We start from the raw sequence: 56,372 nt of genomic DNA, 5'->3' as shown, positions 1-56,372 counted from the left end.
CACCCAGGCGAGAGCGATCTGGGCTGGTGTCGGCGATCAGGTACTTGATCTCGGGAATGGTGAGCGGGATGCGGCCAGGGTCGGGGGCGGGGCCTGGTCCGGGTGTGGTGGTTCGGGGGGCATAGTCGTCGGGGGTACCAGCAGAACCTCCCTTAGCCTGCGGACAGGACCTACGGTGAAGGGGTGACCACGATCGATCTGCGCACTGAGATCAAGGAATTCCTGAGTTCGCGTCGCGCGCGGATCACGCCCGAGCGCGCCGGACTGCCCGCCTACGGCGGCAACCGCCGGGTCAAAGGTCTGCGTCGCGAAGAGGTAGCTCTACTTGCGGGGGTATCGGTCGACTACTACGTGCGTATGGAGCGCGGCAGCCTCACCGGCGCCTCCGACGGAGTGCTCGACGCGTTGGCCGCTGCCTTGCACCTTGACGAGGCCGAGCGCGATCACCTATTCCACCTTGCGCGGCAGTCCAAGACGCCCAGCGGTGCACGCCGCCGGCGACCTGCCGTGACGGTGCGTCCGGCGCTTCAGCAGGTGCTCGACGCCATCACCGATGCGCCGGCGTGGATTTGCAACGGCCGTTATGACGTGCTGGCCATGAATCAACTTGCCCGCGCGCTGTATTCACCGGTGCTGGCCGACACGCGACGGCCGGCGAACACCGCGCGGTTCGTGTATCTGGATCCCGAAGCGGCAAAAACGTTCTTCGTCGACTATGACCGAATCGCCTGCGATGTGGCCGCGAAGCTACGCATGGAAGCGGGACGCAATCCGCACGACGAGGAGCTGATCGCCCTAGTCGGTGAATTATCAACACGCAGTGAACTATTCCGGCAGCGGTGGGCATCTCGGGACGTGCGGCTCCATCGGTCCGGACGCAAGCGTGTGCACCATCCGGTAGTGGGCCAGCTCGACATGGACGTCGAGGCGATGGAGCTGCCCGCCGAACCCGGCCTGCTCCTGACCGTCTACACCGCGCCCGCTGGCACGGCGACCGCAGATGGTCTAGCCCTATTGGCGTCGTGGGCGGCTAGCCAGGAAAGGCTAGCGACCGAAATCCAAGCACTCAGCTGATATCCCGACCTCTTCAGTCCGAGTCAGCGCTGAACGATCGGTGAGAGCGTCGGGCCCAACTCGCAGGACCGCTGTTCGATGGTGGCCCGCGCCGAGCCGATGATCCGCTCGATCGGGCCGGGTGGCTCCAAGCGCTCGGCGCGGCAGCACGCGAGTACATCCGCGACAGGACGCTGGAAGGTCACGAGTCGGCGCGGGCAAAACCATCGGTGGTGCCGCTGCTGCCGTCCTGCGGATGCCGCGAGAGCATGACGAGCCAGACGCGGTGGCTGAACGTCGCTGTGCGGCACCCGTCGCCGCGGCTGCGGATCAGGCGGGCATTTCTGCGGAATTCGCTGTACGACAGGGAGGTTACGCGTGGTCTGCGGCGGCGTCGATCTCGGCCATATGCTCTTCCGCCCATGCCCGCAGTGCGGCCAGAGGATTTTCCAGGGAGAGCCCGAGATCGGTGAGGCGATAGTGCACGCGTGGCGGAACGGTGGGTTCGACGCGGCGGGCGACCAGCCCGTCGCGGGACAGGTTTTGCAGAGTGACCGACAGCATCTTCTGCGAGACGCCGGGCATCCGACGCCGCAGTTCGGCGAAGCGCACCTCCTCGGGCGCGGCCTCGGCGAGGAGTTTCACCACCATGGACACCCATTTGGTGCCGAGCCGATCGAGTAGCCGACGGGTCGGGCAGCCAGGAGCGAACAGATCCCCGCGCGGTCCTGTGCTGGTTCGGGTAGTCACCTGGAGCTCACCACCTGTCTCGAAAGTGCCGTCTTGGCAGGCTATCCCAGGTTACCTACGGTCAGCTAGTAACCGATGGTAACCGAATGGCGGAGGATCGAATGTCGCACGAACTGCCCGATCTCACAGTGCGGATGGTGGCAACCAACGGCATCGAAGCGAACGTGGCGATCGCCGGCACCGGACCGGCAGTCCTGCTGCTGCACGGCTTTCCACACACCTGGCAGCTGTGGCGCGAGGTGATGGGCCCACTCGCGCAACGACACCGGGTGATCGCGCCGGACCTGCGCGGCCTCGGCGCCAGCACGCGAGCACAGATCGGCTACGACGCGGACACGCTTGCCAGCGACGCCGAGGGGCTGCTCGACGCCCTCGGGGAAACCAGCGCCTCCGTCGTCGCGATCGATGCCGGTGCTCCGCCGGCGTTCCTCTTGGCGATGCGGCGGCCCGAACGAGTCAACCGGCTGGTACTGATGGAATCGTTGCTCGGCACGCTGCCCGGTGCCGAAACCTTTCTGGCCGGTGGGCCGCCCTGGTGGTTCGGTTTTCACGCGGTGCCGGGTCTTGCCGAAAAAGTCCTTGCCGGAAACGAATCCGACTACCTCGACTGGTTTCTGGCGACCGGCACCCACGGCCGCGGCATACCCGCGGAAACCCGCGATGCCTTCGTCGCCGCCTACACGGGCAGTGATTCCTTGCGGTGTGCGTTCTCCTACTACCGGGCGATGCCAACCAGCGCCGGGCAGATCCGGCAGGCTGTCGACACCGCCCGGCTCACCATGCCGACCATGGCCATCGGATCCCACCCGGTCGGAACCGCACTCGAAAACCAACTCCGTCCGATCGCCGACACCCTGACCGGGCACGTGATCGAGGACTGTGGCCACATCATCCCCCTCGACCGCCCGGCGAAACTGGTGCCGTTGCTCATCGACTTTCTCGATTTCTGAGGGCCAGAGCCGCAAACGGCAGCCCCCACAAATGGCGCTCCCGGAGTGCGGTCCGATCGATAGGCTGTGCACGCAATTCGCCGTGACTCGGAAGGACTCCGCATGCTCCGTTCACGGAGGTCCGCCGCGGCTGCGATGTCGACGGTGACCGCGATGGTGGCCGCGCTGGTGCTGACCGCGCCTGCCACGATCACCGATTTCGCGGTGAAGTCGCCGGATGATTCGCCGGCCTTCGTCGCGGACTGTGCCTACCTCGCGCGGGCGACGGCTGAGCCAGGTGCCTACGTGAGTTTCGACGATAGTCAGGACGGCGAGTTCGATCCGCCGAGCGCGATCAAGACCAGCGTCGACGGTAACGTCCTCGCCAAGTGGACGCCGCACACCGCTGGTTTGCACACGCTGCGCGCCGTGCAGGTCGGCGGTGGTGAACAGGTCATCAGGATCGAGGTCGGCTCCGGCAGTACCGAGGAGTGTGCCTCGTTCGTCATGATGCGGGCGGATCATGAATAGCATTGCCCCCGAACCCGTTTCGAAGCTCCGCTGCAGATCTGGCCGCGCAGCATTCGCAGCAGGCGGTCGAGGACGCGTCCGCTACTGGCGCGAAGCCCGTCGTGCTCGTACTCGTTGGTCGCCCACAGCCGTAGGCCCCTGATGGTCGCCGCGGTCTGCAGCGAGTAAGTGGCATCGACGTACATGTCGTCGAGGTAGACGGCGGCGGCCACGGGGACGTCGTTCGCGGCCAAGCGCTGAGGATCGTAGAGGTCGGGCCAGTCCTCGCGGGCGAACAACACCTCGGCGGGATCGCGCAGGGGCGCGAGACAGGGTTGGTCGAAGTGGCACCGGTAGGTCATCTCGCCGGTGAACAGCACCGGGTCGTCCCCGGCCAACGCCATGCGCGCGTCGAACTGGGGGAACTCGCCGCGCACCCGCTCAGCCGCCCAGTTCGTCGCGCCGGTGCCGCGCTGGGCGTAGGTGAGTTCATGCATGAGCGGGTTCAGCGGCAGTTGGGCGTAGCTGAGGGAAGCCGCGGCGCGGGCGAGGAAGCTGTCGGACAGCTCCGCTCCGGCCCAGGGGCCTTCGAGAAGGTAGTGCAGCACGTCCGCGCCGTCGCTCGTGCCGAGCATCAGCCCGAGCGACTGGAAGGCCTCGACGGTGAGTAAGGATCCGTCCGGCAGTGGTGCCGGACGCTCGATCAGGTGCGCGGCGAGGCGGCGGACCGAGGCGGCGTCCTGCGGGTACCAGCGATAGTAGGCGGTGTTCTTGCGGTGCACGCGTGGATAGGTGGCGCGATAGACCTCGTCGGCGTTGACGCGCAGACCGGGAAGACCGCCGGTGATGATTGCCTCGCGCAGGCCCTCGGGCGCGAACGAGAGGTAGGTGACGGTGCACATGCCGCCGAAGCTCTGGCCGAGCACCGACCACGGTTCGTCGGTCAGTTCGCGCCTGATCAGTTCGGCGTCGCGGACGATGGCGTCGGCGCGGAAATGGGTGAGGTAGTCGGCCTGCGCGGCGGGCTCGCCACGGGCCGGGAGCGTTTGCCGGGTGATCGGCGTGGAGCGGCCCGTGCCGCGCTGGTCGAGCAGTAGGACGCGGTAGTCGTCGAGTGCGCGGTCCAGCCAGGAGTCCCGGCCGACCGGACGCGGCGGCACCATGCCGGGGCCGCCTTGCAAATACAGCAGCCAGGGAAGCCGCTCGCGCTCGCGTCCGGTGGCCACCACCTCGCGAGCGTAGATCTCGATGTGCTCGCCCTCCGGCCGATCATGGTCGAGGGGGACGGAGAAGAGATGATCGGTCAGCGTGACACCGGGCATAGAAGGCTCCTTTGCGGCAATGGAGTGATCTTGATATAGGCGCTGTTTCGGCGCACGTTGAACACCGCCGCAGCGTCAAGCGTGCCTCGGCTTTGCGAGGATGCTGATGGCGTTGGCCGCGATGATCGCCGCGATGCTCAACCAGGCGGCCACGTCGAGCTGCTGTCCCAGAACGAGCACACCGACGGCTGCGGCGAGCACCGGGTTGACGCTCATGAACAATCCGAACGCCGCTGCGGGAACGCGGCGCGGCGTGAACAGGTCCGCGAGGAACGGCAGAGCGGAGGATAGGATTCCGGCCGCGAGCAGCAGCACCAGCCCCCACTGGCGCCGGGTGAAGGACCGAAGGCGGGGCCGACCGAGGATGAGCAGCACCGCCGCCGCGACGTACTGGCGGACCGCGATGACGCCGACCGGGCCGAGCATCGGGAAGGCCAGCGACCCGATCGCGGCGCCGAGCTGGGTCGAAAGGCCGCTCGCGAGCATCGTGCAGACCCCGGCTATGGACACGGCGCCCCGCTTCGCTGGCAGGACGGCGCGGCCTGCTCGGCGAGTGGGGGCTGCTTGCACGCATCGATCCTGTGCCGCGCCGGACCGTGCGCAAAATGCATGCGGCACACCAACTATACGATTTGGTTATGGATGTCGAGCTGCGTCAGTTGCGCTGCCTCATCGCGATCGTGGACGAGGGCACGTTCACCGACGCCGCGATCGCTCTCGGTGTGTCACAGGCCGCGGTCTCCCGCACACTGTCGGCACTCGAGAAGCGCCTCGGCGTACGACTGCTGCGACGTACGTCCCGCGAAACCTCGCCGACCGCGATCGGACTACGCGTCGTGGCGCACGCCCGGCGCGTGCTGACCGAGGTCGACAACCTGGTACAGGAAGCGACATCGGGCCACGTCGACCTGCGTATCGGCCACGCATGGTCGGCACTCGGCCGACTCACACCCGCCTTTCAACACCGGTGGCGGGAATCGCACCCGGAAACGCAACTGCACCTGCTTCGCATCAACTCCCCGAGCGCCGGCCTGGCCGACGGCACCGCCGATCTTGCGGTCATGCGTAGGCCGCTGGCGGACCGCCGCTTCGAGGGCACCATCGTGGGTCTGGAAACACGGTGGTGCGCGCTGGCCGCCGCCGACCCCCTGGCGCGGCGCCGCTCGGTGCGTCTGGCCGATCTCAGCAGCCGCGTCCTGCTCGTTGACCGGCGCACCGGAACGACCACTGCGGATTTGTGGCCGGCGAACGCGCGCCCCTCGGAACAGGAGAGCCGCGACATCGATGACTGGCTCACGGTCATCGCCACCGGTCGCTGCGTGGGGGTTACCGCGCAGTCCGTCGTTGACCAATATCCACGACCCGGCATCGTCTACCTGCCGGTACGCGACGCCGAACCGGTCGCCGTACGACTGGTCTGGTGGCGCGACGACCCCCACCCGGCCACCCGCACCGTACTCGAGCTGCTTACCGAGCTTTACCGCACATGACCGGCCAGGTCCGCAGCTTCTCCCGCATCGATCCGCACGTCACCAGAACGTCCGGCAACGGCGATGAACCACACGCTGTCGTCGGCCGAGTGTTTCACTTGCGGGCGCCGAATGCTCGAGTCGGCGCGGGCAGAACCGGCGCTTAATTCCGTTGAGAGCCAAAGGATCCAGGACTTACCGTGTGGATGGGGGCGAGATGTCCGTGGCGTTGATCGCTCCCCTGCGTCCAATGGGAAAGTGAGCACCCCGAGTGACTATCGAACCTGAAGTCCGTACTGCTGCCGGAGTGGTGCGTGGCAGGTGGGAGAACATCGTCGCGGTCTTCCGTGGCATTCCCTACGCCCAATCACCAATCGGCGCACGACGATTCGCGGCTCCCATTCCGGCACAGCCGTGGGACGGCGTCCGCGATGCGCTGGCGTTCGGTCCGTCAGTTCCCCAAGCAGGCAGCGCGATATCCGATACGGGTGACTGCTTGACCCTCAACGTTTGGTCACCCGATCTCGGTACGGCAGGACTGCCGGTGATGGTGTGGATCCACGGAGGCAGGTACGTGGAGGGCACTTCCAGCAACCCGCATCAAGACGGTGCGACGCTTGCCGCGGCCGGTGTGGTGATGGTCAGCATGAACTATCGGGTCGGTGTCGAAGGATTCGCGCAGATCACCGGGGCGCCGAACAACCGCGGCCTTCTCGACCAGGTCGCGGCGTTGCGGTGGGTGCGGGACAACGCCGCCGCGTTCGGTGGTGATCCGGGCAATGTCACGGTGTTCGGCCAGTCCGCTGGCACGGGTTCGGTTGCGGCCCTGCTTACTATGCCGATCGCCGCCGGGTTGTTTCGTCGGGCGATCGCCCAGAGCGTCCCGGGCACCTTCTTCTCCCCGAGGCTCGCCGCCGCGATCTCGGCAACGATCGCCGCGCAACTCGGTGTGCGAGCCACCGTTGACGACCTGACGCGCATCTCCCCCCACGCACTGATCACCGCGACGGACACGGTCCTGCGGAGGATGCCGGAACTCGTCGAATCATGGGGTCCCATGGCGCTGACCCCGACACCGTTCTCCCCCATCGTCGACGGTGACGTCCTCCCCTACGCCCCATGGCGCGCCCTCGCCACCGGCGCCGCACGCGACATCGATCTGCTCGTCGGGCACACCCGCGACGAATACCGGCTAGCCAACCCCAAATTCGGCACCGAGGTCACCGATGACGAGTTGACCGCCACCCTCGAACGTCTCGCCCCGAACAGCGATTACCGCGCCCTCCACCCTGACGCCACCCCCGGCGAGTTGTATGAACTCGTCAACAGCGACTGGTTGCTCCGGATGCCGGGCCTGCATCTCGCCGACGCCAAACATGCTGGTGGTGGCCAGGTCTGGAACTACGAACTCTGCTGGGCCTTCAACCGGGACCAGGGCGCCTCACACAGCCTCGACATGCTGCTCGTCTTCGGCACCCTCGGCCGCGACGACATACGCAACCATCCCTCCGCTTTCCCGAACGCCGCCGACGAGGCCATCCATGTCGCCAACCACATGCGCACCGACTGGCTGAACTTCGCGAACGGCAACCCCGGCTGGGCGCCCTACGACCCGAACACCCGAACCACCCGCGTCTACACCGCCACCCCAACCACCCAGCCCTACCCCGAGGAACGCTCCCGCCGCATCTGGTCCACCTACCAATTCGACACCCTGGACCTACCCGGGTGACCTGCGCGCAGGCACCGGTTGCGGTGCGCGCGGACCGACGTATCGGGCGGACGGGCGGATGACCTTCGCGCTGTCGGCTTGTTCGAGAATGTTGGCGCTCCAGCCGACGACGCGGCTCGTGGCGAAGGTCGGGGTGAACATCGAGCGCGGAATTCCGCAGAGTTCCATCACGACTCCGGCATAGAACTCCACGTTGGCATACAGGTTGCGGCCCGGTTTGAGTTCGGCGAGCAGCTCGGTGACTCGTCGTTCCACGGTGGTCGCGAACTCCACGAGATCGCCACCGAGTTCGATACCGATGGCGCGCAACAGAATTGAGCGCGGATCCGCGGTGCGGTACACGGCGTGCCCGAAGCCCATCACCCGGTCGCCCTTGGCGATTTTGTCCGATACCCAATCGTCGATATGGTCCGTGCTGCCGATCTCGTCCAACCCGTCCAGCGCACGGTCCGGCGCGCCGCCGTGCAGTGGTCCGGAGAACGCGCCGATCGCCGCGACGATTGCCGAGGCGACGTCGGCTCCGGTGGAGGCCACGACCCGCGCGGTGAAGGTGGAGGCATTGAACCCGTGGTCGATCGTGGCGATCAGGTACTGCTCGATCGCCCGGGTGGCCCGCGGTCGCGGTGGTTCTCCGGTCAGCATGTACAGCCAATTCGCTGCCGTCGAGAGATCCGCGCGCGGGACTACCGGTGGCAGACCATGATTGAGCCGGTGCAGGGCGGCCAGGATGGTCGGTGTCACCGCGCAGATCAGTAGTGCGTCGGCCTTGCGCGACGCGGGATCACAGTCCCACATCGGTCGCAGATCGCGGATTCCGGCCAGCATCGACAGCGCTGTCCGCAAACCGACCATGGGGTTCGCACTCGCCGCGATCGCCGGTAGGACGGGCAGCAGTTCCGTTGGCAGCAGCCGCGATCGGGCCACCGTGTCGGTGAACTCGGACAGCTCCGCCGGATCGGGCAAGTGTCCCTCGACCAGCAGGAACCACGCCTCTTCGAAGGTGCACACGGACGCCAGCTCGATCGCCGAATACTGGCGATAGTGATAGAAGCCTTCCTGCCCGCGCACATCACCCAGCTGCGTATCGGCCGCCACCACATTGCGCAGCCCGGCGGGCACGTCGATCAGCTCATCGAGTTCAACACCATTGATCGTCATCAGTTCAGACCTCCTCTTGACTGAACTGTGCGATCACGTTCAACTAGAGTCAATATTGATCAAGTCAATATGAGTGCGGAGAGGCAGGTCATGGACAACGAAGGTGACGCACGCCACCTCACCACCGCCGAGGTGGCGAGTCGTCTCGATATCAAGCCCGAGACCGTCTACGCCTACGTCAGTCGCGGACTGCTGACCAAGATTCCGGCGTCGGGTCGCCGGGGCAGCCTGTTCCTGGAGGATGAGGTGACCCGGCTGGCGCGGGGCCGTCGGCACGGCGGCGACCGTCGCACAACGATGGACGACATCGCCAGCACGATCTCGTCCATCGAGGACGACCAGCTCTATTACCGAGGTCGGAACGTGGCGGATCTGGTGACGACGCATCCGGTCGAATCGGTGGCCAGTCTGTTATGGACCGGTGAATTGGCCTCGCCACCACAGCAATTCACCGCCCCGGCCGAGATTCTCCGCACCACGCGCGCCGCAGTCGGCGCGCTCGGCGGCAGTGTTCGGCTGACCGACCGGATGCGCGTCGCGGTGACCGTCGCCAGCGCAAGCGATCAGCTCCGTTTCGATCTGTCCGCGCAGGGCGTCCTGCGCACAGCCCGCATCCTGCTCGCGGTCGAGGTGGACTGCCTGAGCGCGACGCCGCAGGATTCCGGAACGCTCGCCCAACGACTAGGGCCAAGTCTGGCCGACCACGCCGTCCCCGCCGTCCTGCTCGACTCGACCTTGACGCTGCTGGCCGACCACGGGCTAGCGATCTCCACTGTGGCCGCCCGTGTCGCGGCCAGCGCGCGAGTCCATCCGTATGGGATCGTCTCCGCCGGGCTCGGCGCCCTGGACAGCCAATACCATGGCGCGGCAAGCACTGTCGCGTACCGCTTCCTCGACGACGCCATCGCCGACCCGCTCGACGCGGCCTCCGAGCGGCTACGACTCGGCGGCGGGCTCCCGGGTTTCGGGCACCTGATCTACCGCACCACCGACCCACGTGCCGAGCTGCTGTTGACCATGCTCCGGTCGGTCCCCGCTGCCACGCCAGCCCTGACCGCCATCGACACCATCACCGATCAACTCGGCGCACCCCACACCGCCGTGCCGAACATCGATCTCGCTCTCGCCGTGCTCATGCACGCCTACCGTATGCGACCCGACGCCGGGGAGACGATCTTCGCCATCGCGCGCACCATCGGGTGGATCGCCCACACCCTCGAGGAGTACGGCGAACCACCGATGCGCTTCCGTCCCAACAGGATCCACGCGCCCTGATCACCTTTAGCGGGTGAGTTCGGTTCGCAACAGCCCGGGTGATGTCGCGAAGCCGCGGCGGGTGTACGCGTTGATCGCCTTGGGGCTGGAGTGAACGGTCAGCGGTTTCAAGCCCAGTTCGTCGGCGAGGCCGATGACGGCGGCGATGAGTTGGCTGCCGAGACCGCCGTCGCGGCGCTCGGGCACCACGTACATGCACTGAACGTCACCGGAAAGGCGTCGCGGTGTGCGCGGGGTCGGTACGCGTTCAAAGATCGCCAGCCAGGCCATCCCGATGATGACGTCGTCGTCGAGCAAGACCAGACAGCGGTGCGAGGACTTGTTGGCCTGTGCCCAGAACACGAACGACCGAGTGAACTCCTCCTGCGTCGTTGTCGGTGTCGCTTGGTTTTCATGGAACCATTGCCAACGCAGGTGGGCGACGGCAACCAGTTCGTCGTCCTGCGGCGGCCGGATCATGGGTGTACTCATTCGCGAATTCTGGCACAGCACAGTGGATTCGAACGCGGTCCTGGCGTGCCGAGGTGCTGTCCTATCGACAGTCATGAGCCGCGACGCGCGGGCTGACGCTCGATGCCGCGAATCGGACTGTGCCAGCAGGACAATGACATCGGTCTAGAAATAGGGAGCTGATCGATGGAAGAGCGCGCCGCTGTCGTCGCGATGCCGGAGTCGGTGCGGACCGAGCTGCGTCGCGGGGTGCGCAGCGTGCTCGTGGACGCGGCCGCGCTGCGGTTGGTGCGCGAGCGGTTCGATGACAATCAGGCGGGTTCGCTGCGCCGGTATCTCGAGGCCTCGCAGTCGGCGAATACGTTGCGCGCCTATCGGACCGACTGGATCGCGTGGTCGGCGTGGTGTCTGGCCGAGACTCGGCAGGCGATGCCCGCCGATCCGCTCGATGTGGCGGTCTACCTGGCCGCCGCGGCCGATGCGCGCCGCGACACCGGCGAGTGGGCTTTCAGCGCGGCGACCCTGGAACGCAAATCGGCCGCGATCGCCGCGGTACACGCGGCCAACGGGTTGCCTTCGCCGACTCGCTCCGACGTTGTCCGGCTCACCCTGCGCGGTATTCGGCGCACCCGGCGCACACAGCCGAAACGTAAACGCCCCGTACTGTTGCACACCCTGGACCAGTTGCTGGCGGGGTTGCCCGAGCCCGGCTGGCCCACCGAGCCCGCCCGGCGGCGCGATGCGCTCGTGTTGTTGATCGGGTTCGCCGGGGCGTTGCGGCGCAGCGAGCTCGCCGGGCTGCGCATCGCCGATGTGGACGTGCAGCTCGATCACGCCACCGGTGAACCGGTGCTGCTGGTGCGGCTGCCGTCGACGAAAACCGATCCCACCGGCGTCGCCGAACAGCGCGTCGCACTGCCGCGCGGCCAACGCCCACGCACCTGCCCGGTCTGCGCCTTCGCCGACTGGGTTCGGCTGCTCGAAATACACAGCGCCGCAGGCACATCGGGCCTACGCGCGCACCTCACCGAGGACGCTACCGACCCGGACATCCATCGCTGCCACGGCTTCACCGGAACCGCCCTCGCCGAGCAACCCGACCTACCCTTGTGCCCCACCATAAATCGTCACGGTACGGTCGGCGCCACTCCCATGTCCGGCCGTGCCGTCGCCGAACTCGTCAAACGCTATGCCGCCCGCGCCGGACTCGACCCCGACCTCTTCTCGGGTCACTCCCTGCGCGCGGGTTTCGCCACCCAGGCAGCCCTGGGTGGCGCCAGCGACCGCGAGATCATGCGCCAAGGTCGCTGGTCGAATCCCCGCACCGTGCACGGCTACATTCGCACCGCAAATCCGTTGGAAGACAACGCCGTTACCAAACTCGGGCTCTGAATATCGCATGATGTCGCGCCCCTTTCGGCCTGGTGCGGCTCTGGAAATTAGCTGCCGTAGCGTGGAGCCTTTCGGTGGGATCGGTGAGCACGCTTGCGGCGGGGCGGCCGGGTGCTTGCGTCGCGTTCGCGAGTAGCTTCTCGAGTATGGACAATGAGGGACCCAGCCGGACAGCGCTCGTGACTGCTTACGCCCGTGCCTATCACCAAATCGTTGACCAGCCAAGGATTCTTACCGATCCACTGGCGGCACGTCTGCTCGGTGTGACGGTGGATGAGCTGACCGAATCGGGCCGGCCCGCAGCGGACAGTTCCGATAGCGGTGTCGGAATCCTGCGGCTGGGTGTCGGTGATCGGCCGCGCCGCCTGTTCTTTGCCGCTCGTGCCCGTTTCGCCGAGGATCGTGTGGCCGAGGCCGCCGCTGCCGGCGTGCGGCAGGTCGTGATACTCGGCGCGGGCCTGGACACCTTCGCTTACCGCAACCCGCATCCTGGCCTGCGGGTATTCGAGGTCGACCATCCCGCTACCCAGGCATGGAAACACCAACGCCTCGCCGCATCCGGTATCAACCTGCCTGAGCAGTTGACTTTCGTACCGGTCGACTTCGAAACCGACACGCTGGCAACACGATTGGCGGCCGCCGGATTCAGCCGGACCGATCCGGCGGTATTCGTGTGGCTCGGTGTCGTCTTCTATCTGACCCCGGACGCCGCCCGCACCACCCTCGAATACATCGCTCGTCAATCCGAGCCGGTCGAGGTGATCTTCGACTACCTGCAGCCGGGTGACACCGACGAGGAACGTGCGCAAATGCAGGCGCGCGCAAAACTGGGGACAGCCGTCGGCGAACCCTGGTTCAGTTACTTCACTCCGGACGACATCGCCGCACAGTTGCGCGCACTCGGCTTCACCGACGTCGAAGACCATTCCGCAGCGGACCTCATCGCCGGGTACCTCGATGAGGCCGCGGAATTCGAGGGCGAACCACCCCAGGCGTTGCGCCCGGTACGCATCCTACGGGCGAGCCGCGGAGAGATTGCCCGTTAGCCGCGGCGATCAGGTGCAGGAGCCGTCCGCGGCGCGGTCCTCGCTGCGCCCTCCCTCGCCGTCGCGTTGGTGGCCTCGGCGGGCGTCGCGGTCGAAGATGCCCAGGATTTCACACGGGCCGCTCTCGGTGCCGATGGCGTGCGGCAGCATGGTGGGGAACTCGGCGGCCTGGTTGGTCTCTACGCGGAAGCGCCGGTGTCCCAGCATGAGGATCGCGGTGCCGGACAGGACGACCAGCCACTCCCTGCCCGGGTGCGCGCGCATCCGCGCGGGATTGTCCGGCGGCGGTTCGGTCATGCGCTGGCGCACCACGCTCAATCCCGGCTGGCCCTTGATCGACCAGCGCATCAGTCCGTGGGCCGCGTCGATCATCGGGCTGATGACGACATCGTCTGCGGCGGTTTCCACCAGCTGATCCAGCGTCGTATCCAGGGCGCGCGCGAGGGTGACCAGCTGATCAAGAGCGAGCCGTCGCTGGCCGTTCTCGATGCGGGAAAGGCTGGACTGGCTCAGGTGGGCGCGGCCGGCCAGCTCTTCCAGGGACCAGCCCTGCGCCACGCGTAAGGCGCGGATGCGTTTGCGCACGAGGCTGTCCAACTCACCATCTTCTTGCGTCATAAGCAACATCGTATGCCTTTGGTGCAAGGTGCGGTTACGGTCGCTGGTGGATGTCCAGAACAGCTGGACCATGCAGGAAAGGTAGGGATATGGCGGCGACCGCATTCACCTACGCCTCTGACTCGCTACCCGACGAGACCGTCGACGTCGTCGTGATCGGCGGGGGCGCCGCGGGTCTCAACGGCGCACTGATGCTGGCCCGTTCGCGTCGTTCGGTCGTTGTGATCGACAGCGCGGACCCGCGCAACGCACCCGCCGAGGCCATGCACGGCTTCATCGTGCTCGACGGCACCCCGCCCGCGGAGCTGCTCGACCGAGGCAGGCAACAGGTGCGTCACTACGGCGGCGCGGTCGTCTTCGCGACCGTGGCCGCCACCGCTGCTTTCACCCCGTCCGCCGATGGTGACCTGCGGTTCACCGTCGCCTTGACGGACGGCCGCACGGTGATCGCGCGCCGTGTGCTGGTGGCAACGGGACTGCGCGATGTGCTGCCCGGCATACCCGGCTTGGCGCGGCATTGGGGCCACGGCGTTGTGCACTGCCCGTACTGCCACGGCTGGGAGGTCCGCGACGAGCCCATCGGCGTCATCGCCACCGGCCCCGTTTCGATCCATCAGGCGCTGCTGTTTCGTCAATTGACCGACGACCTGGTCTATTTCACCGGCGACACCGACCTCGACGACGACGCCAGGGCGCGCTTTGCCGCCCGCGACATCATCGTCGTCGACACCCCGGTGGCCGAGGTCCTCGCCTCCGCCGACGGCACGCTCACCGGTGTCCGGTTGACCGACGGCCGGGTCGTCACCAGGAGCGTTCTCGCGGTCGCGACCCACATGCTGGCCCGCACCGCCGGCGTGGCAGGACTCGGGCTGCCGATGGAGGATCTGCCCGACAACATGGGCCGCCGCTTCGCCTCCGGTATGGCCGGAATCACCGACGTGCCCGGGGTGTGGGTAGCGGGCAACGCCACCGATCTGGCTGCCCAGGTCGGCGCGTCCGCCGCGGCAGGTGCGCTGGCCGGTGCCCACATCAACGCCGTGCTGGCCACCGCGGACACCGACGCGGCCCTGGACGCGACGCGGGCCACCACTCCCTGACAAATGGGGCCCGCTACTTTCGCGTGCCCACCCTCGATCCCCGGCGACCGGCTCCGGTCGCCGACTTCGGCATGCCCTTTTCGAGAGGAACCCATGAGTACGAACCAACCCGCACACGCGGTCCCCACCACGGGTAGTGGCGGGCGCGCACCGGACGCACGTCAGTTGCGCGCCATCCTGATCGCGGTCTCGATCGCGTTGATGGCCGTCATCGCCTCGGTGTCCGGGCTCAACGTCGCCCAGACCCAGCTGGCTGTCGAGTTCGGCGCCTCGCAGAACACCATCTTGTGGATCATCAACATCTACACGCTCACCCTGGCCGCACTTCTGCTACCGCTCGGTGCCATCGGCGACCGGCTTGGCCGCAAACCCATGCTCATCGCGGGCCTTGCCGTTTTCGGCGTCGCCAACGTCGTGGCGGGCTTGGCCCCGAACGCCGAAGTGATGCTCGGCGCACGTGTGGTCGGCGGGATCGGCGCGGCCATGATCATGCCCATCACCCTCGCGGTGATCACCGCCACCTTCCCCGAGGAACAGCGCGGTAAGGCGATCGGCGTGTGGACCGGCGTCGCCGGTGGCGGCGGCATCCTTGGCATGTTCCTGTCCGCACTGCTGGTCGACGTCGCCGACTGGCGCTGGCTGTTCGTCCTTCCCGTGGTTCTGGTCATCGCAGCCCTGTTCATGGCACTGAAGGCGGTGCCCAACTCCCGCGAGCATGCCGCCAACGCCTTCGACTCCGTCGGTGCGCTGATTTCCGTTGTCGCGGTGGTCGGTCTCATCGTCGTCCTGCAAGAAGGCCCTGAACGAGGCTGGACCGCACCCGTGACACTGATCAGCCTCACCGTGGGCCTGCTCGCCACCGTCGGATTCGTGGCATGGGAGCTAGGCCGCCGCGACGCCGCACTGCTCGATGTCCGCCATTTCGGTGAGCGTGGCCTGGCCGGTGGCTCGATCACGCTGCTGGTGGTCTTCGGTGTCCAAGCCGGTATCGCCGTGGTCCTGTTCCCGTTCTTCCAGGCCGTGCTCGGCTGGTCGGGTCTGCTGGCCACGGTGGCGCAGATGCCCCTGGCCGTGGCGATGATGATCACCTCCGGCCTCGCACCCACGCTGGCCGAACGCATCGGCGCCCGCTTCACCATGGCGCTGGGCATCGCCTCGGGCGGCGTCGGCCTGGCGCTGATGGCGCTGTTCGCCTCCGTCGACGGCGGTTACCTATCCATCCTGCCCGGCATGTTCGCCATGGGCATCGGCATGGGTCTGGCGATGACTCCCTCCACTCAGGCCATCACCAGCTCCCTGCCGCGGGAGAAGCAGGGCGTGGCCTCCGCTCTCAACGACGTCACCCGCGAGTTGGGCACCGCTCTCGGTGTCGCCATGCTCGGCGCGCTCGTGGCCACGGGCTACCGCAACGCCATCGACGGCAAGCTCGACGGCATTCCGCAGGACACCGCCGATACCGCACGCGAGGGCATCGCCAACGCGGTCGCCGCCGCCGACGGCGCGGGCGCACACGCACAACAGCTGGTCCACGCCGCGCAGCAGTCCTTCGTCGATGGCTGGCAGCAAGCCATGTGGGTGGGTGTCGCCATAATGGGTGCCCTGTTCCTCTACATCCTCGCCGTCGGCCCGAAGAACACCATCACCTACCCAACGCAAGACGCCGAAGCCCCCGAGCCCATCGCATCGCACTGATCAACTACTCCACGCGGGAGAGTGGACGGTCTTGATCATCACTACCTTGAGCGCCGGCTCGCTGCGCTACTCCGACGTGCAGGCGAGCATCCCCGGGATCTCGCAGCGAATGCTGACTCAGACGCTCAAGCATCTCGAGCGTGATGGACTGATCACCCGGACCGCGTTCGCCGAGGTCCCACCGCGAGTGGAGTACGAGCTGACCGATCTGGGCCGGTCGCTGATGGACGCGGTGAACGCGAGCCCTTCCTTGTGCGCGATGGCCTGCATCTGCTGCTCGGCTCGAAGGAAGTGCGCGGCGGTGCCGCCGTGGGTACGAATGCGGCGCCGTGCGCATCTCCGACCAACGGTTGCTGAAGATATGCTGATCTTGTGCAACCAGCGCCGTCACCGATGCTGGCCGTCTCCGGGCGGCCACCGGCGGACACCGGCCGGTGGGCGATCGAGATGAAGTGGGACGGCATTCGCGCCATCGGGCGTTCGGTGGGCGGTTCGTGTCGCTTCTACAGTCGGAACAATCGCGATCTGAGTGGTTCGTTTCCGGAGTTGACCACTGCTTTCGCCGATGTGCTCGGCGACAGGGATGTGCTGATCGACGGCGAGATCGTTGCACCAGAGCCGGGCACCGGCGTGCCCTCGTTCCGGCGGCTGCAGCGCAGGATGCACGTTGTGAAACCCAGCGTCGAACTCCTTCGAGAGGTGCCGGTGCAGTACCTGGTTTTCGATTTGCTGTCCGACAGCGGAGAGTCCCTCATGGCACTCCCCTACACCGAACGACGCGCCAGGCTCGATGAATTGGCGATCGATCTGCCGCTGGCCCGCACCCCGCCCTACTACGCCGACGTCGACGCGACCACCATGCTCGGCGTCGCCCGCGACCACGGGCTGGAGGGGATTGTCGCGAAACGCCTCGATTCCACCTACCAGCCCGGCCGCCGTTCCCCCGCCTGGATCAAAACCCCGCTGCGCCAAACCACCGAGGTCGTCGTCGCGGGCTGGCTCCCCGGCAACGGCCGTTACTCCGGCATCTTCGGCTCCATCGTGATGGGCGCCTACGACGACGAGGGCCGCCTGGTCCACATCGGCAATGTCGGAACCGGCTGGACGATGCGCGACCGCAAGATCCTGCAGGCCCGCCTCGATGAAATCGCCCGTCCCGACAGCCCTTTCGACATCGCGCCCCCGCGACCCGTTGCCGCGGTTGCCCATTGGGTCGACCCGGATCTCGTCGCCGACATCGAATTCCGCGAGGCCAGCGCCGATGGGTTACGCCACCCGAGCTGGCGCGGCTTGCGCCCCGACAAACGCCCGAACCAGGTCGTTCGCGAACCGCTACCCCGGTCGGACTGAACCGCCTGCCCAGCCCGGGCCTGAATGCTCGGTAACTAGCCGAATGCAGGCTGGGTCGAGCCGTCCCTGGCTGATTACTGCCGTGTGCGGTTGGCTGAGGCCCAGGTGCGGATCACTCCCGCCCCGGGCCGGGGATTTCCGGGCGCCGAACCGCTGTGTCAGGCGAGTGGGTCCGGTTCGGCCTCCCCGGGTGCCGGGGCGCGCTTGGCCCCCGTGATCGCCGCTTCGGGGTCTGTTCTGACCCTGTGGCCCGGGGCTCTTCTGGCCCAGTCGCTGATCAGGGCGCTCTGTTCCGATTCCCTTACCTCCGCGTAGCCGCGGTAGATACCGTTTGTGTCTACCCTGTTCGCGAAGTCCTCCCAGTCCAGGTTCGCGTCGTTGATGTTGGTGTCTACGCTCGACAGCTCGGCGGGCACGACCCGGAACGGCTTGTAGTCGCCTCGGTCGTAATCCTGGGGTGGCAGGACCCGGACTGCCAGGATGGGATGCTCGGGGTCGGTGAGGGTGATCTCGTCGGCGAGGAAGGACACGATCGCCCCGCCCGGATGCTTCGCCTTCAGCGCTTCGGGGCTCAGGCCCTCGAACTCCGGGTCGTTGACCAGGGTCGTGGAGGCGAGGGATCCCTCTTTTCCGGGCGTGAGGACCTCTCGGACCAGAGATTCCCACGCGCGGTCGTCACCGAACCACGTGCGGACGAGGACTGATTTGTTTGGTAGGTCTGCCATAGGCGAACCATAGAGGCTGGGGCCGACACACTCCGGTGTCAGTTCCTGCCGAGCCCAACCGATCTCGGACTCGCCCAGCGAGGGCGTCAGGCGGCGGGACCGACGCGGCGCAGGAACATCCGCTACTGCCGCGAGCCGGGCGTTGGTCTGCTGTCCAAAGATGTTGATCGACACGGCTTCTCAGCGAATTCCCGCTGCGCGCCCCGGCGTTGCGGATCGCGGAAACGTCGGTGATGTTGTCGATGTCCCCTCACCGCAGCCCTGCTGCACCGTGGCCACGACCCACACACCGCACGCCTGGCCGCCGATGTCGGCATGGCCGTGCTCCGCTTGGCAAGCGAACGATGGGTGGCCGACGAGCGAGCCGATATCGCCCAAGTGCTGTCGAGCAGTGCGGCAGACCTGATCGCCGTCACCACCGACAGCATCCCGAACGTGTCCGAGGCTTCGGCAGCCGGACAATCGTCTGCGGCCATATCGTTCTCGGATCGCGGCTGACAACCGCCCCGGAGCGAATGTCGCTGCTAGGTCAGGGGCGGTACTGCCGGGGTTCGGGTGGGGCGAGTATTTGTGTTGCGCGGGTGACCATTTCGGTGATGATGGTGGCGACGGGGGCGATGCTGGTGATTCGGCCGATTCCTTCGCCGACGATGATGTTGGCCACCTGGTAGTCCTCGGCGGCGAGGGCGGTGTTGAACTGTGCTCGGGTGTGGGGCAGGTGGTGGGTGAGGTGGATTTCGTGTCCGTGCCAGCGGCGGAGGAAGTCGTTGTTCAGGACGCGGCCGGTGTAGTGCGGTGGCCAGCTCTTCTCGCGGATGAGGTCGTAGACCTGTTGGCGGATGGTGTCGTCGCCGCTGGCGGCGAGGGCGTGGTTCTGGGCCGCGCGGGAGACCGCGGCTTCTGGCGATGCCCAGAATCTGGTGCCGACGAGAGCTCCGTCGGCGCCGAGTGCCAGTGCGGCGGCGAGGGTGCGGCCGTCGGTGATGCCGCCTGCTGCCAGCAGCATGACGTCGGGGGCGGTGGCGTGGAGTAGGTCGGCGATTTCCGGGACGAGGGTGAAGGTTGATCGCAGTCCGCCGCCGTGACCACCGGCCTCACCGCCTTGCGCGGCGATGACGTCCGCGCCGACCTCGATCGCGCGGCGGGCCTGGGTGATGTCGTGGACTTGGCAGATGAGCGGGATGCCCGCCTCGCGGATGGTGCGCGCGTAGGGGGCCGGGTCGCCGAAGGAGAGGAAGATGGCCGCGGGCCGGTGGCTGATGACGTGATCGAGCAGGTGCGGCTGGTGCCCTAGAGACCAGGTGATGAACCCGCAGCCGACGGGAGCGGCGGTCAGGGCGGCGAATTGGTGGGCGAGCCACGCTTCGTCGCCGTATCCGCCGCCGACCAGGCCGAGCCCGCCTGCCTGTGTGACCGCGCTGGCCAATCGGGCGTCGGAGACGTAATCCATCGGCGCCGCGACGATGGGATGGGTGATGCCGAACGTGTCGGTCAACCGATTCCGCAGGCTCATGACGATATCCCTTGCAGGCGCGAGATCTGTTGTTCGAGTTCGTGATTGCGTCGGCGGAGCTGTTCGATCTCGTCGGTGAGAGGTGCGCGGGCCAGGCGCAGTGATTCGGCCAGTCGTTCGCTGCTGTATTTGACCGGAATGTTCTTGAGGCAGTTGCGATCCAGGGCTTCGACGTGGATGAGCAACGCCCGGTCGCAGCGGGTGCGCACGACGCCCTCCGGTGTGGTGAGCAGACGGTCGATGAGTTCGGGATCGGCTGTGCGCTCGACGATTTCGGCGTGCCCGAACACTTTGACGCGGGTGCGGGTCGGGTAGTCGACGAAGAACAACGCGACCCGGTTGTCGTGGTCGAGGTTGCCGAGGGTGACGAACTGCTGGTTTCCGGAGTAGTCGCCGAGCGCGATGGTCGACGGGTTCAGGACGTGCACGAATCCCGGTGGCCCGCCGCGATGTTGGAGGTAGGGCCAGCCCGACGGGGTCACGGTGGCGATGAAGAACGAGTCGGTCGAGCCGATGAGTGCCGAGGTCGGTCCGTCGAGTTCTTCTGGTACGCCGATGTTTTCGCCGTCGGACATCTGGTGTCCGTACCAGTTGATGCTTCCGGTGGCGCGCTGGCGTGCGGCGCTCGCCTCGGAAAACGCGATCGCACCGTAGCGGGTTGTCCTAGTCATCGGCGGACACCGCGGCGAGTTCGCCGGTGACATACTGGGCCGCGCCGAACCCGAAAGACCAGTCCTGGGGCGCGTTTTCGCTGATACCGATGAACAGGTCGGGCCCGTGCACGCCGACCGGTTCGAGATGTGCGGCCAAGGACCGGAACAGGTCCTGTTTGACGGTGATGTCGCGCCCGCGCTGGGTGAAGATCTGCACGATCACCACCCCGGGCGTGCGTTCGAATCCCAGGCCGGCGTCGAGTGCGATGATCTCTCCGCCGCGGTGCGGGGTCAGGATCTGGAAGCGGTCACGCGCGGGGATGGCGAGCACGGCCACCAGCGCCTGGTGCACGGCGTCGGCGATCCGGCGGGCCTGTTCGGGAGTGCGGGAGTCGTTGTAGTCGATACGTACCAGCGGCATGACAGGGCTCCAAATCGGTTGGTCGGAAGAAACATTCAGGGTCGTGTGGGTTCCCGCAGTGCGGCGAGCTGGGCGCCGAGGCGGGCGATGACGGTGGCGGCGGGTTCGGTGCCGGCGTGGCGGTATCCGGTTCCTGCCCACAGGTTCAGGGTGTGCGGATCGGTCGCGGCCGCCTTGCGCAACGCGGTGGTGAGGGTGTTGACGTAGGGGTAGGCCGCGGGTGCGGCGGCGGAGAACTCGTCGATGAACGAATTGCGTAACGCGCGGGCAGGGCGGCCGGAAAACGCACGGGTGAGCACGGTTTCGGTGAACCGAGGGTCGGCCAGGGCGTCTTTGTGCGCGGGTTTGGTTCCGGCTTCCGGGGTGCGCAGCAGCAGCGTGCCCACCTGCACGGCCACCGCCCCCAGTGTCAGCATCGCGGCCGCGCGTTCGGCGGTGGCGATGCCGCCGCCGGCGATCAACGGCAGCTCGGTCACCGCGCGCACCTGTTCCAGGAGCTGATCCAGTGGCGCCTCCCCCGGGATGTCGGCGATGTGGAAGGTGCTGCGGTGTCCGCCTGCCTCGGGGCCCTGGACACACAGCACGTCGGCACCGGTATCGGCGGCGAGCTGTGCTTCGGTCGTCGTTGTGACGGTGATGACGACGCAGATATCGTGCTCGTGCAGCCGAGCGATCACCTCGCGGGAGGGGGTACCGAAGGTGAAGGACACCACGGGCACCGATTCGGCGATCGTCAGATCGATCTTGGCGTCGAAATCGTCGTCGCTGAACGGGATCTCGTCGGGCAGTGCTACGCCGAACCGGGCGGCACGCTCGGTCAGCAACGCACGATATTCCGTGAGCAACCCTGCTTCCCATGAGATGCGTTCGGGCACAAACACATTGATGCCGAACGCCGCCCCGGTGAGATGTCGCAGCTCGGTAATGTCGCGTCGCACCTTCGCCGCGGTCGCATAGCCGGTGGCCAGGAACCCGAACCCGCCGGCCGAGCACACCGCGGCCACCAGTTCCGGGGTCGAGGGCCCACCGGCCATCGGGGCGCCGACCACGGGGACGGTCAAAGATCGGAAATCGAACATCGTCTTCACCCTTCGAACGCTACGAGCCTGCGCACCGGTCGTGAAATGCCCGTTCAGCATGCGATATACGCTGAAACTATGGACTTGCAGTTGCGTCACCTGACCGCGTTCGTCACGTTGTGTGAGGCAGGCACCTACACGCGCGCGGCGGCCCGCTTGCATATCGCTCAACCGTCGCTGACCCGCACGATCCAAGACCTCGAACGGATTCTCGAATGTGACCTGGTCGCGCGTCCGTCCCGTCAGCTCGAACTCACCGCCAACGGGGAGCTGTTCTTGCAGCGAAGTCGCGCCATCTTGACCGAGGTCAACGAGCTGCAAGCGGAGATGCGCACGCGCAGTCAGGTCCGTGTCGGTTTCGCGTGGCTGTTGCCCAGCGACTGGTTCGCCGCTACCCGCGCGCGCTATGAAGAACTCGGCGGCCAGGTCACCATTCACCGCACCGACGATCCCGCCGCGGCGCTACATCAGGGCATCATCGACATCGCCGTCACCCGCAACGCCAACCAGCCCACCGCCGCCATCACCTGGCGTCGATTCGGCACCGAACAGCGGGTTCTCGCGGTATCCGCGCGCTCAGAGCTGGCGCACGCGGCGGGCCTGCGCTGGGCCGACCTCGCCAAGTACCCCCTGGTCGTCAACACTCAATCGGGCACAACCACCCCCGACTGCTGGCCCGATCCCGACCCCGCCCGCGAGATCGTCACCTGCCGCAACTTCGACGAATGGATCGAACTCATCGCCGCCGACCGCGGCATCGGCGCGGTGCCCGACATCGCCACCCACCGGGCACCCCACCCCGATGTGGTCTACCGCGAACTCCCCGACATCCCGGCCTCCACCCTCTACCTCGGCTGGCGGCGCACCCCACCGCCGCCACGTCATGTCCGGCGTTTCCTCGACGCCGCACTGGCCGCGGCCGACCCTGACCAATAACCGCCGCCCTCAACGCCTTTCGGTGCCTGGCTCGCGGGCGGGCAGGCCGCGCAGGAGGGTGTCGAGGAACAGTTCGAAGCGGGGTGCGTTGCGGCCGACGTGCGGGTGGCCGTCCTGGACCGCGAGCCAGCCGACGACCGAGGTGAGGAAGATGTAGTAGCTCTGCTCGGCCAGGTCGGGCTCGGCTCCGGCGGTGGTGAACGTGGTGATGATCGCCGTGCGCAGGCGCTCGAAGGCGTCGGCGTTGTGGCGGTGCGGTCGCGACAGGTGGGTGGCGTAGCCCGGCACCGCGAGGAATTGGTCGTGCATGGCCCAGCCGAGGCGCGCGAGCCAGGACCGCCACGAATCACTGTCGGGGGTGTCCGCGGGCAGAATCCGTTCCACGACAACCGCACTGATGAGGTCGATCAGTTCCTCGCGGTTCTTGACCCAGCGGTAGAGGGCGCCGTGGGAGACCGCGAGCCGCGCCGCGAGTTCACGCATCGTCAGCGTGTCGAGATTTCCGGACGAGATGGCGGCCTCGAGGATCTGGTCCCGACTGATCTGGGCGGGTCGTCCTGGGCCTCGTCGGGTCGCCGCGGTATCGGTCATGGTGACGACTATACGAACCCTCTTATTAATGACCAGTGGTCACTATTAGGCGTAGGCTTCTCAGGAGGGCGCAGGATGACCGACCTCGAGAGGGCGAACGATGATCGAGAACACACCCCAGGGCACCGTGGCCGACGGATTCGACTCCGTGCGAGACACCTTCGCCGCGATCACGGCAGCCGAAGGCACCGGCTATCCCGCGCAGGTGGTGGCCTATCGCCACGGTGAACGTGTCGTGGATCTGTGGACCGGCCCCGGGATCACCGGCGAGTCACTGTTCGGCGCCTACTCCGCGAGCAAGGGCGCCGCGCATTTGGTCGTTGCCAAGCTCGTGCAGGACGGCGTGCTGGATCTGGACCAGCGGGTCAGCCACTACTGGCCGGAATTCGCCGTGCACGGCAAGCGGCACATCACGCTGCGCGAGTTGCTGTCGCACCAGGCCGGATTGGTCGGCGCGGACACCGGATTCACCCTCGAGGAACTGGCCGACGACCAGGTCGTCGCCGCGCGACTCGGCGCGCAGCGCCCCTACTGGCGGCCGGGCCGCGCGTTCGGTTACCACGCGCTGGTCGTCGCGGCGCTCAGCGGCGAGGTGGTGCGGCGCGCCACCGGGCAGACCATCCAGCGCCTGTTCACCGAGTACGTCAGCGCACCGTATGCGGTGGACTTCCATTTCGGACTGCCCGATGATCTGGAATACCGTTTCGTGCCAACGCTGCCCACCGAACAGCAGGGCGAGACGAGCGCGCAAGGCCCGAACAGCTTGTCCGGCATCGCATTCAACCGCAACAATCCGCACGGCCCGCAGGTGTGGGAGCTGCCGAACCTCGAGGTGATCCGCAAGCAGGGGCCCGCGTCGATAGGTGGTGTCGCCTCGGCGGACGGCTTGGCCCGGATGTACGCCGCCGCGATCGGCACACTGGACGGTGTGGCGCCGCTGCTGGAACCGGAGACCGTCGCCGCGGTGGGCCAGCTCCACTCCGTCGGATACGACCTGGTCAACCGGAGTCAGAAGGCTTTCACGGCAGGGTTTCATGCCACCTCGGAGTACTACCCGGTGTTGGGGCAGGGCTCTTTCGGGCACAGCGGTGCGGGCGGGCAGCAGGCATTCGCCGATCCCCGTAACGGCATCGCCTTCGGCTACACCCGCGGACGCTTCCCGTTCCCTCCGGGCCCTGGCCGTGACAGCGAGCTCCTGATCCCCGCCATCTACGCCGCGGCACGCTGACCGGACCACACCCAAAGGTTATGGGCCTCAGGCGGACTCGGCGATAGGGGCACATTCACCATCGCCGAGTCGCCTGCGGTCCAGCCGGCTCAGATGACCATCACTCGGCGACCGCGCGTGTGACCGGCTCGGCTGTCGATGTGTGCGGCGGCGGCCTCGGCGAGGGTGTAGGACTTCTCGACCGGGATGTGCAGCTTTCCTCGCGAGATGAGGTCGGCGGCTGCGGCGAGTGCGTCCGGGACGCTCCCGGCCACGCCGGAGAATCGGACGCCGAGATCCGGCGCGCCGAGGTCGGCGATGGAGATCACCTTGTGCGGATCACCGGTCAGCTCGATGAGATCGGGAATCACGCCGGAACCGGCCAGGTCGAGAGCGGCGTCGATCTGGCCGAGTTGTCGTACTCGCTCGACCCAGCCCTCGCCGTAGGTCGTGGCGACGGCACCGAGGCTGCGCAGGTAGTCCTGGTTCGCGGGCGCGGCGGTGCCGATCACCGTGATGTCGCGGTCGCGGGCGATCTGCAGCACCGCCGATCCGACTCCCCCGGACGCGCCGCTGACCAGCAGTGTTTGCCCGGGTCGCACACCGACCTCGTCGATGATGCGCAGCGCGGTCTCCACCACCGAGGGGTATCCGGCCGCCTCTTCGAACGTCAGCCCTTCGGGCATCCGGGCCCACGCCGACAGCACGGCGAACTCGGCGTAAGTGCTCGAGCCTTCGCCGAACACGTGGTCGCCGACCTCGATCCCTTCGACGCCCTCGCCGAGCTCGTCGACCACCCCCGCGGCGTCGATCCCGACTCCGGCGGGCAATTCGAGCGGATGAGCTTGCAGGATCTGGCCTTCACGGACCCGCCAGTCGACGGGGTTCACCCCCGCCGCCCGCACGGCGATGCGTATCTGGCCGGGGCCCGCGTGGGGCTCCTCGGCGTCGATGAGTTGCAGAACGTCTGGTCCGCCGAACTCGGCGAAGCTCACTTTCTTCATACGACCGAGCATAACCCTAACGGTTAGTGTTTAACAACAGGTATGGTTTTGTATCTGATAGCATCACAGGATGACCGAGCCGTCCGGACGCCGGGAGCGTAAGAAGGCCGCGACCCGCCAGAAGATCGCCGATACCGCCCTGCGACTGTTCCTGGAACGCGGATACGACGCGGTAGGTATCCGTGATGTCGCCGCCGAGGCCGACGTCGCCGTCACCACGCTGTTCTCGCACTTCACCTCGAAAGAGGCGCTGGTGTTCGAGCGGGACGACGACTTCGAGCACCGCCTCGCGCAGACGGTCACCGGTCGGGCGCCGCACGAGCCGCTCATGACCGTGCTGCGCCGCGAGATCCACGCCATGGTGCGACATTGCGCATCCGAGGACGCTGCCCCGATCTGGCGCATGATCGACGAATCACCCGCCCTGCGCGACTATGAGGGCTCGATGCGGCTGCGCCATGCGGCGTCGCTGGCGACGGCCATCGCCAACGATCCGGACCTGTCACAGAGCACAACGGCCTGCCGGACGATCGCGATGTTCGTGATCGACGCCCATTCGCTGGCCCGTACGTCGGCCGATCCGCAGGCCGCGGTGGACGAGATCTTCCAGATGATCGAGGCGGCCTGGGGTGCTGCTCAGGGAAGTCCGGTGCGTAAGGCGGTGACGCGGTCGACGGCGGCGGTGAACGCGGCGGGGTCGAGTTGACCGCTGGTGTAGGCCTCGGCCAGGGCGGTCGTGGCGTCCGAGCCTTGGCCGATGTCGCGAGCCGAGCACAGGATGAGGTCCATGCCGGCGGCCGCGGCGGCCGTAGCGCGTTGTGCGGTGGTTCCGACCGAGTTCAGTGCTCCTGCTTCGAGGGCGTCGGTGATGGTGACGCCGGTGAAGTGGTTGCGGCCGCGTAGTTCCTGGTTGACGATCGTGGGTGAGAGTCCGGCGGGGTGGTCGGGGTCAAGGGCCGGGTAGGTGGCCCAGGACAGCATGACCAGCTTCACTCCGGCGGAAATCGCTGCCGGATAAGGGAATTCGTCGACCGAGCGCAGTCTGGACACGCTCGCGGGGAGGGTGACCGGGTCGGTGTCGGTGTTCTGGCCGCCGGGTGCGGTGCCGAGGCCGGGGAAGTGCTTGGCGGTGGCGGCGACGCCGGTGGTTTGTTGTGCGGCGGTGAACGCGAGCCCGAGTGATGCCACTACGGCGGGGTCGTTGCTGAAGGAGCGTTGGTAGCGGTCGATGAAGTTGCCGGGTGTGTCGTAGACGTCGAGCACGGGGGCGAGGTTGACGTTCATCCCCACTGCGCGCAGGGTGCGTCCCGCACCGATCCCCGCGTTGATGGCGGCGGCGACCGGAATGGCTGACTGGCCAACCTGTTTCGCCGACAGCACCGGCTCCCCGGGCAGCCGTCGCACGAGCCCGCCTTCTTGGTCTGTCATCAACAACAGCGGCACCGGGATCGGACTTTGCGCCTGAGCTTGCCGCAACTGCCCGATCACGTCGGCAATCTGCGCAGCACTGGAGATGTTCTCCCCGAAGAAGATCACCCCGGCGGCCTGGCCGGCGCGGATGGCGTCGAGCAGGGCCGGTGGCGGGGTCAAACCTGGATACGAGTAGATCACTCGCTGTCCGGCCAACTGTTGCGGCGTCAGACCCGCCGCCCGCGCTACCGGCCCGGCGGCGGCCTGCAGCGCGGCGACCAGCATGCACACGACGAGGGCCGTCAACCAGGTGTGCCAGCGACGGAGTTCGACCGTAATGGTGGACTGCGACATCACAGACTCCTTCCACCCCCGCCCGACAATGGTCTCATCGGACGGCGCGACGCGAGCCCCTATCCGAGCCTCGAAGTACGGCAGGGTGATCGCGGCCGCAACGGCGCGGTGAGCACGATCGGGATAGCCCGTTGGCTGGCGGACGCCCGGCTGCGCGTCGAACTGCCCCAGTTCGAACGACTCACAGGAGCCTCGTGCTCGTCAGCCAGAGCGTTCCAACGGCTGGCACCTGCCTAGCGCACGGACTCGAATACGCAGGTGCACAACGGCATTCGTCGCATCGGGCGGTCATCATTCGCCTGGTCCCCGTTGAGCGGACGCAGCGATGATGCGTCAGATGCGACGCCAGGTCCCGCGCGTGCGTTATCGTCGGCTCCCTAAGGGGCATGCTTGGTCAAGGGACAGTCTGTCCTGACGTGCGGTATCAGGGAGGAATTGTGGACATTACCGAGCTGATCCTCGATGACCACCATGAGCAGCGGCGACTGTTCGCGATCCTCGAGCAGATCGATCGCGCGGAGACCAGTGTGCTTTCCGCGATCTGGGACCGGCTGGCGACCTTCCTCGAGCTGCACGCGAAGGCGGAGGAGGAGATCTTCTACCCGGCGCTGCTGCAGGTGGGTATCGCGGCCCGGCGCGCGGGCCGGGTGGAGGACGAGACACTCGACGCCATCCACGACCACAACGAGATCAGGGACGCGATCGCCGAAGTGGCGCGTCATCAGGTCGGTACCGATGAGTGGTATGCGGCCGTCGCGGCGGCGAACTTCGCCAACAGCGATCACATGGCCGAGGAAGAACGCGAGGGCCTCACCGATTTCCGCCGTCTGGCCGCGCTGCCGCGTCGTCATCAGCTTGCCGTCGCGTTCGCGGCTTACGAGGCGCGCAACTATGCGGGTGTCCAGCCGGTCGACAAGGATCCTGCCGGTTACGTCCGTGCGGTAGAGGAGTCGCTGGGGTCGACGGTGAGTGGATCGTTGAGTGTCGGCAGCCTGAAGCGGACCTGACCCGGTAACACCCGTAATCGGCTGTCGAACCAGCGGTGAACCGAGGGGCTGACGGGTCGAGGGCGCCGCTCGCCGACGATGCACAGCATGATGGTGGGATGTCTGAGCGGGTGAGCGCATGCGCGCATTGTTGATACTGATCGTTGTACTGCTGATCGCGCTGGTTGTCGGCGACCGGGTCACGGTGAGGATGGCGCAGAACGAGATCGGCCGCAAGATCGCCGCCGACTACCACCTTCCGCAGCAGCCGAAGGTCGAGATCGGCGGCTTCCCGTTCTTGACCCAGGCCTTCGACGGCAACTATCACGACATCGACATCAGGGTCGGTGACTGGAGTCAGCAGAACCTCTCGGTGCACAACCTCGATGTCACGCTGACCGACGTGGCCGCGCCGCTGGACGACCTGCTGCACAACCGCACGTCGAACCTGGTCGCGGCGACCGCCGCGGCGACGGCCGTGGTTCCCTACGACACCGTGCGGGGCTACGCGCCGTCGGGGGTGAAGTCGATCTCCAACAGTCCGGACGGGTTGCGCGTCACCGGGACCTTCTCGGTGGAAGGTATCCCGGTGCCCGCGACGATCGTCGTCACCGTCGCACCCACCGACGACGGCATCGAGGTCACTCCGGTCTCGGTGCAGTCCGCGGTCGGCGGGCCGACGATGTCGCTGGCGATGCTGCGCAAAACCCTCACCTTCACCGTGCCGTTGCAGCGCCTGCCGCTCGGTGCGAAGCTGACGGCTATCCAGCCTGGCCCCGACGGTCTCCAGGTGACCGCCGTGGCACACGACGTGCATTTCTCCGACCTGCAGTGAGTACCTGCACGGCTTACTCGGCGTGGCTGTTCGGGCGCCTGGGCAGGAAGAACATCAACGCCCACATCACAATCAACGTGCCGCCGACCCACCACAGCACGCCGGTGAACGCGTCGCGGTTGAGCGCCCCGTCGGGTGAGCCGCCGGTGGCGGCGAAGAACACGAGGCCGTTCAGGGCGATACCGAGGGCGTAGCCCAGCTGGAGGGCGGTGTTGAACAGGCCGGAGGCCGAACCGGCGCTGTCGTGCGGCACCTTCGCCAGAGTCAGGTCGGCGATCGGTCCGCTGATCATGCCGAGACCGAACCCGAGCAACAGGACCGGGACGGTCATCGCGAGCAAGCTCAGATCCTCGTGCCCGCTGCTGATCTGGAGCCCGTAGGCCGTCATCGCGGCGAGGGTGATCAGGGCTCCGGTCTGCGGCAGTCGACGCGCGAAGCGTCCGGCGGTCTTCGTCGCAAGCATCGCACCGGCCAACTCGCCGACGGCGAGCAGCACGAAGGCCAGTCCCGCCAGCAGCGGGCTCATGCCAAGGCCACGCTGCAGGTACAGCGTCCAGGTCATGAAGAACAGCCCGACCAGCAGACCCATCATCAGCTGCGCGGACAGACCACCGGAGAACTGCGTGACTTTGAACAGCGCCAACTCCACCAGCGGGGCATCACCGGCGCGGCGCTGCTGGTGGCGCAGGAAGACACCGAGCACCAGCAGACCACCGGCGAGCATGGCGAAACACCAGAGCGGCCAGCCGTGGGTGTGGCCCTCGGTGAGCGGGAAGACGATCAGCACCATCGCGATCGCGGACAGCCCCACCCCGGCGAGGTCGAGCCGGTCGGCCTTCGCCACGGTCGACTCGGTGATGAACACGCGCCCGAGGATGATCACCGCGAGCCCGACGGGCACGTTGATCAAGAAGATCGGCCGCCAGGACAATCCGAACAGGTCGGCCTCGGTGAGCACGCCGCCAAGCACCGGGCCCACGACGCTGCCCATCGCCAGCACCGCTCCGAAAAGGCCGAAAGCCCTGCTGCGGTTCTCGCCGGCGAACGTGACATGCAGGGTCGCCAGGACCTGCGGCATCATCACCGCGGCGGCACCGCCTTGGAGCACGCGGGCGGCGATCAGCATGCCGGGACCGGCCGCGAACCCGCACAGCAGCGAGGCCAGGGTGAACCCGATGGTGCCGAGCAGGAACACCTTGCGTCGGCCGTAGAGGTCGCCGAGCCTGCCGCCGGTGATCAACGCGAGAGCGAACGCCAGTGCGTAGCCCGCGGTCACCCATTGCACGGCGGCCGCTCCGGCGCCGAGGGATTGTTGCAGGGTGGGGATGGCGGTGAGGACGACCGAATCGTCGACGATGTTCATGAGTTCGCCGGTCAGCAGGACCGCGAGGGCGATCCTGGCGGCCGTCGTCATCGTCGACGACGCCACGGACGAGGTGCGGGCGGAGGCTTCAGGGGTGTGCTCGGGCTCGTTGTCGAGCGCGGAGGAATTCACGGTCGGACTCCTGTTCAGGAATCGGGGAGCTCACCGTCGAACACGCCGGGACCGGAGAATACGAAGCCCGGGGCAGTCGGCAGAGCTGCACCCGGGATGACAGAAAACTGCGGGGGTTGGGTGACGCAACTCAAGCCAGTGCGACGTCCGCCCCGGACACGTTCCTCAGATCAGGACGTGGGGGAATACGGACGGCTACTTGGCCTGGGAGATACGTCACCACCTCGAATCCACTACCGAAGGAACATGAAGTCCGATGCCGCCGTCGAAGGGTTCTTCGGGGCGCGAACTCCCCCATGATACGAGACCCTCCCGACCGTGCGCACACCGGATATGCCGATGCGGGGACGCCCGGCCGCCGCCAGACCGCTCGCTGCGAATTTCCCCGACCCTGCGCTGACTGTTCGTCATTTCCTCGGCCCGCGCTGGCTGTTCGTCGCGGGGGCTCTGGCGAAACGTGGTCGAGAACTCGGCGATGAGTCGTTGCGGGCGCGTGCGTTTCGGCTGGGCGCGCCGAGGTCTAGACGACCTTGGCGGCGATCAGCAGGTTCCAGATCTCGCCCTGGTCAACGACTTCGACTCCGAGTTTCTCGGCCTTGGTCAGCTTGCTCTCACCGACTCCGGCACCGGTGATGAGCAGGTCGGTGCTCGCCGACACCGAGGACGCCGCCGTCGCGCCCGCCTTCTCGCACAGGCGTTGGAACGTCGGGCGGGCGACTTTCTCGCCGGAGCGCGGGTCACTGATCGCGCCGGTGATCACGACCGTCTTGCCTTCCAGCGGCGCGCCCGCGGCGATGACCGGGGGCAGGTCTTCCTCGCGCACGTCCAGGGAAACGCCTGCCGTGCGCAGCCGCTCGAGTTCCGGGCGCAGGCGAGTGAGGTGCGCGACCAGGGAGGCGGCGACCTTGGGTCCGATGTCTTCGACCGCGACGAGTCGTTCCTCGCCCGCGTCGGCGACCTCTTCCAGGGAGCCGAATCCCGATCGGGCCAGGCGAGCGGCGGTACCGTCGGAGGCCATCGGGATCGCCAGGCCGATCAGTGCGCGGCGCAGCCCGACCTGTCGGCTGGTATCGATCGAGTCGATCATCCGCGCGGCCGAGACTTCGCCGATGCGGTCGAATTCGAGCAGGCGATCCTTGGTCAGGGTGTAGAAGTCCGACGGGTTCTCCAGGATGCCCGCCTCGGCAAGGCGTTCGATCCACACTCCACCGATGGCGTCGATGTCGGCGGCCGCGCGCGATGCCCAGTGGATCAGCCTGCGCACCGTCTGTGCGGGGCAGGACACGTTGGTGCAGAACAACTCTCGACTGTTGCCTTGCTCGGTGACCGGCTGCCCGCAGGAGGGGCAGGCGGTGGGCGGCACGATCTCGAGCTCCTCGCCCGTGCGTTTGGCGGCGTCGAGCACGCCCGCGACGAACGGGATCACATCACCCGCGCGGCGCACCAGCACCGTGTCACCGACTTTGATGTCGCGGGCTTTGATCACCTCTTGATTGGCGAGGGTCGCCTTCGTGACCGTGGTGCCGCCGACGAAGACCGGTTCGAGCCAGGCGACCGGGACGATCTTGCCGGTCTTGCCGACGTCCCAGATCACCTCGCGCAGCAGTGTGGTCTTCTCCTCGGCGGCGAACTTGAACGCCAGCGCGCCACGCGGGGAGTTCGAGCGAGTCCCGGCCGCCGCGTAGGCATCTCGGTCGGCCAGGCGCAGCACCGCGCCGTCGAGATCGTAGTCGAGCTCGTTGCGCCCCTGCTCGATCGCGGTGATCGCGGCCTGGGCCTGCTCGGCGTCGGCGCAGAGCCGCATCTGCGCGCCCGCGACCCCCAGTGCCCGCAGTCCCTCCCCCAGGTCGACGGCGGTGACGTCGGCGGAGGTGTCCAGGTCGAAGCCGAAGAACTGCAGGCGCCGCTCGGCGACCGTGGCCGGGTCTTTGGCCCGCAGTGTGCCCGCGGCGGCGTTGCGCGGGTTGATCAGCGGCTTGTCCGGATGCGCGGTGTTGTAGGCGAGGAAGGTCGAACGCAGCATCACCGCTTCGCCGCGCACCTCCACCCGTCCCGGGACGTCGATCCGTTCGGGCACACCATCGACCAACGCACGCACCAGCATGGTCACGTCGTCACCGGTGGTGCCATCGCCGCGGGTCACGACCCGCACCAGCCGCCCGTCCTCGTAGACCACGGCCAGGGACAAGCCGTCGAGTTTCGGCATCACCACCACCGACTGACCGGGGAAGCGGTTGAAGAACGCCTCGACCTGCTCGGGCTTGGTGGCCTTCTCGAGTGACAGCATCGGGCGCGAGTGCCGGATCGGGGCGTGCAGCACCGCGGGCGCGCCGACCTGCTCGAGCGGATTGGGGTCGGGCGCGAGCTCGGGGTTCGCCTCGATCAGGGCGCGTAGTTCGTCCTCGATCGCGTCGTAGTCGGCGTCGGCGACCAGCGGCGAGCCCTGGTAGTAGGCGTCGCGCAGCGCCACGATGCGGTCCGCGAGCTGTTGGATCTGTTCCCCAATTTCCACGGACGCCACGCTACCGATACCCACCGACACCCTCGCGCAACGACGCCGCGACGGCAGGAATTGACCCTGACGCAGCGTCAGGGTTGGACGCTTGTCACATGACCAACCACCGCACGTCCTCGCAGCGGCTCGCGCCGCCGATCGGAGGGTTCCAGGAGATCGACGGCCGCCGTGTTTTCGTGCATCGCTCGGGCAGCGGCGGGCCTGCCGTGGTGTTCCTGCCGGGCGCCAGCGCGGTCGGACTGGACTATTTCGGTGTCCAGCAACAGGTTTCGCAGTTCAGCACCGCTGTGGTGTATGACCGTGGTGGCACGGGCTACAGCGATCCCCTGCCGTTGCCGCGCACCGCCGCCGCGGTCGCCACGGAACTGCGCGAGCTGCTGCGCGCCCACCACATCCCCGCCCCCTACGTTCTCGCGCCGCATTCGCTCGGCGCCTTGTACGCACACCGGTTCGCACAGCTGTACCCGCGCGAGGTGGCCGGACTGGTCTGGTTGGACGGCCTGCACCGCGACTGGGACGAGTTCATGCCCGCCTCGGCGAGCCTGGCCGCGGCCGAACAGTCGGCACCCGATCCGACGCAGATCGAACAGCTGCGCCCGGACCTGCGTGCGTGGGCCGCCGAGTCGTTCGCGAACTATCCGGAGCACCTGCGGCAACCGCTGATCGATGCCAAGACCAGCGACGAATGGATCCGGGTCGGCATCGCCGAGCGCGGCACGCTGGTCGACCTGGCCGCCGAGCTGCGGGCCGGACCGGACCTCCCTGACGTCCCGATCGTCGCACTCAGCGTGGTGGGCGCCGACTCCGCCCAGCCGGAGCGGACATTGCACGAGATGCATGATGGCAGAACGAGAATGGACGCGGCCCTGGTGCGCACGGTCTCGCACGGCGAGCAGCGCATCCTCACCGACACCTTCCATCACCGGCTCTGCTTCGACCGCCCCGACGCCGTGGTCCAGGCGATCCGCGACGTCATCGATCGGGCGGCTCGCCGCTGAGCCCACCCGTCCTAGACTCGGCACGATCACGTTTCGCGACGACGAGGAGGACGGTGCTCACGATCGGCCAACTGGCGGCGACCGCCGGGGTGACCGTGCGCACCGTTCGCCACTACCACCAGATCGGGCTGTTGCCCGAGCCCGAGCGCGATGCCTCCGGCTACCGCCGCTATAGCGCGCAGGCGGCGGTGGATCTCATCCGGATCAGGACCCTCGCCGACGCCGGTGTCCCGCTGGCCCGCATCGACGCACTCCTGCGTGCCGAGCCGACCGAATTCGCCTCGGCCATCACCGATATCGACGCCGAGTTGCGGCGCAAGATCGACCAGCTGACCGAGAACCGCCGCCGGATCGCCGAATTGGCCAGCGGCGAAAAGCTCGTCCTGCCCCCGGAGGTCGTCGCCGTTCTGGACCGGATGCGTGGTCTGGGGGTCAGCGAATTGCGGGTGCGACTCGAGCGCGACTCGTGGATCCTGATGCAGGCACTGGACCCGCACGCCGTGGCGGCGCGGGTGCGGGAAAAGAACGCCAGCTTCGATGACCCCGAGACGACGCGCCTGTATCTCGCCTGCGATCAATCGGTCGACTGGCATCCCAACGATCCACGCCTGGACCAGCTCATCGACGACCTGGACGCCTGGGAGATCGACCACGAACGAGCAGGCGAGCAGCCCGAGAGCCTGAAACTGGTGATCTCCCGGATCTCCGAGGCGTCACCGGCCTGGCAACGCATCCTCGATGGGCTCACCCACCGCGCTGAACAACGCCGAACCGGGAGCGATCGAAGCCGGACTCGGTGATCATGATTCGCGCTCACCCCGGTGTCGAGCGAGGAAGTGCTCGACCTGATCCTCCGGATTCACGAAGCCATGCCGTTGGCTTCACGAGGAGGGTGGTCCGTCTGTAGCGGACAAAAAGGGAAAGGAGCTACGAACTCCTTTCCATATCCAATATATAACGCATCGGGGGGCTTGCGGCAAGGCCGGGGTGGTGGCGCATACTCGCTGGCCGAGGCCAGAACCTGCGGAAATGGGAGTCGCGAATCGCGTGTGTCGTTGTCGCGCGAGGATGGCAAGCCTCGGAGTAGCGGTGCGGGTGTGCGGATGACCGACGCGACATCGTCGATCGAGGGAAAAGGTAAGGGGCACATGCCAACTCAGGGATACGAAGCCGAATTACACGCCGAGCGCGGCTATGTGGCCGGACTCTACACGCGCCTCGACGCCGAACGCGCGCACGTGAAGGGCCAGTACAGTGCGGCGTTGCGCGGCCGAGACGGATCGGCCATGGAGCGCGAGGACCAGGTGCGCGCGCTGGGCAAAATGGTGCAGCGACTGGACGTGGCCGACAACGGCCTGTGCTTCGGCCGGTTGGACACCGTCTCGGGCGAACATTCCTACATCGGCCGGATCGGTCTCTACGACGAGAAGAACGAGTTCGAACCGCTGCTGCTCGATTGGCGCGCACCGGCGGCGCGCGCGTTCTACGTCGCCACCGCCTTGACGCCGGAGAACATGCGTCGGCGCCGCCAGTTCCACACCCGGGGACGGCAGGTCGTCGATTTCACCGACGAGGTGCTCGGCCGGCCCGCCGAGGGTGAGCGTGGGGACGCGGCGCTGCTCGCGGCGGTCAACGCGCCGCGCGGTGCGGGCATGCGCGACATCGTGGCGACGATCCAGGCCGAGCAGGACGAGATCATCCGACTCGACCATCCAGGGGTGCTGGTGATCGAGGGCGGTCCCGGCACCGGGAAAACCGTGGTCGCGCTGCATCGCGTCGCGTATCTGCTCTACACCCAGCGTGCGCGGATGGAACGTCAGGGTGTGCTCGTGGTCGGTCCGAATCCGGCGTTCCTCCACCACATCGCCCACGTGCTGCCGTCGCTGGGCGAGACCAATGTGGTGTTCACGACCGCGGGCGAGCTCGTGCCCGGGCTGCGCGTCACCGCCGAGGACACCCCACGGGCCGCGCGCCTCAAGGGCTCGCTGAAGATCCTCGACGTGCTCGCGGCGGCGGTCGCTGATCGGCAGCGACTGCCCGAGGATCCGGTGCCGATCGAGCTGGCCGACGTCACGGTGCGCATCGATGCCGAGACCGCCGGGTGGGCACGGGAGGAGGCGCGCGCGAGCGGGCGCCCGCACAACGAGGCCCGCGCGGTGTTCGAGGAGATCATCACGTGGGCGCTCACCGAACGAGCGATCGCCAGGATCGGCAAGGGCTGGCTGACCCGCTCGGACCGCGAGGCATGGGAGCAGCTGCGTGAAGACCTGATCGAGGAATTGGCGAGCCATGCCATGTTCACCGCCACACTCGACGAACTCTGGCCGACCCTGACTCCGGAAACCATACTGGCACAGCTGTATTCGTCCCCCGAACGGCTGCGCGCGGCGGGCGCCGACGACGCACTGGCACGCGCGAACGGCGACGCGTGGACGGTGTCGGATGTGCCGCTGCTCGACGAGTTGGTCGACCTGCTCGGCCCCGACAAACCGGCCGATCAGAGCGCCAAGCGGGAACGCGAAGCCGAGGCCGAGTACGCCGCGGGCGTGCTGGACGTCATGGTGAGCCGCGAGGACATGATGGACGACGAGGACCACCTGTTCGCCCAAGACCTGCTCTACGCCGAGGACCTGGCGGACCGTTTCCTCGAACGCGACACCCGCGAACTCGCCGAACGCGCTGCCGCAGACCGGGATTGGACCTACCGGCACGTCGTCGTCGACGAGGCCCAAGAACTCTCCGAAATGGACTGGCGAGTCCTGATGCGCCGCTGCCCCAGCAAATCCTTCACCGTGGTCGGCGATCTCGCCCAACGCCGCTCGGCGGCCGGAGCGACCTCATGGGACACGATGATGGCGCCATATGTTCCCGGCCGTTGGGCTTACCGATCATTGACGGTGAACTATCGCACCCCCGCCGAGATCATGTCCGTCGCCGCCGCGCTGCTCGCCGAATTCGCACCCGGTGTCCACCCCCCGGAGTCGGTCCGCGCCTGCGGTGTCCAACCCTGGTCCCGGCAGGTCGCCGAGGACGAATTGTCCACTGCCATTGAGGAATTCGTTCGCGATGAGGCCGGTCGCGAAGGCACCAGCATCGTGATCGGCCCGCCGAACGTTCCGGGCACGGTGCCGGCCTCGGAAACCAAGGGCCTGGAATTCGACGCCGTCCTGGTCGTGAACCCGGAACAGATCCTCGCCGACGGTCCACGTGGCGCGGCCGAACTCTACGTCGCCCTCACCCGCGCCACCCAGCGCCTCGGCGTCCTGCACCAGGGCCCGCTCCCCCGAGCCCTGACCGGTCTCACCGAAGCCGGAACCCCCGCCCGCGCCGGAAATCCCCGGTAGCCGTAGCGATTTCGCGCCCCGCCCCTGTGCGACCTGAGCGCAGGGGCGGGGCCGCTCGCGCGGACGCGCGACCACCATCGATCTCATCGGAGAAGTGTCACCCAGTGACAGCTGACGAAGATACCGTCGAGCCGGTCGTCGTCACGCCCTATTGCGGCGCCTGAAAACCGCCGATTTTCTCCTCGAGCAGTTCGGCCAACCGCAGCGGGGTGCGGTCCTCGAACATCGGACCGATCAGCTGCACACCGACCGGCAGACCCTCGGGCGAGCGGCCCGCCGGGATGGCGGTGGCGGGCAGACCGGGCATGGTCGCCAGTCCGGCCCAGGCGACCTGGTCGGCGAACGGGTACTCGACGCCGTCGATGTCGATCGGGCGTTCGGTCATCGCGCGCTCGTGGTCGTGCGGGAACGCGGGCGTCGGCGTGATCGGACACACCACCGCATCGAACTCGGCGAAGAACTGCCGCCAACCGTGGCGGTGCTGTTCGCGACGGATGTCGGCGGCCATCCAGTCGCGATGGCTCAACACCATGCCGCGCACCCACTCCGCACCGGGGCTATGGTCGTCGGCGCTGAGTCCGGCGGCGTGGGTCCGCATCTGCGCGTGCCGCTCCTCGGGATAGCCCCCGGAGAAGTTCGCGACCACCAGCCGCAGGTAGAGCGCCGCGGCCTCGACCAGATCGGGCAGCAGCGCACTGTGGCGTTCGACGCGGGCGCCGCTGTCGATCAGCGCGTCGGCCACCCGCTGCACACCGGCCCGCACCGCGGCCCCGGTCGGAATGTTCGGATGCTCGTCGAGGACCAGGACCCGGAAGTCGGCGAGCCGCTCGTGGCGCGCGGGCGGCAACCTCAAGTCGTAGGCCACACCGCGCGTCAGCGGGTCGGGCCCGGCCATCACGTCTAGTAGGAGCGTGAGGTCACGGGCGGTGCGTGCCATCGGACCGGCGACCGCGAGGTCGTGCTCGGTCGGCAAGGCGGGCGCGGGCGGCGGGACCATCCCGCGGGTGGCCACCAGGCCCACGGTCGGCTTGTGTGCGTAGACGCCGCAGAAATGCGCGGGGGTGCGCAGCGAACCGGCGATGTCTGAGGCAATGGACAGCGCGCCGAATCCGGCGGCCAGCGCCGCGGCCGAGCCACCGGAGGATCCGCCCGGTGTGCGCTCGTGATCCCACGGGTTGTTGGTGCTGCCGTAGATCTCGTTGAAGCTCTGCAGATCTTGCAGCATCAGCGGCACATTGGTCTTACCGAGCAGCACCGCCCCGGCGGCCTTGAGCCGCGACACCTGCACCGCGTCCTCGGCGGGCATAAAGTCCCGGAATTGCGGCATACCCCAGGTCGTCGGCAGCCCCACCATGTTGTAGGACTCCTTGACCGTCACCGGAATACCGAGCAGCGGCCGGTCCTCGCCGCGGGCGCGCGCCTGGTCGGCGTCGCGCGCGGCGGCCAGCGCCCGGTCGAAGTCCGGCACGCAGATTGCATTGATCGCCTTGTCGTCGCGCTCGATCCGCGCGATCGCCTCCTCGGTCAGTTCCACCGAGGTCACGTCACCAGCACGTAAAGCGGCCGAAAGCTGTTCTGCCGACTGAAAACTCCACTCCATGAATTCGACGTTATCGGCCTGCCGAGGAGGGCATAAAATGCCGCTTCGCACAACGGAAAAGGCGAACGGGACCGCCTGCACTGGCACGGTCACGCACTCGTTCTGCCATCGAAGACAGCCCACCCAGGTCACAGCGTCGGCAGTGGGCAAACTCCCCTGGCGCGGGCCATGAAATTCCGCCTCATACAACGGGATAGATGTCTCACAATCAGCGGGCGGTCGCCTCCGCGCGGTGGACGAGTTCGCCGATGTGGTCGGCGAAGGTCGGCCACAGTTCGCGGGGCAGGTGGTGGCCCATGCCGTCGAAGACGACCAGTGTCGCGCCGGGGATGGCTTGGGCGGTGGCGTGGCCGCCGCTGACGTCACACATCAGGTCGTTCGCGCCGTGCAGCACGAGGGTGGGGAGGTGCAGCGTCCGCAGCTGTGTTGTTCGGTCGCCGGAGGCGAGCACGGCGACGAAGTGGCGCATCATCGCCTCGTGGTCGCGTCCTCGGTCGTAGACGCGTCCGGCGGTTTCGGCGACCGCGGTCTCGTCGAACGCGAACGCTGGCGACCAGATCGCGCGGGAGGCGCGCAGTTGCCAGTCGATGTAGCTCTGCCGGTCGTTCGGTTGCGGGCCCAGGGGTCCGATGGCGGCGAAATCGGCGTCGCCGACGCCGGGGGCGCCGGTGCGGGAACTGATCGATGTCAGTGATCGGACGCGGTCGGGATACTCGATCGCGATGGTCTGCGCGATCATTCCGCCCATGGACAGCCCGACCAGGTGGGCGCTGGCGTAGCCGAGCGCGTCGAGGAGGCCGACGGCATCGGCGGCCATGTCCGACAGGTTGTAGGACGCGGTGGCGAGGTCACCGGCCATCGCCGCCGGCATATCGACGACCGGTGCGGCGGTCATGTGGGTGGAGTGGCCGGTGTCCCTGCTGTCGAAGCGGATGACGTGCAGGCCGCGTTCGACCAATTCGGTGCAGAACTGGTCGGGCCAGTTGATCATCTGTGCGCCACCCCCCATGAGCAGCAGTACGGGCGGCAATGTCGGGTCGCCGAAGCGCTCATAGGCGATGTCGATCCTTGCCGGTCCGACGTTCAGCGCTTTCTCCTCAGCCACTGTTTCTCCCTCTCGATACCTCACACCAGAACTCTGTCAGCGCCCGAAAACGCTGCCCGGCGGCCACACCGACTCGGGCTTGCGAGTATGCGGCACAGACGGGGCCTTGCCGCAAGCCCACCTGTGCGATATACCTTTGAACGGGAAGAGTTTCCAGGCCGCCAAATAGCCCCGTTCGGCACTCTCTGCGTATTTACATCAGACGCACGCCCAATCATTCGATCGGCGATTCCCAGGGAAACTCCGCCGTAGCAGCCTGCCGCATACGGCAATCGGCTCATATTCGGCATCGAATGCCGAGACGCATTCCATGCAGAAGCCGCAGTAAGGGTTCCGGACCGGTGAGATCGCGTACTCGACCGTCGCGGGTTCCCTCTTGCCCAGATACTCCACGACACGAGCACGTATATCGTCACGCACCTGCTCGGACCTCCGAATTACCTAGCCGCGTGATCTACGTAGTTTTCGCCGACGCGACGACTATCTCTGCGAGGGCATTGTCGGTTCCAGCACAGCGATGCTGGCGAACGCGGCGACGACGGAGCCGCGCCGAATATGTTCGAGGAGTGCAGGCGTGATGACCGAGACCGAGATCGTTGTTGGACCGCCGCCGAGTGCGGTGATGGTGCAGTTGTTGGGTGGCTTCCAGGTGTCCCAAGCCATATACGTGGTCGCCGAGCTGGGGGTGGCCACGATCCTCGAGCAGGAGGGGCCGAAGACCGTTGCCGAACTTGCCGAACGCACCGGCGCCCAGCGTGAGCCGTTGCATCGGCTTCTGCGGGTGCTGGCGGCGCTGGGAGTCTTCGCCACCGAGGGCGAGTACGTCACTGTCACGCCCGTCGGCGCCACGCTGTCGGAGAAGCATCCGCAGTCGCTGCACGGCATAGCTCGTATGTGGATGGAGACCCACTATCTGCCCTTCAGCGAGCTCGGCCACAGTGTGCGCACGGGCAGGCCCGGCTCGGACAAGTACCTCGGTGAGCCGTTCTTCGACTGGATCGGCGCCGACGCGCAGCGAGAAGTTCTGTTCAGTCAGGCGATGGCCGACATCACCTCGAGCCTGCGCACCGGCATGTTCGACGGCTACCAGCTCCCGCCGGGACGCGTCGTCGCCGACATCGGTGGGTCCGACGGCAGCGTATTGGTCGAGCTGCTCACTCGTGACGGCGACGCCGAGCGCCGCGGCATCTTGTTCGATCGGCCTACCACGGTGCCTGCGGCAGAGGGCACCCTGGCCGAGGCAGACCTCACCAACCGGGTTGAGGTGGTTGCCGGAGATTTCTTCATCGAGGTTCCCTCTGCGGACATCTACGTCTTGAGCTACATCCTCCACGACTGGAACGACCAGGAAAACCGGCGCATCCTGGCATCGATCGCGGCCGCGGCTGCCCCGGGAGCCCGCCTGCTGATCATCGAGGGCGTGGTCCCCGACGGGGACGAACCGCACCTGACCAAAGCCATCGATCTGACAATGCTTGGCATGTTGACCGGCAAGGAGCGTAGCGAGCAGGAGTACCGCGATCTTCTCGATAGCAGCGGCTTCACCCTCGACCGTATCGTTGCTACACCCAGTCCATTCTCGATCCTCGAAGCCACGCTGCGCTGATTGCCCCCGCTTCGTGAAGCCTGAAGTGAGTGGCTCCGTGACATTTGGCCACGGAGCCACCGCCAAACCTGTTGGCGCCCACTGCTACTCGTTTCGGCAAGGGCGACGGTGACCTGACCGACGCGGTGCGCGGGGCCCGGTGGCCGGACTTCTCGGCCACCCCGGCTCCGCTCGGCGGCATGAGCATGACCGACTACCGGAACCCCGATAAAACTCGACTACACCGCCGACGATCCAGCCAGCACCCGCGCATCCCCGAGAGTGTCGGCTAGCGCGACCAGCGCACTCGAGCATCCGGCATCAACGGTGAGCGACGCCAACTCATCCCCGCGCGTCTTTCCGCGATTGACGATCACCACCGGCCGCCCATGTTTCACCGCGTGCCGCACGAACCGCAGCCCCGACATGACCGTCAGCGACGACCCAGCCACCAGCACCGCATCCGCGTCATCGACGAGTTCGAACGCCGCCGCCACCCGATCCTTCGGCACATTCTCCCCGAAATACACGATGTCGGGCTTCAGCATTCCCCCGCAGCCGGCACAATCGACCATCCGGAAACTGTCGGTATCGGCGACAACCGCGTCCGCGTCGGGTGCGACTTCCACCCCATTCGTCGTCGCTCCCTCGGCGAAACCGGGATTCGCCGCTTCGAGCCGCTCGGCCAACGCCATCCGTGAAATCAACCCGGCACAGCTCAAACACCGCACCCGCGCATACGTGCCGTGCAGATCGATCACCCGGCGATGCCCGGCCTTCGTATGCAGCAGATCCACATTCTGGGTGATCAGACCGCTCACCACACCCATTCGCTCGAGCCGTGCCAGCGCGCGATGCCCCGGATTGGGCCGCGACGCGTCCATTCGCCGCCACCCGATGTGGTTGCGCGCCCAATACCGCTGCCGGAACACCGCGTCACCGACGAACTGCTGATAGGTCATCGGATTGCGCGGCGGCGAGGCTGGACCGCGATAGTCGGGGATACCGCTGTCGGTCGACACACCGGCACCGGTGAGCACCACCACCCGGCGACCGGCCAGCAACTCGACAAGCCGCTCGAAGTCCGCGATGTCCGACATCAGTTCAGCGTACGACGACCCCTCAGACGCGGCGCATCACCGAGACCACCGTGCCGAGAACAGCGGCCTTATCACCATCGATGACCTCGTAGGCAGGGTTGCGCGGCTCGAGATACACGTGACCGTCGCGGCGCCGATACACCTTCACCGTCGCCTCGCCGTCGATCATCGCGGCAACGATCTGCCCCGAATGCGCCTCGTTCTGTTGACGCACCACCACGATGTCGCCGTCACAGATCGCCGCGTCGATCATCGAATCCCCGCGCACCCGCAGCCCGAACACCGTGCCGCGCCCGACGAGCTGACGCGACATCGTCACCATGTCGTCGGTGTGCTCCTCGGCCAGGATCGGCGTGCCCGCCGCGATATCACCGACCACCGGCACCGCCACCGAATCCTCGTTGGATTCCCGCGGCGCCGCGCCCTGCAGGAACATCCGCACGTCGATCGGCCGCGACATGGTCTCGCTGCGCCGCAGGAATCCCTTCTCCTCCAGGCTGTTCAGATGTTTGGACACCGACGACGATGACCGCAACCCCACCGCGTCCCCGATCTGCCGGGAGTTCGGCGCGTAGCCTTGGCGCACCACCCAGTCGCGGATGGTGGCGAGGATGCGTTGCTGCCGCTCCGGCAGCCGGGAAGTGTCGAGATGCTCGAGGTCGTCGTAGGTCACCGGGGCATCGTAGAGGTCAACGCCGATCACACCGCCGCACAGGCCATTCCAGTGGTGTGTCGCGGTCAGTCCTGGCTGCCGCGTTCGGATGTGCTTCGCTCGACACAGAATTCGTTGCCCTCGGGGTCGAGCAGGGTGACCCAGCCGCGACCGTCGGCGGTGCGGTGGTCGGCATAGAGTGTCGCGCCCAGGGTGATCAGGCGCTCGACTTCCTCGTCGCGGGTGCGTTCGGTGGGCAGCCAATCGAAGTGGATCCGGTTCTTCACCGTTTTGCCCTCCGGAACCCGGATGAACAAGAACCCGGGAACCGGCGCGTGCGCGCTCAACAGCGCCTCGTCGTCGTCCACGTCCTCCGCCAGCAGCGGCCAGCCGGTGGCGGCGCTCCAGAATGCCGCGAGCGTGGACGGATCGGCGCAGTCGATAGCGACGTGACGAAGAATCATGCGGGCGAGCCTAGCGACGCCCCGGACGTCGACGCACCACAATAAAGCCGCCTACGCATGGGATTGCCTGCGCGCCAAGCCTTTCCACCGAGCGGGTGCGTTACGCACCGTCTTGGTCCGATGTGAACAAGGCGAATCGAAGGGGGCTTCTCGATCGCGGCTATCTCCTTCTCGCCACGACCTGCGGACTGCCGTACGTGGCCGATCCCGGCGACGGACGGGGCGGCTTCGTAGGCGGCCGCAACCCGCGCCTGCTGTTGGTCAACTCGAGCCTGCCGCAATTCCTCAGGAATACAGACCAGTTGAGTACGGGCCCTTACCTGTATCGACGCCGGCACCACCTTCGGACACGCTGCCTAGGCCCGGGCGATCAATGCGCCGAGGTCGTCAGCGTTTGCGGCGCGATCAACGGATACCGGCAGGGGATCCGGTGAGGGCGGGCGCGGGGGTGACCCAGCGATGGAGAGCGTCGGGCAGCCCGGTGTCGTGCGTGGGGGTGGTGCTCAGCCAGGCGGTGTGTCCGTCGGGGCGTAGTAGCAGTGCGCGGATATCCGGATGCGCCGGACAGTCCGCGCTGATCACGGTGACCGAGTCCGACCATGTCGAGAACGCTCGCTCGGGAGTCAGGTCCAGCAGCACCGGGCGGCCCGGGTGCAGCAGCGAGGCTAGGGTCGTTTCGCTGTCAGTGGTCGTCAAGGGGAGGTTGGGGGCGAGGCGGCCGAGCCAGGGGTGCTCGCCGGGGAGGTAGCAGGTGGCGAGGCCGGTCAGGATCTCGGTCAGGGCGCGGTTGCCCGCCGGGTGTGCCGCGACCCGCTGGACCAGGTCGGCCAGCGGTGACTCGCGGTCGTTGAGCAGGACCTGCGCGCTCTGGTTCGCCAGGAGTGCTTGGCCGGTGGCGTGCCGTTCGTCGTGGTAGGTGTCGAGCAGGCCTTCGGGTGCGGTGCCGCGGACCGTGGCGGCGAGTTTCCAGCCAAGGTTGAACGCGTCGTCTATCGCCACGTTGACGCCGATGGCCCCGGCGGGCGGGAAGATGTGCGCCGAGTCTCCGGCCAGTAGCACGCGTCCTGCGCGGAAGCGAGCGGCCAGGCGCGCGGCGTCCCCGAACCGGGTCAGCCATCGTGGTGCGCGCAGTTCGGTTTGTCGGCCGAGGGCTTCGGAGACTTGGGATTGCAGCAACTCCAGCGTTACCGGGGTGTCCTTGTCCGCGGGCGGGTCCGTTTCGCGCACGATGACGCGCACGTAGCCCGGCCGTGGGATGACGAACACGTCGCGCCCGTTCGATCCGGCCGAAAGTCCGTACGGCAGATCGCATTCGACGTCGCCGAGCAAGACGAAGAAGGTGGCGTCGGTGCCGGGGAACGCGATTCCCGCGCTCTTGCGGACGACGCTTCGACCACCGTCACAGCCGACGAGATACCGCGCGGTCAGGTGGGTGAGGTCCCCTCCGCTAAGCACCGTCGCGGTCACCGACTCCGCGTCCTGTTCGATTCCACGAACCTCGCGACCGCGTAACACGTTGGCCCCCAACGCGATAGCTCGCTCGGCCAATACCTCTTCGACGCGAGTCTGCGCGATCCCCAACGAGAACGGGTGATCGGTCCATGTCCCCGCCAGCGACAGCGGCTGCACGATCCCGGTAGCCGGTACGTTCGGCACTTGATGACCTTCGGCAATGAACCCCTCGGCCAGTCCGCGTCGCTCGAGCAGGTCCAGTGAACGAGCGTTGAGGTTGTAGCCCCGGCACCACAGCGGTTCCAGCGCACGCTCGAGGACAGTCGCACGTACCCCGGCGAGCGCGAGTTCATAGGCGAGCATCAGCCCCGCCGGGCCCGCGCCGACAATCAACACCTCGGTATCCAGCGCATGGTCAGACATCGTGTTCCCCCTCAGAACGTGCCGGGCTCGGGCCAGGCGAGTGAGCCGTCGCGGATCTCGGCGATGATCTGCCGCGTCCACTCCAGTTCGGCCTGCCAGGCATGGCGCACGTACTCGACTTCGATCATGAACAGCCGCGGCGCTCCCGCACCAACGGTCTCCTCGAGTGCGGTATCCGCACCCGCAATACGGTCGACCAGATGGCGAGCGCGCTCCTCGAGCGCATCGACCGCGCGGACCGGGCCAAGCGCGCCCAGGTAGCTGACCGCGGCAATGAACTTCGGAAACTCCGCGACCGGGGTCCGCACCAATTCATCGAGCCACGAGACGAACTCCGCGCGCCCGAGTTCGGTGTGCGCGTAGACCGTTCGCTCCGGGCGATTGCCCGCGCGGACCGTCTCGACCGGCTCGATCCAGCCGTGCCGCGCAAGCGCCTCGACCGTGTCGTACAGCGAACCAGAGTTGATTTTGAAACTGCCGTCCTTATGACGTTCCCGCAGCGTGGCAGCCATCTCATAGGGATGCATCGGTCGCTCGATGAGCAGCCCGAGCAGTGCCAGAGCCAGCGTATTGGTGACCTTGCGCCGTACCACGATTAGTCGCTCCCTATTAGTCGGAACCGACTATACGCGCTCGCGCGAGTTCAGGACAGTTTCGCCGTGGGGGCGAAGGCGGGCAGTTTGTCGAGGCTGCTTTGCACGGCTTCGTCGCCGTAGACGAACATCTGCCGCTCGTACTCCTCGACCGCGCCGAGCAAGTCCTGGCGGCCTTCGTCGGCTTCGATCAGGCACCCGCGCAGCAGGTCGGCGTCGCGTAGTGCGGTGTTGGCGCCGTTGCCGCCGGTCGGTGAGGTGGCGTGGATCGCGTCGCCGAGCAGTGTGACCGGGCCTGGCGCCCAACGCTTTCCGGGCTTGACCACCCGGATCGACAGCAGCGTGCTGTTGTCCGGGTCGGCTTGCTCGATCAGCGCGCGCAGCAGCGGGTGCCAACCATCCATCCGCGACAGCACGGCGTCCTGCGCGGTCTGCTCTTCGAGTGAGCTGTGCGGGGGCAGGATCATGGCCCAGCGCACGTAGTCGCCGATGTCGGGCAGGTCGACTTCGGGGGCCAGTTGTTCGGCGGCTTGCTTGGGCGGGGTGCGGAACTGCATCGCGCCGAGTAGCAGGCTGACGCCGTCGCCGGTGATCTTCGAGCCGTAGGTCTTGGACAGGTCCGCGAATTCGTCGGTCAGCGGTGTGCGGCCGATGACGAATCGGACGCCGGTGTCGGTCGGGGTGGTCTGCGGCGAGAGCACCCCGCGCACCGCGGAGGTGACCCCGTCCGCGCCGACGAGCAGGTCGGCGGTGGCCGGGTCGCGGCGGGCGAACCGGGCTTGGACGGTGCGGTCGGCCAGCACGTCGTAGCTGGTGAGTGCGGCGTCGGTGTGCACGGTCAGCCCGGTCAGCAGCAGGTGTCGTAGTACTTGTCGGTCGACGACGGTACCGGTGCGGCCCGCGCCGAGCCTGCCGATCTCGTTCAGCTGTGGGTCAAAGATCAACTGCTCGGCCGAGGCATCCATGACGATCTCGTCCAGCAGCGGGTGCCAGCGGGTCGGCAGGCAGTTGCGCACCGCTTGGAAACCGGTCGGGTTCAGCACGAGTCGGTAGCCCTGGAATCGGGCGACGATCCCCGGGTCGCGCTCGAATACCTCGGCCTCGATCCCGGCACCACGCAGACCCTGCGCGAGAGCCAGACCTCCCAGACCGGCTCCGACTACGGAAACTCGCATCACGTACCTCCGAAACATCGACACGAACTTAGTTCGTCGTGACGATCTAAGTTCTACCCAACGAACGTAGATCGTGTCAAGTCATAGCGTGGGACATGCCCGCCGATCCCCCGTCAACGCCGCGCAGCTCACCACATCCAGCCCGCAGCGTCGGCACGCAAGAAGCCGATCGCCCCTATCGACTCCCCGCCGACACGAAACGTCCACTCTCGCTGGGTGCGCAAATCCCGACTAGGTGGGCGCTGCTCCTCTTTGTGGCGGTCTCAGTGGCAGCAAGCTCATTCTCGTCCCGTGATCGCTGGCCTCGCTTGTAGTATTCCTCCTCCACCGCGAGCCCCGTCCACCATAAATATGGTCATGACACTTATCAGATCAATGGTTAGCCTCGGTACCCACTCTCGAAATCGACTGAGGGACAACCGAATGGGAGAGTTCCACCAATGAACCGGGTAGTGCGGCGGACGGTAGCGATGTTCGCGACACTGATTGCGTTACCGGCGATGTCGTTCGCCGCGGGATCAGCAGCCCACGCTGAAGCCGCGCTGCTGACGCCGACGGCAGATCCGTTCTATCGCGCCGAGGGTCCACTCACCGATGTCGCACCGGGCACCGTGCTGAAGACACGAACCGTCAAGCTCGCGCCGACGGGAACACAGCTGCCGCTCGACGCCACCCAGGTGCTGTACCGGACAACCGGCCAGCTCGGTGAGCCCGCCGCGACAGTGACCACCATCATCCGGCCGCCCGCCGCGTCGAGTCCGCTGCGCATCGTCTCCTACCAGAGCGCCTACGACGCGCTCGGCGCTCGCTGCGATCCGTCCTACACACTGCGCGGCGGCGGACCGCTCGCGACAGCCGATACGCCGGTTCTCGCCGGCTACCTCGCGGCCGGATTCACCGTCGTCTCGAGCGATTACGAAGGCGCGGAACTCGCATACGGCGCCGGACGCAAATCCGGAAACGCCACGCTGGACAGCATCCGTGCCGCATTGCACACCCTCGACGCTGCACCATCGACCCCGGTCGGCATGTCCGGCTTCTCCGGCGGTTCGATCGCCACCGAATATGCCGCCGAACTGGCGCCGACCTACGCGCCCGAGCTCAACATCGCCGGTGCCGCGCTCGGCGGCTACCCGGTCGACCTCGTCCACACCGTCTCCTACATCAACGGCAAACAGGAATGGGCGACGCTGATTCCGTACGTCCTGCTCGGCTCGGCACGCGGATTCGATATCGACCTCGATCCCTATCTCTCCGAATACGGCAAACACATACTCGCCCAGGTCGCCGACCAGTGCGCACCCGACGGCCCCAAATTCCCCGGCCTCCGCATCGAGCAGCTCCTACTGCCGGAGTATGCGGATTACCCGACCATCCCTGCGCTGGCGCCGATGATCGAGCAGGGACGAATGGGCACCACGGGCACCCCGACGGGACCATTGCTGCTCGGCGGCGGAAACTCCGACGGCACCGGTGACGGCGTCATCGTGGCCGCGGACGAACGCGCCCTCGCTGCCGAATACTGCCGCCGCGGCGTCCCCGTCCGCTACCAGGAATACCCCGGTGCCGACCACTTCCTCGCCGGTGCCATGTTCGTCCCCACCACCCTCCCCTTCTTCCAGGCGCAATTCGATGGCAAGGCCTTCGAGAACGGTTGCACCACCCTCAGCCGGTAGTAAGTCCTCGGGGATCACCACACGTCCCAGATTCCCGCCATGATCGCTTCGCGTATTTGTTCGCGCGCCGATTACAGCGGCCACTGCGCTGACCGGTGTGGCGGCGAGGTTCGCGCTGCCCATCGGAAGCACGTCCTCCACAGCGCGCGCCACCCAGTAGACCAATGTCATCAACGGCAAGTACGCATCCACCGCATCGCGGCGATCGGCCGTGGTTACGGAAGGTGCTGTGCCGCAACCGTGGCGGGCGGCTGGTTCACCGTTAGGTCTGGCACCTCGCCCGCATACCGCTCGATATCGACCAGCGACAGCTGACCCGCGCAGCCCTGACTCAATGTCGACGATGGCCGGTCCGGGGTCAGCACGTTCGGGTTGCCGTGGCGGCAGAAGGTGGGGTCGGTCGGGTCGGGGTCGTACCAGGCCCCGGTGGACAGTTGCGCTACTCCCGGCCGGACCGCGTCGTCGATGACCAGTCCGGCCAGGCAGTTACCGCGTTTGCTGATGACGCGGACGATGTCGCCGTCGCGCAGGTCACGGGCCGCGGCATCGTCGGGGTGCATCCGAACCGGTTCGCGCGCAGCGATTTTGCTCGATTGGCTGTACGCGCCGACGTCGAGTTGGCTGTGCAGTTTGGTGCGCGGCTGGTTGGCCACCAGCTGCAGCGGGAACTCGGCGGCGGCCGCACCGCCCAACCATTCCTCGGGCGCCAACCACACCGGGTGGCCCGGGCAGTCGGCGTAACCGAAGCCGTCGATGGTGTCGGAGAAGATCTCGATCTTGCCGCTCGGGGTACCGAGCGGGAACCGCTGCGGGTCGGCGCGGAACTCGGCACCGAGTATCTGCTGCGGGTCGGGCACCGGCAGCTCGATGTGCTCGCTGGCCCAGAAGGTGTCGAAGTCGGGCAGCTCATGCCCGGAGTGGTGCAGCCGCCATTCCTCGTAGAGGTGGCGCAGCCACTCGTCGTCGGTGCGGCCCTCGGTGAATTCCTTGCCGATACCGAGACGTTCGGCCAACTCGCCGAAGATGGCGTAGTCGTTACGCGCCTTGCCGTGCGGCCTGGTGATCGCCTTCATCGGGAACAGCACGCGGTCGTTCTCCCCCGCGCCGTAGTCGTCGCGTTCGATCGACATGGTCGAGGGGAGCACGATATCGGCGTGCCGCGCGGTCGCGGTCCAGAACGGATCGTGCACCACCACCGTCTCGGGCCGGGCGAACGCCGCACGCAACCTGGCCAGATCCTGGTGGTGGTGAAAGGGATTCCCGCCCGCCCAGTAGACCAGTCGAATATCGGGATACACCAGGTGCTGCCCGTCGTAGTCGAAGGGTTGACCGGGATTGAGCAGCATGTCGGCGATCCGCGCGACCGGAATGAACGTATCGACCCCGTTGAGCCCCTGCGGCAGTCGCGGCGGTGAGAACTCCCGCGCGGGCTCGCCGACGCTGGCCGCCGACCCGTAGCCGTGCCCGAATCCACCACCGGGCAGCCCGATCTGGCCGAGCATCGCCGCGAGCACCACCCCCAACCACAGCGGCTGCTCACCATACTGCGCACGCTGCAACGACCAGCTCACCGTCAGAAAGGTCCGCGCCGACGCCATCTCCCGCGCCAACGTCCGGATGCGCTCAGCGGGCACGCCGGTGATCGACGCGGCCCACTCCGGCGACTTCACGACCCCGTCCGTTTCGCCGCGCACATAGCCGATGAAACGCTGGTAGCCGACGGTGTACTTGTCCAGAAAAGCCTTGTCCGCCAACCCTTCCGCATCCAACACCTGCGCCAGCGCGAGCATCAACGCCGTATCGCTGCCCGGTCGCGGCGCGAGCCACTCCGCCTGCGCCTGCGCCGGAATGTCGTCACGCAACGGCGTGATCGAGACGAACCGGCAGCCTCGCGCCCGCGCCGCACTGATCCAACCCCGCGTGTTGTGCCGTGACACACCACCCGGTGCCACCGCCGCGTTCTTCGGCGACAACCCGCCGAACGCCACCACCAACTCCGCGTGCTCCGCCAACACCGTCTTCGACGTCGCCCGCTCGAGCACCCAACCGAGATGGCCGAACACATGCGGCATCAATACCTGTGAAACCCCGAGGCTGTAGCTGTTGACGTGGCGCACATACCCGCCGAGGCAGTTCAGGAACCGATGCGCCTGACTCTGCGCATGATGAAAACGCCCCGCACTGGCCCACCCGTAGGATCCGCCGTACACGGCTTCGGCACCGTGCTCGCGATACACCCGCCCCAACTCCCCGGACAGCAGCTCCAGCGCCTTGTCCCATGACACCGGCACGAACGGCTCGTCGCCACGCCCGACCGCCCCCGGCCCGCGTGCCAACCATCCCTGCCGGACATAGGGTTGATCGACCCTGGTCGGATGATGCTGCGCGGACGCCACATTCTCGATCAGCCGCATCGGCTCCGGATCGCCGCGCCACGGCCGCACAGCGGTCAGCCGATCACCGTCGCTGTCCGCCTCGAAGGCTCCCCAGTGCGTCAGATGCGTGGTCACCACCCCACCGTAACCGGCCCCTCCGACAAAGTAGCGGCCACGTCCGCACCGTCAGAAACGGTGCGACTCACCCACGCCTGGAACAGTTTCCGGTCAGCTGCGGCGCAGTTCGAAAATCCGGAACTGCCGCCCACCGGAGAGCTCGTATTCCATCTCATAGCCCGGCCAGAACTCCACGGCCAGATCCCAGGCCAGTTTGCGATCGACACCGGTGAGCTCGGTGACCCCGACCGTGAACTGCTCGCCCTTGTGCCGGACGGTGGCGGTGTCGGCGGCCCGAAGATTGGCCGACCACACCGGATGCTTGGGGTTGCCCCAGTTGGAGCCCATGATGAGGAAGTCGTCGCCACGCGGGACGTAGAGCAGCGAGGTGGTTCGCGGCACGCCGGTCTTGCGACCGGCGACGGTGACCTCGATCGAGGGCAACCCGACCAGATCCAGCACGCCCATCCGCCCGTTCGTCCAGCGCCGAACGGCGCGCTCGACCGGAATCACGACCGGCGCCGTGCGCATGACCCAGCGCTGTTGGGCCAGCCTGCGAGCAACCGGCGGCAGCGGATTCGACACCATAGGCAAATCCTGACACGTCCCCGCTCGCCACAGGCAACGGCAGGCCGAGACCGAGGGGCATCTCACATCTACGTCATCGCAAAGTCGTTGACGGTCAACGCTTCCCGCATCACGAACGGTTCCGCCCCACACAGCAGAGCGCCGTACGATCGACCAGGTCGACCGCACGGCGCTCCAGCGATTTCCCTCAGGCCAGCGCGATGGCCGCACCCAAACCGGCAAGCGCGACGAACTGCAAGGCAACCCGGGCATTGACCACACTGTCCCACTTATCCTGCAGCGCACGGGCATTCGACGGCGTGATCCCCGCCTGCGCGGCGGCGGTCTGCTGCGTGTTCACCGGCTTGGCCACGCGAACGTAGATGCCCAACCAGGACACCAACGCCAGCACCGCGATCCCCGCGGCCACCGCCGCGCCGACGGAACCACCGATGGCCGCCAGCACCGCGGTCAACACCGCTGTGATGACGCCACCCGCGCCGATGATCGGCATCCGCCGGTCACCGTAGTAATGACCCCAGCCCGCCGAGGCGGTCACCGTCGCGTCGTCCAACCGCGCGTACACCGACCGCGTGATGAGGGCGTAGCAGGCGTCGGTGCCGTAGACGACCGCGTTGGCGAGCACCGCGACGATGCCGAGAACCTGAACGACTGTGCTGTACATGGGTGGACTCCGTCTCTAGATCTAGCGTTGCTAATGAATCTAGCACAGCTAGACAGAGGCGCAAGTCCTTGGTTTCAGGCGCCCTCCTCGACCGGAAGCCCGGCGTCCGCCCAATCCTGAATTCCCGCCCGATACGCCCGCACATTCGTGTACCCCAGCGCCCGCAGCTTGACGGCGACGTTCTCGCTGTTCCGGCACGCTTCGTTCGCGCAGTAGGTCACGATCGCCGCGCCGCGATCCGGAAGCAGTTGCCCGGCAGTCGATTCCACGTCGGACTCGACAAGGACCCGCGCGCCGGGCAGATGCGCCTTCTCGAAATATCCGGCCCCGAGCGTGTCGAGCACCGTCACCGAACCCGCCTCGATAGCGGCAGCCAACTCCTCGCGAGCAATGACGTCGGTCATGAGATTCCTTCCTCCGAATCCAAACTATGTGCGTGTGCACGCTACTATATACGTGCGGGCGCACACAAGTAGGTAAGATCGCACCGTGACCGACAACCACCGCGCAGCAGCCAACGCCTGGTCCGCACTACTGCGCGTACACGCCCAACTGGTGCCCCAACTCGACGCCGACCTGCGCGCCTCCGTCGGCCTCCCGCTCGCCTGGTACGACGTCCTGCTCGAACTCGATGGCGTCCCTCCCCTGCGCATGACCGACCTCGGCGCACGCGTCGTGCTCAGCCGCACCCGAGTAAGCCGCCTGGTCACCGAACTCGAAACCGCCGGACTTGTCACCCGCGAAGCCAACCCCGACGACGGCCGATCCGCCTTCGTCACCATCACCGACGCCGGACGCACCCGCCTCCACGACGCCGCCCCCCGCTACCTCGCAGGCATCCACCAACGCTTCGCCGGCAAACTCGACCCCGACGAACTGCGAACACTCACCACAACACTCGGCAAAATCCTTGGCCCAACAGACATTTCCTAGCAAAACTCTCAGGAAGACAGCTCCGCGGCACCGGTACTTTGGATAGCGCGCATATCGGGCGCGACCACCGGAAGGATGCAATCTCTTGATGATCGGTGCCCTCAGGCCGCTCCCTGCCCGACCGTCCAGTCCGCACTTCCGAAGAGCCGCCTGATGTTCGCGCGCTGGGGAGACTTCGTCTATCGGTTCCGCATCGTCGTCATCGTCGGCATCGGCGCCACACTGCTCGCCCTCGGCGGGTACGGCGCAGACCTGTCCCGGCATCTGACCTCCAGCGGATTGGACGACCCCACCTCGGAATCGGCCAAGGCCGCACACATATCCGACCAAGCATTCGGCCGCGACCACAAAGCCGACGTCATCCTGCTCTACACCGCACCCCCCGGCGTCTCACTCGACGACCCGGAATTCAGCGGCAAGATCATCGCCAACCTCGACAGCCTGCAACCCGAGCACCCCAACGAAATCCAGCAGGTCAACGGCTCCTACTGGAAGACAGCGAACGCCCCACAGCAACCAAGCTTCTTCGGCCGACCTGACCTGAACCGCGCCTTCGCCTCCGTCGCCATCAAAGGCGACACCGACACCGACGTGGCGAACAACTACCAGAAAGTCAAGGACGCCTTCGACATTCCGGGCATCGACGTCCAAGTCGCCGGACTGCAACCCGTCGCAGGAACCCTGGCCTCCTCGCTCAACGAAGACATCCACCTCATGGAAGTCGTCGCGTTCCCCCTCGTGGCCGTGCTCCTGTTCTTCATCTTCGGCGGATTGGTCGCCGCCGCACTACCCCTGATCGTCGGCGGGCTCACCGTGATGGGCGCCAACGGCATCCTCCGTGGCCTCACCGAATTCACCGACGTCAATATCTTTGTCTCCGGCGTCGTCTCGATGATCGGCGTCGGCCTCGCCATCGACTACGGCCTGTTCATCGTGAGCCGATTCCGCGAGGAACTCGCCGAAGGCTACGACACCCGAACCGCCGTCCGCCGCGCCGTGATGACCGCGGGCCGCACCGTGCTGTTCTCCGCGACCATGATCATCGCCAGCCTCGGCGGCATGCTCCTGTTCCCGCAAGGCTTCCTCAGATCGATGGCCTACGGCTCCATCGCGACGGTCTCACTGGCCGCACTCACCGCCCTCACCGTGCTGCCCGCGATGCTCAGCGTCCTCGGCCCACGCGTGGACATGCTCGGCCTCAAACGCTTCGGCAAAACCAAGACCGCCGAAGAGGTCGAGAACAGTTTCTGGGGTCGCACCGCCCGCTGGGTGATGCAACACCCCAAACGGATCGCCATCCCGATCTGCCTCGGCCTGCTGCTGTTGATCATCCCGATGAAGAACATCGCCTTCGGCGGATTCAGCGAAACCTACCTGCCACCGGACAACCCGACCAGGATCGCCCAACAGGAATTCGACACCACCTTCCCCATCCGCAAAGCCGATCCCGTGCAGCTCGTGTTCATCTCCGAGAACGGGAACACCACCGGCATCGGCGACGTCGTCAAGCAGGCGAACCGAGCGCCCGGCCTGCTCACCCCGCCAGGCGCGACCGGCCCGTTCCACACACCGGAAACCTCGATCACTCACCCCGGCGTCTACCGCACCGACGCCGCGCTCGCCGTCAAGAACGCCGACACCACCATCGACTATCTGCGCGCGATCCCGCTCCCCGACGGCGTAACCATGCTCGTCGGCGGCACACCAGCGATCCAAAAGGACTCCATCGACGGCCTTTTGGGCCGCATCCCCTTCATGGTCGCGGTCGTCCTCTTCCTCACCACCATGCTCATGTTCCTGACCTTCGGCTCCCTCGTCCTACCGATCAAAGCCGCCCTGATGAGCGCACTCGGCCTAGGCACCACCCTCGGCATCCTCACCTGGATCTTCGTCGACGGACACGGATCAGGGTTACTCAACTTCACCCCGCAACCGATTCAAGCGCTCATCCTCGTACTGAT

General features: G+C 67.0%; 53 protein-coding genes (1 of these 53 only partly in view). 25 read left to right on the top strand and 28 right to left on the bottom strand.

Annotated elements, in window-relative coordinates:
- Window positions 1–183 precede the first annotated feature (183 nt).
- Complete coding sequence (locus OG203_RS01770; protein ID WP_405163878.1) at window positions 184–1,074, top strand: helix-turn-helix domain-containing protein; 891 nt, start codon at window positions 184–186, stop codon at window positions 1,072–1,074.
- 351 nt (window positions 1,075–1,425) lie between these two features.
- On the opposite strand, the gene OG203_RS01765 is transcribed toward OG203_RS01770, so the two are convergent.
- A complete protein-coding gene (locus OG203_RS01765; protein ID WP_405163877.1) occupies window positions 1,426–1,803 on the bottom strand; it encodes a winged helix-turn-helix transcriptional regulator in 378 nt (125 codons plus the stop codon).
- Window positions 1,804–1,889: 86 nt separating this feature from the next.
- On the opposite strand from OG203_RS01765, the gene OG203_RS01760 reads away from it, so the two are divergent.
- Entirely contained in the window at window positions 1,890–2,753 is an 864-nt protein-coding gene (locus tag OG203_RS01760; RefSeq protein ID WP_405163876.1) for an alpha/beta fold hydrolase, read from the top strand.
- Window positions 2,754–2,855: 102 nt separating this feature from the next.
- Window positions 2,856–3,263 carry a hypothetical protein gene (locus tag OG203_RS01755; RefSeq protein ID WP_405163875.1) on the top strand — a complete coding sequence of 136 codons (408 nt, stop codon included), beginning with the start codon at window positions 2,856–2,858 and terminating at the stop codon, window positions 3,261–3,263.
- On the opposite strand, the gene OG203_RS01750 is transcribed toward OG203_RS01755, so the two are convergent.
- Both OG203_RS01750 and OG203_RS01745 read right to left on the bottom strand, forming a co-directional pair.
- Window positions 3,254–4,564, bottom strand: a complete 1,311-nt coding sequence (locus OG203_RS01750; RefSeq protein WP_405163874.1) for an alpha/beta fold hydrolase — start codon at window positions 4,562–4,564, stop codon at window positions 3,254–3,256. The genes OG203_RS01755 and OG203_RS01750 overlap by 10 nt on opposite strands.
- A gap of 75 nt (window positions 4,565–4,639) precedes the next feature.
- Window positions 4,640–5,074 carry an EamA family transporter gene (locus tag OG203_RS01745; RefSeq protein WP_405163873.1) on the bottom strand — a complete coding sequence of 145 codons (435 nt, stop codon included), beginning with the start codon at window positions 5,072–5,074 and terminating at the stop codon, window positions 4,640–4,642.
- A 128-nt stretch (window positions 5,075–5,202) separates the two neighbouring features.
- Here OG203_RS01745 and OG203_RS01740 point away from each other — a divergent pair, with 128 nt between their 5' ends.
- On the top strand, window positions 5,203–6,054 hold the full coding sequence (locus tag OG203_RS01740; protein WP_405163872.1) for a LysR family transcriptional regulator: 852 nt from the start codon (window positions 5,203–5,205) through the stop codon (window positions 6,052–6,054).
- Between the two features lie 250 nt (window positions 6,055–6,304).
- A complete protein-coding gene (locus OG203_RS01735; protein WP_405163871.1) occupies window positions 6,305–7,765 on the top strand; it encodes a carboxylesterase/lipase family protein in 1,461 nt (486 codons plus the stop codon).
- Here OG203_RS01735 and OG203_RS01730 read toward each other — a convergent pair.
- Complete coding sequence (locus tag OG203_RS01730; protein WP_405163870.1) at window positions 7,754–8,923, bottom strand: citrate/2-methylcitrate synthase; 1,170 nt, start codon at window positions 8,921–8,923, stop codon at window positions 7,754–7,756. The two genes, OG203_RS01735 and OG203_RS01730, sit on opposite strands and share 12 nt — an antisense overlap.
- Before the next feature lie 90 nt (window positions 8,924–9,013).
- Between OG203_RS01730 and OG203_RS01725 the strand changes: the two genes are divergently transcribed.
- Window positions 9,014–10,198, top strand: coding sequence for a citrate synthase (locus tag OG203_RS01725; protein ID WP_405163869.1), 1,185 nt, complete (start codon window positions 9,014–9,016; stop codon window positions 10,196–10,198).
- A gap of 6 nt (window positions 10,199–10,204) precedes the next feature.
- Here OG203_RS01725 and OG203_RS01720 read toward each other — a convergent pair whose 3' ends face one another.
- On the bottom strand, window positions 10,205–10,669 hold the full coding sequence (locus OG203_RS01720; RefSeq protein ID WP_405163868.1) for a GNAT family N-acetyltransferase: 465 nt from the start codon (window positions 10,667–10,669) through the stop codon (window positions 10,205–10,207).
- A gap of 165 nt (window positions 10,670–10,834) precedes the next feature.
- Between OG203_RS01720 and OG203_RS01715 the strand changes: the two genes are divergently transcribed.
- Both OG203_RS01715 and OG203_RS01710 read left to right on the top strand, forming a co-directional pair.
- Window positions 10,835–12,040 (top strand): site-specific integrase, encoded by a 1,206-nt coding sequence (locus tag OG203_RS01715; RefSeq protein ID WP_405163867.1) that lies wholly within the window; start codon window positions 10,835–10,837, stop codon window positions 12,038–12,040.
- Between the two features lie 146 nt (window positions 12,041–12,186).
- Window positions 12,187–13,086, top strand: a complete 900-nt coding sequence (locus tag OG203_RS01710; protein ID WP_405163866.1) for a class I SAM-dependent methyltransferase — start codon at window positions 12,187–12,189, stop codon at window positions 13,084–13,086.
- Between the two features lie 9 nt (window positions 13,087–13,095).
- Here the strand turns inward: OG203_RS01710 and OG203_RS01705 are convergent, their stop codons facing one another.
- Window positions 13,096–13,704 (bottom strand): helix-turn-helix domain-containing protein, encoded by a 609-nt coding sequence (locus OG203_RS01705; RefSeq protein ID WP_405167749.1) that lies wholly within the window; start codon window positions 13,702–13,704, stop codon window positions 13,096–13,098.
- Window positions 13,705–13,793: 89 nt separating this feature from the next.
- On the opposite strand from OG203_RS01705, the gene OG203_RS01700 reads away from it, so the two are divergent.
- The 4 genes from OG203_RS01700 (at window position 13,794) to ligD (ending at window position 17,843) form a co-directional block, all read left to right on the top strand.
- Window positions 13,794–14,801, top strand: a complete 1,008-nt coding sequence (locus OG203_RS01700) for an NAD(P)/FAD-dependent oxidoreductase (RefSeq protein WP_405163865.1) — start codon at window positions 13,794–13,796, stop codon at window positions 14,799–14,801.
- A gap of 93 nt (window positions 14,802–14,894) precedes the next feature.
- Window positions 14,895–16,493 carry an MFS transporter gene (locus OG203_RS01695; RefSeq protein ID WP_405163864.1) on the top strand — a complete coding sequence of 533 codons (1,599 nt, stop codon included), beginning with the start codon at window positions 14,895–14,897 and terminating at the stop codon, window positions 16,491–16,493.
- Window positions 16,396–16,944: a winged helix-turn-helix transcriptional regulator gene (locus OG203_RS01690; protein WP_405163863.1), complete on the top strand. Its 549-nt coding sequence runs from the start codon at window positions 16,396–16,398 to the stop codon at window positions 16,942–16,944. The genes OG203_RS01695 and OG203_RS01690 overlap by 98 nt, the downstream gene beginning before the upstream one ends.
- Complete coding sequence (gene ligD / locus OG203_RS01685; RefSeq protein WP_405167748.1) at window positions 16,887–17,843, top strand: non-homologous end-joining DNA ligase; 957 nt, start codon at window positions 16,887–16,889, stop codon at window positions 17,841–17,843. The genes OG203_RS01690 and ligD overlap by 58 nt, the downstream gene beginning before the upstream one ends.
- A 158-nt stretch (window positions 17,844–18,001) precedes the next feature.
- On the opposite strand, the gene OG203_RS01680 is transcribed toward ligD, so the two are convergent.
- On the bottom strand, window positions 18,002–18,568 hold the full coding sequence (locus OG203_RS01680) for a DUF6924 domain-containing protein (RefSeq protein ID WP_405163862.1): 567 nt from the start codon (window positions 18,566–18,568) through the stop codon (window positions 18,002–18,004).
- 315 nt (window positions 18,569–18,883) lie between these two features.
- Here OG203_RS01680 and OG203_RS01675 point away from each other — a divergent pair, with 315 nt between their 5' ends.
- Window positions 18,884–19,066 carry a hypothetical protein gene (locus OG203_RS01675; RefSeq protein WP_405163861.1) on the top strand — a complete coding sequence of 61 codons (183 nt, stop codon included), beginning with the start codon at window positions 18,884–18,886 and terminating at the stop codon, window positions 19,064–19,066.
- Window positions 19,067–19,097: 31 nt separating this feature from the next.
- Here OG203_RS01675 and OG203_RS01670 read toward each other — a convergent pair whose 3' ends face one another.
- The 4 genes from OG203_RS01670 to OG203_RS01655 are packed head-to-tail and all read right to left on the bottom strand — an operon-like array spanning window position 19,098 to window position 22,234.
- Entirely contained in the window at window positions 19,098–20,081 is a 984-nt protein-coding gene (locus OG203_RS01670; protein WP_405163860.1) for an NAD(P)H-dependent flavin oxidoreductase, read from the bottom strand.
- Window positions 20,078–20,752, bottom strand: coding sequence for a pyridoxamine 5'-phosphate oxidase family protein (locus OG203_RS01665; RefSeq protein ID WP_405163859.1), 675 nt, complete (start codon window positions 20,750–20,752; stop codon window positions 20,078–20,080). Before OG203_RS01665 ends, OG203_RS01670 begins: the two co-directional genes overlap by 4 nt.
- Window positions 20,745–21,155 carry a tautomerase family protein gene (locus tag OG203_RS01660; protein WP_405163858.1) on the bottom strand — a complete coding sequence of 137 codons (411 nt, stop codon included), beginning with the start codon at window positions 21,153–21,155 and terminating at the stop codon, window positions 20,745–20,747. Before OG203_RS01660 ends, OG203_RS01665 begins: the two co-directional genes overlap by 8 nt.
- 35 nt (window positions 21,156–21,190) lie before the next feature.
- Complete coding sequence (locus OG203_RS01655; protein WP_405167747.1) at window positions 21,191–22,234, bottom strand: NAD(P)H-dependent flavin oxidoreductase; 1,044 nt, start codon at window positions 22,232–22,234, stop codon at window positions 21,191–21,193.
- A gap of 78 nt (window positions 22,235–22,312) precedes the next feature.
- Between OG203_RS01655 and OG203_RS01650 the strand changes: the two genes are divergently transcribed.
- Entirely contained in the window at window positions 22,313–23,170 is an 858-nt protein-coding gene (locus OG203_RS01650; protein WP_405163857.1) for a LysR family transcriptional regulator, read from the top strand.
- A 9-nt stretch (window positions 23,171–23,179) separates the two neighbouring features.
- On the opposite strand, the gene OG203_RS01645 is transcribed toward OG203_RS01650, so the two are convergent.
- Window positions 23,180–23,761: a TetR/AcrR family transcriptional regulator gene (locus OG203_RS01645; RefSeq protein ID WP_405163856.1), complete on the bottom strand. Its 582-nt coding sequence runs from the start codon at window positions 23,759–23,761 to the stop codon at window positions 23,180–23,182.
- A gap of 100 nt (window positions 23,762–23,861) precedes the next feature.
- Here OG203_RS01645 and OG203_RS01640 point away from each other — a divergent pair, with 100 nt between their 5' ends.
- The gene (locus tag OG203_RS01640; RefSeq protein ID WP_405163855.1) at window positions 23,862–24,989 is read left to right on the top strand and encodes a serine hydrolase domain-containing protein; all 1,128 of its coding nucleotides are present in this window, start codon (window positions 23,862–23,864) and stop codon (window positions 24,987–24,989) included.
- Between the two features lie 89 nt (window positions 24,990–25,078).
- Here OG203_RS01640 and OG203_RS01635 read toward each other — a convergent pair whose 3' ends face one another.
- Window positions 25,079–25,972, bottom strand: coding sequence for an NADP-dependent oxidoreductase (locus OG203_RS01635; RefSeq protein ID WP_405163854.1), 894 nt, complete (start codon window positions 25,970–25,972; stop codon window positions 25,079–25,081).
- Window positions 25,973–26,042: 70 nt separating this feature from the next.
- On the opposite strand from OG203_RS01635, the gene OG203_RS01630 reads away from it, so the two are divergent.
- Window positions 26,043–26,678, top strand: coding sequence for a TetR/AcrR family transcriptional regulator (locus OG203_RS01630; protein ID WP_405163853.1), 636 nt, complete (start codon window positions 26,043–26,045; stop codon window positions 26,676–26,678).
- Here the strand turns inward: OG203_RS01630 and OG203_RS01625 are convergent.
- Complete coding sequence (locus OG203_RS01625) at window positions 26,609–27,736, bottom strand: glycoside hydrolase family 3 N-terminal domain-containing protein (protein WP_405163852.1); 1,128 nt, start codon at window positions 27,734–27,736, stop codon at window positions 26,609–26,611. The two genes, OG203_RS01630 and OG203_RS01625, sit on opposite strands and share 70 nt — an antisense overlap.
- Window positions 27,737–28,173: 437 nt before the next feature.
- On the opposite strand from OG203_RS01625, the gene OG203_RS01620 reads away from it, so the two are divergent.
- Together OG203_RS01620 and OG203_RS01615 are read left to right on the top strand one after the other, a co-directional pair.
- The gene (locus OG203_RS01620) at window positions 28,174–28,743 is read left to right on the top strand and encodes a hemerythrin domain-containing protein (protein ID WP_405163851.1); all 570 of its coding nucleotides are present in this window, start codon (window positions 28,174–28,176) and stop codon (window positions 28,741–28,743) included.
- Between the two features lie 118 nt (window positions 28,744–28,861).
- A complete protein-coding gene (locus OG203_RS01615; RefSeq protein ID WP_405163850.1) occupies window positions 28,862–29,557 on the top strand; it encodes a DUF2993 domain-containing protein in 696 nt (231 codons plus the stop codon).
- Between the two features lie 13 nt (window positions 29,558–29,570).
- Here the strand turns inward: OG203_RS01615 and OG203_RS01610 are convergent, their stop codons facing one another.
- Both OG203_RS01610 and ligA read right to left on the bottom strand, forming a co-directional pair.
- Window positions 29,571–31,052, bottom strand: a complete 1,482-nt coding sequence (locus OG203_RS01610) for an MFS transporter (RefSeq protein ID WP_405163849.1) — start codon at window positions 31,050–31,052, stop codon at window positions 29,571–29,573.
- Between the two features lie 520 nt (window positions 31,053–31,572).
- Window positions 31,573–33,564 carry an NAD-dependent DNA ligase LigA gene (gene ligA, locus OG203_RS01605; protein WP_405163848.1) on the bottom strand — a complete coding sequence of 664 codons (1,992 nt, stop codon included), beginning with the start codon at window positions 33,562–33,564 and terminating at the stop codon, window positions 31,573–31,575.
- Between the two features lie 98 nt (window positions 33,565–33,662).
- On the opposite strand from ligA, the gene OG203_RS01600 reads away from it, so the two are divergent.
- From OG203_RS01600 to helR, 3 genes are all read left to right on the top strand, one after another.
- Window positions 33,663–34,565, top strand: a complete 903-nt coding sequence (locus OG203_RS01600; RefSeq protein ID WP_405163847.1) for an alpha/beta fold hydrolase — start codon at window positions 33,663–33,665, stop codon at window positions 34,563–34,565.
- A gap of 53 nt (window positions 34,566–34,618) precedes the next feature.
- A complete protein-coding gene (locus OG203_RS01595; RefSeq protein ID WP_405163846.1) occupies window positions 34,619–35,365 on the top strand; it encodes a MerR family transcriptional regulator in 747 nt (248 codons plus the stop codon).
- Between the two features lie 348 nt (window positions 35,366–35,713).
- Window positions 35,714–37,909 carry an RNA polymerase recycling motor ATPase HelR gene (gene helR, locus OG203_RS01590; protein WP_405163845.1) on the top strand — a complete coding sequence of 732 codons (2,196 nt, stop codon included), beginning with the start codon at window positions 35,714–35,716 and terminating at the stop codon, window positions 37,907–37,909.
- A 148-nt stretch (window positions 37,910–38,057) separates the two neighbouring features.
- On the opposite strand, the gene OG203_RS01585 is transcribed toward helR, so the two are convergent.
- Complete coding sequence (locus OG203_RS01585; protein WP_405163844.1) at window positions 38,058–39,509, bottom strand: amidase; 1,452 nt, start codon at window positions 39,507–39,509, stop codon at window positions 38,058–38,060.
- A 208-nt stretch (window positions 39,510–39,717) separates the two neighbouring features.
- The gene (locus tag OG203_RS01580; protein ID WP_405163843.1) at window positions 39,718–40,614 is read right to left on the bottom strand and encodes an alpha/beta fold hydrolase; all 897 of its coding nucleotides are present in this window, start codon (window positions 40,612–40,614) and stop codon (window positions 39,718–39,720) included.
- A gap of 577 nt (window positions 40,615–41,191) precedes the next feature.
- On the opposite strand from OG203_RS01580, the gene OG203_RS01575 reads away from it, so the two are divergent.
- Window positions 41,192–42,220: a methyltransferase gene (locus OG203_RS01575; protein ID WP_405163842.1), complete on the top strand. Its 1,029-nt coding sequence runs from the start codon at window positions 41,192–41,194 to the stop codon at window positions 42,218–42,220.
- Window positions 42,221–42,438: 218 nt separating this feature from the next.
- Here OG203_RS01575 and OG203_RS01570 read toward each other — a convergent pair whose 3' ends face one another.
- The 6 genes from OG203_RS01570 to OG203_RS01545 form a co-directional block, all read right to left on the bottom strand.
- On the bottom strand, window positions 42,439–43,299 hold the full coding sequence (locus tag OG203_RS01570; RefSeq protein WP_405163841.1) for an NAD-dependent protein deacetylase: 861 nt from the start codon (window positions 43,297–43,299) through the stop codon (window positions 42,439–42,441).
- A 22-nt stretch (window positions 43,300–43,321) separates the two neighbouring features.
- The gene (gene lexA, locus OG203_RS01565) at window positions 43,322–43,972 is read right to left on the bottom strand and encodes a transcriptional repressor LexA (protein WP_405163840.1); all 651 of its coding nucleotides are present in this window, start codon (window positions 43,970–43,972) and stop codon (window positions 43,322–43,324) included.
- 65 nt (window positions 43,973–44,037) lie between these two features.
- Window positions 44,038–44,415 carry a VOC family protein gene (locus OG203_RS01560; RefSeq protein WP_405163839.1) on the bottom strand — a complete coding sequence of 126 codons (378 nt, stop codon included), beginning with the start codon at window positions 44,413–44,415 and terminating at the stop codon, window positions 44,038–44,040.
- A 405-nt stretch (window positions 44,416–44,820) separates the two neighbouring features.
- Window positions 44,821–46,290, bottom strand: a complete 1,470-nt coding sequence (locus OG203_RS01555; RefSeq protein WP_405163838.1) for an FAD-dependent monooxygenase — start codon at window positions 46,288–46,290, stop codon at window positions 44,821–44,823.
- An 11-nt stretch (window positions 46,291–46,301) separates the two neighbouring features.
- On the bottom strand, window positions 46,302–46,883 hold the full coding sequence (locus tag OG203_RS01550) for a PadR family transcriptional regulator (protein WP_405163837.1): 582 nt from the start codon (window positions 46,881–46,883) through the stop codon (window positions 46,302–46,304).
- A gap of 50 nt (window positions 46,884–46,933) precedes the next feature.
- Window positions 46,934–48,058, bottom strand: coding sequence for an FAD-dependent oxidoreductase (locus tag OG203_RS01545; RefSeq protein WP_405163836.1), 1,125 nt, complete (start codon window positions 48,056–48,058; stop codon window positions 46,934–46,936).
- Between the two features lie 440 nt (window positions 48,059–48,498).
- Here OG203_RS01545 and OG203_RS01540 point away from each other — a divergent pair, with 440 nt between their 5' ends.
- Entirely contained in the window at window positions 48,499–49,734 is a 1,236-nt protein-coding gene (locus OG203_RS01540) for a lipase family protein (protein WP_405163835.1), read from the top strand.
- A 215-nt stretch (window positions 49,735–49,949) separates the two neighbouring features.
- Here OG203_RS01540 and OG203_RS01535 read toward each other — a convergent pair whose 3' ends face one another.
- From OG203_RS01535 to OG203_RS01520, 4 genes are all read right to left on the bottom strand, one after another.
- On the bottom strand, window positions 49,950–52,244 hold the full coding sequence (locus OG203_RS01535; RefSeq protein WP_405163834.1) for a molybdopterin-dependent oxidoreductase: 2,295 nt from the start codon (window positions 52,242–52,244) through the stop codon (window positions 49,950–49,952).
- A gap of 93 nt (window positions 52,245–52,337) precedes the next feature.
- Window positions 52,338–52,814 (bottom strand): nitroreductase family deazaflavin-dependent oxidoreductase, encoded by a 477-nt coding sequence (locus tag OG203_RS01530; RefSeq protein ID WP_405163833.1) that lies wholly within the window; start codon window positions 52,812–52,814, stop codon window positions 52,338–52,340.
- Between the two features lie 187 nt (window positions 52,815–53,001).
- On the bottom strand, window positions 53,002–53,478 hold the full coding sequence (locus OG203_RS01525) for a DUF1772 domain-containing protein (RefSeq protein ID WP_405163832.1): 477 nt from the start codon (window positions 53,476–53,478) through the stop codon (window positions 53,002–53,004).
- 74 nt (window positions 53,479–53,552) lie between these two features.
- Window positions 53,553–53,882, bottom strand: coding sequence for a rhodanese-like domain-containing protein (locus tag OG203_RS01520; protein WP_405163831.1), 330 nt, complete (start codon window positions 53,880–53,882; stop codon window positions 53,553–53,555).
- A gap of 85 nt (window positions 53,883–53,967) precedes the next feature.
- On the opposite strand from OG203_RS01520, the gene OG203_RS01515 reads away from it, so the two are divergent.
- Window positions 53,968–54,411, top strand: coding sequence for a MarR family winged helix-turn-helix transcriptional regulator (locus tag OG203_RS01515; protein WP_405163830.1), 444 nt, complete (start codon window positions 53,968–53,970; stop codon window positions 54,409–54,411).
- Between the two features lie 153 nt (window positions 54,412–54,564).
- Window positions 54,565–56,372, top strand: the 5' portion of a protein-coding gene (locus OG203_RS01510; RefSeq protein WP_405163829.1) for an MMPL family transporter. Its footprint extends 517 nt past the window's final position; only the first 1,808 of its 2,325 coding nucleotides appear in the window; the start codon lies at window positions 54,565–54,567; the stop codon falls past the right edge of the window.

This window comes from Nocardia sp. NBC_01499 (assembly GCF_045040275.1).
Classification (GTDB): Bacteria; Actinomycetota; Actinomycetes; order Mycobacteriales; family Mycobacteriaceae; genus Nocardia.
Note: the sequence above shows the minus strand (reverse complement) of the source record. Positions and strands in the feature narration are given on the sequence as shown.

Excerpts from the sequence above, each read along its gene's own strand:
- OG203_RS01700 (WP_405163865.1), top strand. The coding sequence starts at position 13,794 with ATGGCGGCGACCGCATTCACCTACGCCTCTGACTCGCTACCCGACGAG.
- ligD (WP_405167748.1), top strand. The coding sequence starts at position 16,887 with ATGCTGGCCGTCTCCGGGCGGCCACCGGCGGACACCGGCCGGTGGGCG.
- OG203_RS01645 (WP_405163856.1), bottom strand. The coding sequence starts at position 23,761 with ATGACCGATACCGCGGCGACCCGACGAGGCCCAGGACGACCCGCCCAG.
- OG203_RS01630 (WP_405163853.1), top strand. The coding sequence starts at position 26,043 with ATGACCGAGCCGTCCGGACGCCGGGAGCGTAAGAAGGCCGCGACCCGC.
- OG203_RS01615 (WP_405163850.1), top strand. The coding sequence starts at position 28,862 with ATGCGCGCATTGTTGATACTGATCGTTGTACTGCTGATCGCGCTGGTT.
- OG203_RS01725 (WP_405163869.1), top strand. The coding sequence starts at position 9,014 with ATGGACAACGAAGGTGACGCACGCCACCTCACCACCGCCGAGGTGGCG.
- OG203_RS01650 (WP_405163857.1), top strand. The coding sequence starts at position 22,313 with ATGGACTTGCAGTTGCGTCACCTGACCGCGTTCGTCACGTTGTGTGAG.
- OG203_RS01760 (WP_405163876.1), top strand. The coding sequence starts at position 1,890 with ATGGCGGAGGATCGAATGTCGCACGAACTGCCCGATCTCACAGTGCGG.
- OG203_RS01555 (WP_405163838.1), bottom strand. The coding sequence starts at position 46,290 with ATGTCTGACCATGCGCTGGATACCGAGGTGTTGATTGTCGGCGCGGGC.
- OG203_RS01530 (WP_405163833.1), bottom strand. The coding sequence starts at position 52,814 with ATGGTGTCGAATCCGCTGCCGCCGGTTGCTCGCAGGCTGGCCCAACAG.
- OG203_RS01525 (WP_405163832.1), bottom strand. The coding sequence starts at position 53,478 with ATGTACAGCACAGTCGTTCAGGTTCTCGGCATCGTCGCGGTGCTCGCC.
- OG203_RS01575 (WP_405163842.1), top strand. The coding sequence starts at position 41,192 with ATGACCGAGACCGAGATCGTTGTTGGACCGCCGCCGAGTGCGGTGATG.
- OG203_RS01695 (WP_405163864.1), top strand. The coding sequence starts at position 14,895 with ATGAGTACGAACCAACCCGCACACGCGGTCCCCACCACGGGTAGTGGC.
- OG203_RS01625 (WP_405163852.1), bottom strand. The coding sequence starts at position 27,736 with ATGTCGCAGTCCACCATTACGGTCGAACTCCGTCGCTGGCACACCTGG.
- OG203_RS01540 (WP_405163835.1), top strand. The coding sequence starts at position 48,499 with ATGAACCGGGTAGTGCGGCGGACGGTAGCGATGTTCGCGACACTGATT.
- OG203_RS01545 (WP_405163836.1), bottom strand. The coding sequence starts at position 48,058 with ATGCGAGTTTCCGTAGTCGGAGCCGGTCTGGGAGGTCTGGCTCTCGCG.
- OG203_RS01570 (WP_405163841.1), bottom strand. The coding sequence starts at position 43,299 with ATGTCGGACATCGCGGACTTCGAGCGGCTTGTCGAGTTGCTGGCCGGT.
- helR (WP_405163845.1), top strand. The coding sequence starts at position 35,714 with ATGCCAACTCAGGGATACGAAGCCGAATTACACGCCGAGCGCGGCTAT.
- OG203_RS01720 (WP_405163868.1), bottom strand. The coding sequence starts at position 10,669 with ATGAGTACACCCATGATCCGGCCGCCGCAGGACGACGAACTGGTTGCC.
- OG203_RS01750 (WP_405163874.1), bottom strand. The coding sequence starts at position 4,564 with ATGCCCGGTGTCACGCTGACCGATCATCTCTTCTCCGTCCCCCTCGAC.
- OG203_RS01520 (WP_405163831.1), bottom strand. The coding sequence starts at position 53,882 with ATGACCGACGTCATTGCTCGCGAGGAGTTGGCTGCCGCTATCGAGGCG.
- OG203_RS01585 (WP_405163844.1), bottom strand. The coding sequence starts at position 39,509 with ATGGAGTGGAGTTTTCAGTCGGCAGAACAGCTTTCGGCCGCTTTACGT.
- OG203_RS01635 (WP_405163854.1), bottom strand. The coding sequence starts at position 25,972 with ATGAAGAAAGTGAGCTTCGCCGAGTTCGGCGGACCAGACGTTCTGCAA.
- OG203_RS01660 (WP_405163858.1), bottom strand. The coding sequence starts at position 21,155 with ATGCCGCTGGTACGTATCGACTACAACGACTCCCGCACTCCCGAACAG.
- OG203_RS01710 (WP_405163866.1), top strand. The coding sequence starts at position 12,187 with ATGGACAATGAGGGACCCAGCCGGACAGCGCTCGTGACTGCTTACGCC.
- OG203_RS01755 (WP_405163875.1), top strand. The coding sequence starts at position 2,856 with ATGCTCCGTTCACGGAGGTCCGCCGCGGCTGCGATGTCGACGGTGACC.
- OG203_RS01655 (WP_405167747.1), bottom strand. The coding sequence starts at position 22,234 with ATGTTCGATTTCCGATCTTTGACCGTCCCCGTGGTCGGCGCCCCGATG.
- OG203_RS01640 (WP_405163855.1), top strand. The coding sequence starts at position 23,862 with ATGATCGAGAACACACCCCAGGGCACCGTGGCCGACGGATTCGACTCC.
- OG203_RS01680 (WP_405163862.1), bottom strand. The coding sequence starts at position 18,568 with ATGGCAGACCTACCAAACAAATCAGTCCTCGTCCGCACGTGGTTCGGT.
- OG203_RS01665 (WP_405163859.1), bottom strand. The coding sequence starts at position 20,752 with ATGACTAGGACAACCCGCTACGGTGCGATCGCGTTTTCCGAGGCGAGC.
- OG203_RS01600 (WP_405163847.1), top strand. The coding sequence starts at position 33,663 with ATGACCAACCACCGCACGTCCTCGCAGCGGCTCGCGCCGCCGATCGGA.
- OG203_RS01560 (WP_405163839.1), bottom strand. The coding sequence starts at position 44,415 with ATGATTCTTCGTCACGTCGCTATCGACTGCGCCGATCCGTCCACGCTC.
- OG203_RS01715 (WP_405163867.1), top strand. The coding sequence starts at position 10,835 with ATGGAAGAGCGCGCCGCTGTCGTCGCGATGCCGGAGTCGGTGCGGACC.
- OG203_RS01670 (WP_405163860.1), bottom strand. The coding sequence starts at position 20,081 with ATGAGCCTGCGGAATCGGTTGACCGACACGTTCGGCATCACCCATCCC.
- OG203_RS01705 (WP_405167749.1), bottom strand. The coding sequence starts at position 13,704 with ATGACGCAAGAAGATGGTGAGTTGGACAGCCTCGTGCGCAAACGCATC.
- OG203_RS01675 (WP_405163861.1), top strand. The coding sequence starts at position 18,884 with ATGGCCGTGCTCCGCTTGGCAAGCGAACGATGGGTGGCCGACGAGCGA.
- OG203_RS01740 (WP_405163872.1), top strand. The coding sequence starts at position 5,203 with ATGGATGTCGAGCTGCGTCAGTTGCGCTGCCTCATCGCGATCGTGGAC.
- OG203_RS01730 (WP_405163870.1), bottom strand. The coding sequence starts at position 8,923 with ATGACGATCAATGGTGTTGAACTCGATGAGCTGATCGACGTGCCCGCC.